This is a genomic window from Pseudomonas sp. PICF6 (assembly GCF_009831705.1).
In the GTDB taxonomy this organism is placed as follows: Bacteria; Pseudomonadota; Gammaproteobacteria; order Pseudomonadales; family Pseudomonadaceae; genus Aquipseudomonas; species Aquipseudomonas rhizophila.
The window spans coordinates 197,103-244,853 of the sequence record NZ_WUUD01000001.1 but is presented as its reverse complement, the minus strand read 5'-3'; the positions used below and the strand labels follow the sequence as shown (position 1 = coordinate 244,853).

At 61.2% G+C, this 47,751-nt stretch carries 48 protein-coding genes; 31 read left to right on the top strand and 17 right to left on the bottom strand.

Annotated elements, in window-relative coordinates; genetic code table 11:
* Positions 1-1,961: DUF6531 domain-containing protein (locus GSM73_RS01120; protein WP_256676629.1), on the bottom strand; the 1,961-nt coding region annotated here is incomplete at its 3' end.
* A gap of 368 nt (positions 1,962-2,329) precedes the next feature.
* Between GSM73_RS01120 and GSM73_RS01115 the strand changes: the two genes are divergently transcribed.
* Entirely contained in the window at positions 2,330-3,004 is a 675-nt protein-coding gene (locus GSM73_RS01115) for a hypothetical protein (RefSeq protein WP_047228439.1), read from the top strand.
* Between the two features lie 104 nt (positions 3,005-3,108).
* Here GSM73_RS01115 and mnmH read toward each other — a convergent pair whose 3' ends face one another.
* Entirely contained in the window at positions 3,109-4,212 is a 1,104-nt protein-coding gene (gene mnmH, locus GSM73_RS01110; RefSeq protein WP_076383992.1) for a tRNA 2-selenouridine(34) synthase MnmH, read from the bottom strand.
* The gene (selD, locus tag GSM73_RS01105) at positions 4,212-5,246 is read right to left on the bottom strand and encodes a selenide, water dikinase SelD (protein ID WP_047228441.1); all 1,035 of its coding nucleotides are present in this window, start codon (positions 5,244-5,246) and stop codon (positions 4,212-4,214) included. Before selD ends, mnmH begins: the two co-directional genes overlap by 1 nt.
* A gap of 139 nt (positions 5,247-5,385) precedes the next feature.
* Between selD and GSM73_RS01100 the strand changes: the two genes are divergently transcribed.
* Positions 5,386-5,670 carry a hypothetical protein gene (locus tag GSM73_RS01100; RefSeq protein ID WP_107322294.1) on the top strand — a complete coding sequence of 95 codons (285 nt, stop codon included), beginning with the start codon at positions 5,386-5,388 and terminating at the stop codon, positions 5,668-5,670.
* Positions 5,671-5,675: 5 nt separating this feature from the next.
* On the opposite strand, the gene GSM73_RS01095 is transcribed toward GSM73_RS01100, so the two are convergent.
* A complete protein-coding gene (locus tag GSM73_RS01095; protein WP_047228443.1) occupies positions 5,676-6,128 on the bottom strand; it encodes a DMT family transporter in 453 nt (150 codons plus the stop codon).
* Positions 6,129-6,130: 2 nt separating this feature from the next.
* Positions 6,131-6,625, bottom strand: coding sequence for a DMT family transporter (locus GSM73_RS01090; RefSeq protein WP_047228444.1), 495 nt, complete (start codon positions 6,623-6,625; stop codon positions 6,131-6,133).
* Positions 6,626-6,736: 111 nt separating this feature from the next.
* On the opposite strand from GSM73_RS01090, the gene GSM73_RS01085 reads away from it, so the two are divergent.
* The 3 genes from GSM73_RS01085 (at position 6,737) to GSM73_RS01075 (ending at position 9,166) form a co-directional block, all read left to right on the top strand.
* Positions 6,737-7,669, top strand: a complete 933-nt coding sequence (locus tag GSM73_RS01085; protein WP_047228445.1) for a LysR family transcriptional regulator — start codon at positions 6,737-6,739, stop codon at positions 7,667-7,669.
* Between the two features lie 53 nt (positions 7,670-7,722).
* A complete protein-coding gene (locus GSM73_RS01080) occupies positions 7,723-8,508 on the top strand; it encodes a hypothetical protein (RefSeq protein ID WP_160891364.1) in 786 nt (261 codons plus the stop codon).
* A 70-nt stretch (positions 8,509-8,578) separates the two neighbouring features.
* Positions 8,579-9,166 (top strand): hypothetical protein, encoded by a 588-nt coding sequence (locus GSM73_RS01075; RefSeq protein ID WP_076383989.1) that lies wholly within the window; start codon positions 8,579-8,581, stop codon positions 9,164-9,166.
* A gap of 213 nt (positions 9,167-9,379) precedes the next feature.
* On the opposite strand, the gene GSM73_RS01070 is transcribed toward GSM73_RS01075, so the two are convergent.
* The 4 genes from GSM73_RS01070 to GSM73_RS01055 all read right to left on the bottom strand — a co-directional run bounded on the left by GSM73_RS01070 (position 9,380) and on the right by GSM73_RS01055 (position 12,778).
* Entirely contained in the window at positions 9,380-10,096 is a 717-nt protein-coding gene (locus tag GSM73_RS01070; RefSeq protein WP_107322292.1) for an alpha/beta hydrolase, read from the bottom strand.
* 64 nt (positions 10,097-10,160) lie between these two features.
* Positions 10,161-11,273: a M14 family metallopeptidase gene (locus GSM73_RS01065; protein WP_160891362.1), complete on the bottom strand. Its 1,113-nt coding sequence runs from the start codon at positions 11,271-11,273 to the stop codon at positions 10,161-10,163.
* A gap of 104 nt (positions 11,274-11,377) precedes the next feature.
* Positions 11,378-12,157, bottom strand: a complete 780-nt coding sequence (locus GSM73_RS01060) for an ABC transporter substrate-binding protein (RefSeq protein ID WP_047228450.1) — start codon at positions 12,155-12,157, stop codon at positions 11,378-11,380.
* 186 nt (positions 12,158-12,343) lie between these two features.
* The gene (locus GSM73_RS01055; protein ID WP_047228451.1) at positions 12,344-12,778 is read right to left on the bottom strand and encodes a rhodanese-like domain-containing protein; all 435 of its coding nucleotides are present in this window, start codon (positions 12,776-12,778) and stop codon (positions 12,344-12,346) included.
* Positions 12,779-12,882: 104 nt separating this feature from the next.
* Here GSM73_RS01055 and ftrA point away from each other — a divergent pair, with 104 nt between their 5' ends.
* Complete coding sequence (gene ftrA / locus GSM73_RS01050; RefSeq protein WP_076383987.1) at positions 12,883-13,857, top strand: transcriptional regulator FtrA; 975 nt, start codon at positions 12,883-12,885, stop codon at positions 13,855-13,857.
* Between the two features lie 48 nt (positions 13,858-13,905).
* On the opposite strand, the gene cobF is transcribed toward ftrA, so the two are convergent.
* Positions 13,906-14,661: a precorrin-6A synthase (deacetylating) gene (gene cobF, locus GSM73_RS01045; protein ID WP_139049617.1), complete on the bottom strand. Its 756-nt coding sequence runs from the start codon at positions 14,659-14,661 to the stop codon at positions 13,906-13,908.
* Entirely contained in the window at positions 14,658-15,236 is a 579-nt protein-coding gene (locus GSM73_RS01040; RefSeq protein ID WP_160891360.1) for a histidine phosphatase family protein, read from the bottom strand. Before GSM73_RS01040 ends, cobF begins: the two co-directional genes overlap by 4 nt.
* 299 nt (positions 15,237-15,535) lie before the next feature.
* On the opposite strand from GSM73_RS01040, the gene GSM73_RS01035 reads away from it, so the two are divergent.
* The 8 genes from GSM73_RS01035 (at position 15,536) to GSM73_RS01000 (ending at position 23,874) form a co-directional block, all read left to right on the top strand.
* A complete protein-coding gene (locus GSM73_RS01035) occupies positions 15,536-16,390 on the top strand; it encodes a MurR/RpiR family transcriptional regulator (protein WP_047228455.1) in 855 nt (284 codons plus the stop codon).
* Between the two features lie 2 nt (positions 16,391-16,392).
* Positions 16,393-17,037, top strand: a complete 645-nt coding sequence (locus tag GSM73_RS01030; RefSeq protein ID WP_076383986.1) for an isochorismatase family cysteine hydrolase — start codon at positions 16,393-16,395, stop codon at positions 17,035-17,037.
* Positions 17,034-18,386, top strand: a complete 1,353-nt coding sequence (locus GSM73_RS01025) for a glutamine synthetase family protein (protein WP_160891358.1) — start codon at positions 17,034-17,036, stop codon at positions 18,384-18,386. Before GSM73_RS01030 ends, GSM73_RS01025 begins: the two co-directional genes overlap by 4 nt.
* Entirely contained in the window at positions 18,370-19,122 is a 753-nt protein-coding gene (locus GSM73_RS01020) for an N-formylglutamate amidohydrolase (RefSeq protein WP_047228458.1), read from the top strand. The genes GSM73_RS01025 and GSM73_RS01020 overlap by 17 nt, the downstream gene beginning before the upstream one ends.
* Before the next feature lie 74 nt (positions 19,123-19,196).
* Positions 19,197-20,546, top strand: coding sequence for an APC family permease (locus tag GSM73_RS01015; protein ID WP_076383984.1), 1,350 nt, complete (start codon positions 19,197-19,199; stop codon positions 20,544-20,546).
* Between the two features lie 111 nt (positions 20,547-20,657).
* The gene (locus tag GSM73_RS01010) at positions 20,658-21,674 is read left to right on the top strand and encodes an arginine N-succinyltransferase (protein WP_160891356.1); all 1,017 of its coding nucleotides are present in this window, start codon (positions 20,658-20,660) and stop codon (positions 21,672-21,674) included.
* Between the two features lie 61 nt (positions 21,675-21,735).
* The gene (gene astA, locus GSM73_RS01005; RefSeq protein WP_047228461.1) at positions 21,736-22,770 is read left to right on the top strand and encodes an arginine N-succinyltransferase; all 1,035 of its coding nucleotides are present in this window, start codon (positions 21,736-21,738) and stop codon (positions 22,768-22,770) included.
* A gap of 234 nt (positions 22,771-23,004) precedes the next feature.
* Positions 23,005-23,874 carry an oxaloacetate decarboxylase gene (locus tag GSM73_RS01000; RefSeq protein ID WP_047228462.1) on the top strand — a complete coding sequence of 290 codons (870 nt, stop codon included), beginning with the start codon at positions 23,005-23,007 and terminating at the stop codon, positions 23,872-23,874.
* A 71-nt stretch (positions 23,875-23,945) separates the two neighbouring features.
* On the opposite strand, the gene GSM73_RS00995 is transcribed toward GSM73_RS01000, so the two are convergent.
* Positions 23,946-25,175, bottom strand: coding sequence for an acyl-CoA dehydrogenase (locus GSM73_RS00995; RefSeq protein WP_047228463.1), 1,230 nt, complete (start codon positions 25,173-25,175; stop codon positions 23,946-23,948).
* Positions 25,176-25,353: 178 nt separating this feature from the next.
* On the opposite strand from GSM73_RS00995, the gene GSM73_RS00990 reads away from it, so the two are divergent.
* The 3 genes from GSM73_RS00990 to GSM73_RS00980 all read left to right on the top strand — a co-directional run bounded on the left by GSM73_RS00990 (position 25,354) and on the right by GSM73_RS00980 (position 27,824).
* A complete protein-coding gene (locus GSM73_RS00990) occupies positions 25,354-26,283 on the top strand; it encodes a LysR family transcriptional regulator (RefSeq protein WP_047228464.1) in 930 nt (309 codons plus the stop codon).
* 192 nt (positions 26,284-26,475) lie between these two features.
* Positions 26,476-26,877 (top strand): MerR family DNA-binding transcriptional regulator, encoded by a 402-nt coding sequence (locus GSM73_RS00985; RefSeq protein ID WP_047228465.1) that lies wholly within the window; start codon positions 26,476-26,478, stop codon positions 26,875-26,877.
* 47 nt (positions 26,878-26,924) lie between these two features.
* The gene (locus GSM73_RS00980; RefSeq protein ID WP_160891354.1) at positions 26,925-27,824 is read left to right on the top strand and encodes a hydroxymethylglutaryl-CoA lyase; all 900 of its coding nucleotides are present in this window, start codon (positions 26,925-26,927) and stop codon (positions 27,822-27,824) included.
* 627 nt (positions 27,825-28,451) lie between these two features.
* Here GSM73_RS00980 and GSM73_RS00975 read toward each other — a convergent pair.
* Positions 28,452-30,149, bottom strand: coding sequence for an AMP-binding protein (locus GSM73_RS00975; RefSeq protein WP_076383982.1), 1,698 nt, complete (start codon positions 30,147-30,149; stop codon positions 28,452-28,454).
* A gap of 187 nt (positions 30,150-30,336) precedes the next feature.
* Between GSM73_RS00975 and GSM73_RS00970 the strand changes: the two genes are divergently transcribed.
* From GSM73_RS00970 to GSM73_RS00955, 4 genes are read left to right on the top strand one after another with little or no spacing between them, the layout of a single operon-like run.
* Positions 30,337-31,500 (top strand): isovaleryl-CoA dehydrogenase, encoded by a 1,164-nt coding sequence (locus GSM73_RS00970; RefSeq protein ID WP_047228468.1) that lies wholly within the window; start codon positions 30,337-30,339, stop codon positions 31,498-31,500.
* A 12-nt stretch (positions 31,501-31,512) separates the two neighbouring features.
* Positions 31,513-33,120: a carboxyl transferase domain-containing protein gene (locus tag GSM73_RS00965; RefSeq protein WP_076383981.1), complete on the top strand. Its 1,608-nt coding sequence runs from the start codon at positions 31,513-31,515 to the stop codon at positions 33,118-33,120.
* Between the two features lie 13 nt (positions 33,121-33,133).
* Positions 33,134-33,949: a gamma-carboxygeranoyl-CoA hydratase gene (locus tag GSM73_RS00960; protein ID WP_047228470.1), complete on the top strand. Its 816-nt coding sequence runs from the start codon at positions 33,134-33,136 to the stop codon at positions 33,947-33,949.
* Positions 33,949-35,898: an acetyl/propionyl/methylcrotonyl-CoA carboxylase subunit alpha gene (locus GSM73_RS00955; RefSeq protein WP_076383980.1), complete on the top strand. Its 1,950-nt coding sequence runs from the start codon at positions 33,949-33,951 to the stop codon at positions 35,896-35,898. Before GSM73_RS00960 ends, GSM73_RS00955 begins: the two co-directional genes overlap by 1 nt.
* Before the next feature lie 30 nt (positions 35,899-35,928).
* Here the strand turns inward: GSM73_RS00955 and GSM73_RS00950 are convergent, their stop codons facing one another.
* Positions 35,929-36,576, bottom strand: a complete 648-nt coding sequence (locus GSM73_RS00950) for a LexA family transcriptional regulator (RefSeq protein WP_047228472.1) — start codon at positions 36,574-36,576, stop codon at positions 35,929-35,931.
* 129 nt (positions 36,577-36,705) lie between these two features.
* On the opposite strand from GSM73_RS00950, the gene GSM73_RS00945 reads away from it, so the two are divergent.
* Both GSM73_RS00945 and GSM73_RS00940 read left to right on the top strand, forming a co-directional pair.
* On the top strand, positions 36,706-37,053 hold the full coding sequence (locus tag GSM73_RS00945) for a DUF6124 family protein (protein ID WP_160891352.1): 348 nt from the start codon (positions 36,706-36,708) through the stop codon (positions 37,051-37,053).
* A gap of 485 nt (positions 37,054-37,538) precedes the next feature.
* Positions 37,539-38,690 carry a M14-type cytosolic carboxypeptidase gene (locus GSM73_RS00940; protein ID WP_047228474.1) on the top strand — a complete coding sequence of 384 codons (1,152 nt, stop codon included), beginning with the start codon at positions 37,539-37,541 and terminating at the stop codon, positions 38,688-38,690.
* A gap of 98 nt (positions 38,691-38,788) precedes the next feature.
* Here GSM73_RS00940 and GSM73_RS00935 read toward each other — a convergent pair whose 3' ends face one another.
* Together GSM73_RS00935 and GSM73_RS00930 are read right to left on the bottom strand one after the other, a co-directional pair.
* On the bottom strand, positions 38,789-39,325 hold the full coding sequence (locus GSM73_RS00935) for a cytochrome b (protein ID WP_047228475.1): 537 nt from the start codon (positions 39,323-39,325) through the stop codon (positions 38,789-38,791).
* Positions 39,322-40,404, bottom strand: coding sequence for a catalase family peroxidase (locus GSM73_RS00930; protein ID WP_160891350.1), 1,083 nt, complete (start codon positions 40,402-40,404; stop codon positions 39,322-39,324). The genes GSM73_RS00935 and GSM73_RS00930 overlap by 4 nt, the downstream gene beginning before the upstream one ends.
* Before the next feature lie 164 nt (positions 40,405-40,568).
* Here GSM73_RS00930 and GSM73_RS00925 point away from each other — a divergent pair, with 164 nt between their 5' ends.
* Positions 40,569-41,075, top strand: a complete 507-nt coding sequence (locus tag GSM73_RS00925; protein ID WP_047228477.1) for a sigma-70 family RNA polymerase sigma factor — start codon at positions 40,569-40,571, stop codon at positions 41,073-41,075.
* A complete protein-coding gene (locus GSM73_RS00920) occupies positions 41,072-41,824 on the top strand; it encodes an anti-sigma factor (RefSeq protein WP_047228478.1) in 753 nt (250 codons plus the stop codon). The genes GSM73_RS00925 and GSM73_RS00920 overlap by 4 nt, the downstream gene beginning before the upstream one ends.
* 44 nt (positions 41,825-41,868) lie before the next feature.
* Here the strand turns inward: GSM73_RS00920 and GSM73_RS00915 are convergent, their stop codons facing one another.
* The gene (locus tag GSM73_RS00915; RefSeq protein ID WP_107322284.1) at positions 41,869-42,705 is read right to left on the bottom strand and encodes an IclR family transcriptional regulator; all 837 of its coding nucleotides are present in this window, start codon (positions 42,703-42,705) and stop codon (positions 41,869-41,871) included.
* Positions 42,706-42,951: 246 nt separating this feature from the next.
* Here GSM73_RS00915 and GSM73_RS00910 point away from each other — a divergent pair, with 246 nt between their 5' ends.
* From GSM73_RS00910 to GSM73_RS26625, 6 genes are all read left to right on the top strand, one after another.
* Positions 42,952-43,977 (top strand): ABC transporter ATP-binding protein, encoded by a 1,026-nt coding sequence (locus tag GSM73_RS00910; RefSeq protein ID WP_107322282.1) that lies wholly within the window; start codon positions 42,952-42,954, stop codon positions 43,975-43,977.
* Positions 43,974-44,843 carry an ABC transporter permease gene (locus GSM73_RS00905; RefSeq protein WP_139049602.1) on the top strand — a complete coding sequence of 290 codons (870 nt, stop codon included), beginning with the start codon at positions 43,974-43,976 and terminating at the stop codon, positions 44,841-44,843. Before GSM73_RS00910 ends, GSM73_RS00905 begins: the two co-directional genes overlap by 4 nt.
* Positions 44,844-44,849: 6 nt before the next feature.
* Positions 44,850-45,644, top strand: a complete 795-nt coding sequence (locus GSM73_RS00900) for an ABC transporter permease (protein WP_047228482.1) — start codon at positions 44,850-44,852, stop codon at positions 45,642-45,644.
* Positions 45,645-45,651: 7 nt separating this feature from the next.
* Positions 45,652-45,942 (top strand): (2Fe-2S)-binding protein, encoded by a 291-nt coding sequence (locus GSM73_RS00895; protein ID WP_047228483.1) that lies wholly within the window; start codon positions 45,652-45,654, stop codon positions 45,940-45,942.
* Between the two features lie 154 nt (positions 45,943-46,096).
* On the top strand, positions 46,097-47,452 hold the full coding sequence (locus GSM73_RS00890; protein ID WP_160891348.1) for an NAD(P)/FAD-dependent oxidoreductase: 1,356 nt from the start codon (positions 46,097-46,099) through the stop codon (positions 47,450-47,452).
* Positions 47,449-47,751, top strand: a 303-nt coding sequence (locus tag GSM73_RS26625) for an FAD-dependent oxidoreductase (protein ID WP_256676626.1), incomplete at its 3' end; no start/stop codon positions are given. The genes GSM73_RS00890 and GSM73_RS26625, both read left to right, overlap by 4 nt.

Genomic DNA, 47,751 nt, shown 5'->3' with positions numbered 1-47,751 from the left:
TAGCGTTCGCTTTCGTCGGCGGCGTTGGTGGTCTCGATCAGTCGCCAGCGGGCGTCGTAGCGGTAGGACACCAACGTCTGTTCAGTGCGCCAGGCTTCGTCGAGGGTGATGGCCGGGTGAAAGCTCTGGTAGTCGATGGCAACCAGGTGACGCTGCGCGTAACGCAAGCGCAGAGCGCGTCCGGCGCCGTTGTCCAGGCGGCTGATGTCGCCGTGGATGTTGCGCATGATCGTCAGGCGGTTGGCGTAGCGGTCGCTGAGGGCGGTCAGATGGCCGTCGCGAAAGTGTAGGAAAGGCGCGTCTTCGCCCGGCTGGGCGATGATCAGTTCGTCCGGTTCCACTCCGAGGTAAATCGCCGCGCGGGCCAGGCTGTTGTGGATCGCCGGGCGTTGCTCGCTGGGCAGCGGAAACGTCGTACGGCGGTTTTCCTGGTCGATCCAGATGACCTGCTCGCCCTCAAGCAACAGGCGATGCGCAAGGGCATGGCTCCAGCCGCGGCCCAGGCCGATGTCCAGGTCCACCGCGCTGGTGCGGTACAAGCGGGTGAAGACAAACGGCAGCCGGCCATCGAGGGTGCCGTCATCCAGGGTCAGCAGTTCTTCGCCGGTGACCATCGACACCGGGCAGCCGCTGGTCTGGGTCAGGGCCGCGGTGTCGGCGCTGTCACCGTTGGGGTTTTTCGATTGGTTGGGGGCGTCGTCGTGGGCTTCGAACTGGCTCAGGCGCGTAGAACCCTGGGATTTTTCCCGCGCCACGGCGGCCGGATTGCTCACGGACACTGGCGGCGAATTCTCAGGGGTAATGTGCAAAGGTCCGACAGGGGTCGGTTTTAAAGGCGCACGCTGACTGACCACCAACGGTTTGAGCACATCGGCATGTTGATTGAGCCGGTCGGGGGTGAGTTGGCCCAATCTCAGGCTCGATGCCAGCAACCACTCCCGGGCCCGCTCCGAGCGGACCCGGCCCAGCACATTACCGCTCATGCGCAGACCCAGGCCCAGCCCCCCGGTCAAACGCATCAGCAGGAAGTTGATCAGCACCGAGGCGCGCATCTCGCCCACGACTTCAGCGACGTGCTGGGGCGGCAACATCCGTAGCCAACTGGCGAAGGCCGCCATATGCACGAAGAGCAACGGCTCGTCGCTCAACACCATCAACCCTTTGGCGATTGCCTCAGAGGACGCCTTCAGTAGCTGCTCAAGCTCGGCTTGAGTCAGGTACTCCAACAACTTCTCGCTGTTGGCCTGCAGGTCCGCCAGCAGTTCGAAGACCTGTTTGACGTCGTCCCACAACTGATGCAGGGCGTTTGTGAACCCGCGCCAATCAGCTTGCTGCAATGCGCTGTAGCGCTCGAGAAATCCGCTGTCGGAAAACTCCAACCACAGCGGTTGAAATTCATCCCACTCCGCTTGCAGCCAACCTTCCAGTTGAGCAATCACGTCACGGTAGGACGCGTACAGCGCCTTGACATGCTCGGCCGTCACATGGGGAAAAAAGGTGATGCGATAACGCTGGCCCCGCCAGCAGTCGGGGACTTCCAGAATGCCGCTGGGGCCGATCACGTGATGAACCGGTTCGCCGAAGGTTTCTTTCCCCGGCTCGCCCCCGGTGACCGGTTCCAGCATCACCGGTGTGTCGCCAATCGGCACGAAGCGCGCCGCCTGGAACATGTGCACCAGCGTCAGCGGCCCCTCCGCCGGACAAGCGACCACCGTGGCGCTGACAGGTTGATCAAGCTCCTTCGGTGCCGCCAGGGATACTTCGTTGCCGACCTTGAACACCTGCTCGATATCCAGCGCCCAGCCGGTCCAGAAACTTTCAGCCCAGGCGTCGTAGTCGTTCAGGCAAGTGCGGAAGTCCGCCAGCACCGCTTCGATGTCCGGCTGCTCGGAGTCCATGGCCGCAATCACCAGCGAGCCGATGACGTTGTTCAAAGCCAGGAGTTTGTCGGGGGCGAACATGCGGAAATCTCGCGGTGCGGGGACGGACGCGAGACTTTGCCGAGGACGGCAGGGAAAATAAGTCAGAGGAGGAGACGGCAGGTGTAAGGCGATTCTTTAAATACAAAACCCAAATGAACGCGTCACGAAACTCGCACCCTTCATTCTTAAATTCGCAACATCCTGTCGCTAACATTCGCCCTACCTCCTGGCAGGAGGCCTTACAGTGCACGGAATCGGTCGGTATCGAACCAAAGGGCGCCAGAGGACTCTGAGCAATGCCCCGAGAAATCGAAGCGGCATCACGACAAGGAAAACACCGGAAGCCAAAAACTTCCTGGTGCCCAGGTTTGTCAGCCTGACTTGAGAGAGCCGAAGAATATTATTCAATGATGAACCCACTGAATTTCGCCAAACGCTTCAAGCGCCGACCGTGGCTGATGTTGCCTACGCTGCTTGTCGCTTGTGGCCTGGCGCTGTTGCTGGAGTCGAGCGTCAGTCGCGCCCAACCGGCCGACGGTATCCAGACCTTGGTGTTCCTGCGCCACGCCGAGAAACCCGCCGGCGGCCTGGGCCAGCTCAATTGCCAGGGGCTGAATCGCGCCATCGACCTGGCCACCCTGCTACCGGAGAAATTCGGCAAGGCCGACTATGTGTTCGCGGCCAACCCTACCCGCAACGTCGAAGAGGGCGAGCTGGACAATTCCTACAGCTACATCCGCCCACTGATGACCATAAGCCCCAGTGCCATCAAGCTCGGGCTGCCGGTGAACATCGAGTATTCAGCCAATGACACCAGTGACCTGGCTGACGAACTGCTGCACGACAAGTACCACAACTCGACCATCTACACCGCTTGGTCGCACGGCTACCTGCCGGAGCTGATCAACCAGGTCGCCAGCGACGCGATGGGCAAGAAGCAGACGATTACCGATGATTGGGAATCGGGGGATTTCGATTCGCTGTACGTGCTGACCCTGACGTGGCACAACGGCAAGGCCAGTCTCACCAGCCAGAACTACAAGCAAGGCCTGGACAACGGGCAGGAAACTTGTCCGACATAGGCTGCGGACATTACTTTCGACAATACTTCCTCAATCACCGCCACTGGTCCCCACCGTTATCGCGAGCAGGCTCGCTCCCACAGGGGATTGGCGGTGGGCAGCGATCACCCTTTGCGGGCCGCTCGCTCACGCAGATACTCCAGCACCGCCACCTGCTCACCCGCGAACTCGATCCGCCCGCCCTTCTTTTCGCGCTGGAACACGTACATCGGGTCGTAATACTCACGCAACAGGCCTTCGATCCAGCCGCGATGCAAGTCGACGGCGCCACTGGTCGCCTGCTCGGCCAGGGCCGCTTCCATGATTTGGAGCAAACGTCGATGGCGGTCGCCACCCAGGCGCTTATGGATGTTATTGAGGCTTGCCAGCAACCGCTCGCAAAACAGCGAGAACCCTTCATCGCCATGGACTGCGACAAATTCGCCGCACAGGTTGATGACGTAATCGCGCAGGATCCGCTCGACCCGCCGCTCCAGGCTGTCCTCAAGCCAGACCATCGGAACCTGTTGCATGCGCTGGTACAAAGACAGCGGCAAGGCGCAACTGCCGACCATGCGGCTTTCATCTTCCAGCACGAACTGTTCGATACCAGCGGCACGTTTTTTCAGCACATCCACGGCCAGCAGGTTCTCGAAATCGATATTGGAAGGCTGCCCGGTGGCACGCTTGCCGAAGCTCGAACCGCGATGGTTGGCGTAACCTTCCAGATCCAGGCTGTTGCCCAGTTGAGTCAGCACTTCTGTCTTGCCGGTGCCGGTCATGCCGCCCAGCAACACCAAGTCGCATTGGGCAACCGCCTGCTCGACGGTGTCGAGCAGGAATGTACGCATGGCCTTGTAGCCGCCGCCGACCCTGGGATAGTCGATGCCCGCCTCGTCCTTGAGCCACTGCTGGACGATCTGTGAGCGCAAGCCTCCCCTGAAGCAATACAACACACCATCAGGATGGGCTGTTGCGAACTCGGCCCAGGCCTGGATGCGTTGCGCCTTGGTGTCGCCGGACACCAATTGATGCCCCAGGACAATGGCCGCCTGTTGGCCCTGCTGCTTGTAGCAAGTACCGACCCGTTGCCGTTCGATGTCGGTCATCAACGGCAGATTGACCACGCCGGGGAATGCGCCCTTGAGAAATTCGACGGGGGCACGGGTGTCCATCATCGGTCGGTCATTGAGAAAAATGTCGCGGTAATCGGTGATGTCATGGGTCATCAAGACACCTCGACCGCGTAGGTCTGTCGCTCGACCAGTTCACCGATCGGCTCCAGTGCAAACCCCAGTTCAGCGGCGACCGCCAGAAACGCTTCGTTGCCCTCGGGCGTGACGGCGATCAGCAGTCCGCCGCTGGTCTGCGGGTCGCACAGCACTCGCTTGTGCAGTTCCTGCACGCGCCCAACCTTGCTGGCGTAGCTGTCGTAGTTGCGCAACGTACCGCCCGGCACGCAGCCTTGGTCGAGGTAATACTCGACGCCCGGCAGACGCGGCACCGCGTCGTAGCGGATACGCGCCGTCAACTGGCTGCCATCGGCCATTTCCACCAAATGCCCGAGCAGGCCGAAACCGGTGACGTCGGTCATCGCCGCCACGCCGTCGAGCTTGCCGAAGCGGCTGCCCGGCTTGTTGAGGGTGCACATCCAGTCGCGGGCCAGGCCAACATCGGCGGCGCGCAGCTTGCCTTTCTTTTCCGCGGTGGTGAGGATGCCGATGCCCAAGGGCTTGGTCAGGTACAGGCGGCAACCGGCGGTGGCGGTGTCGTTGCGCTTCATATGACGCTTTTGCACCAGGCCCGTGACCGCCAGGCCGAAAATCGGCTCGGGCGCGTCGATCGAATGGCCGCCCGCCAGGGGAATGCCTGCTTCGTCACATACCGAACGACCGCCGCGAATCACTTCGCGAGCGATTTCCGGGGCCAGTACATTGACCGGCCAGCCGAGAATCGCAATCGCCATCAACGGATCACCGCCCATGGCGTAGATGTCGCTGATGGCATTGGTGGCGGCGATGCGACCGAAATCAAAAGGATCGTCGACAATCGGCATGAAGAAATCGGTGGTAGAGACCACCCCGCGCTCTTCGTCGATGGCATAAACCGCGGCGTCGTCCCGGGAGGCATTGCCAACCCACAACTTGGGGTCAAGGTTCTGCGCACCGCTGCCGGCCAAGATCACTTCCAGCACCTGTGGCGAAATCTTGCAGCCGCAACCGGCGCCGTGGCTGTACTGGGTCAGGCGAATCGGCTCGCTCATGGGCATACCTCTCGTAAGTCAAGGTGGGCGATTCTAGCAGCAACGCCGCCGGTTCAGTGCCGGCGCGAACCCATTGAATTTTCCCCCACCAGAGGAATCACTAGAAGACCAGCCGAGCATTCATCCTAGGAGACCGCCGATGTCCCTCGCCCCCGCTGCCGACGACAGCACCGACCTCAAGTATGGCCTCGACACGCTGTTTGGTCGCCAGACCCAAAGCATCGATTGCCGCTACGATGTCCAACGCTTGGATGACGGTGAACCGGTGTGGTTCGCCCTGCACGTTCAGCCACCGCTGCCGGATGATCTGGAAAAAGCCCAGATCGTGGTCTTCAGCACCGAAGGCCGGCACATTGGCGGTATTGTCCGGCTTGCCAAGCGTCTGGACGATGGCAGTCTGCGACTGGAAGTCGAGCCCGACTGAGGTTCTCAGGCCTGCCGTGCACTGCTGCGATACATGAATACCAGCGCCAGTGCCAGGCAGGCCATCGCCAGCACCCGACTCCCGGACAACTCAATAGCGGGGTTGCCCAACCAGCCGAAATTGTCGATCAGCATGCCCATGGCCAACTGCCCGAGGATCACCGCCACGGTCGCCACGGCGGTGCCGACCCTTGGCACCGCGCCGACCATGACCATCATGTACACCACACCAAACAAGGCACCGCCAAGTTGCCATTTCGGCACGTCCAGCAGGCTGACGGCGTGAGCGGGTTCAAAAAACACGATCAGTAACCCGGTGACCACCGTGCCCACCACGAATGTCAGCAGACTGCTGCGCAGCACACCGACCGTCTGGCCCAGGCGACCGTTGATGGCCGCCTGCACGCTCAACACCGCACCGGCCCCAACGACCAGCAGCAATAGCAAAAACAGATTCATATTCAACCTCGGGCAATCAGGACAAGGGCTACGACGATCAGCGCCAAGGCGAGCCAGCGCTCGCCGTTGACCCGCTTGCGGGTTGCACCGAACCAGCCGAAGTGGTCGATCAGCACGCTTTTACCCACTTGCCCGGAAAGGATTGCGACCATGGTCATGGCAATGCCGATGTGGGGCGTGGCAAGCGTCAGCACGACCACGTAGATCGGCCCCAGGAAACCGCCGATCAATTGCCAGCGCGGCAACTCATTCAAGGCGGGGCCTTGTTGCGGACCACTGAGCAGCAACAGCAGAAACAGAATCGCCGAACCGACGCCGAATATGCTCAGGGTTGCCCAGAGATGCCCCACTTGAACCCCCAGCGGCCCCAGCAGACCGGCCTCTACCGACAGGCCCATGCCAGCCAGGATCACCAGGGGCAGCAACAGCCAGCGCAAAAGCGCTCGTGGTTTGGAGGCAGCCGCCGGGGCGGCGGCGTTGAGTGAAGACGCTTGCATGATCAGAACCTCTGAGAAGAACAATGAGCGGGATTATCGGCTGGCGCAGCTGTGCGATAAATGGGAGCATCCAGACAACACTTTTGCGCAACTCGCACAGCGGAGCAGTCCATGCACGGTCTCAATGAACTCGGCTTCAAGGCCCTGCGGTTGTTTGTCGCCGTGCTCGACCACGGCAGCTTCTCGGAGGTGGCCCGGCGCGAAGGCCTGGCGCCGTCGTCGATTTCCCGGCAGATCCAGTTGATGGAACAGGCCCTCAACCAGCAGTTGTTGTATCGACACACCCGCGCTGTTTCGCCCACTGAAGCCGGCCGCCTGCTGGGTCATCATGCACGCCTGTTGCTGGTGCAACTCGAAGAAGCCGAACAGGCGCTGCAGGAACAACACAGTGAGCCGGCTGGACTGGTGCGGATCAATGCCCCGGTGGTGTTCGGCCAGCGCCATCTGACGCCGTGGCTGGGGTCATTGTGTGAGCGCTACCCGAAGCTGCAACTGGACATCCAGCAAACCGACAGCTACGTCGACCCGCTGCAGGAAGGCGCGGACCTGCTGTTTCGCATCGGCCCGCTGCACGATTCAGGCATGCAGGCGCGAATCCTCGCCCCGCACCGCTTTCAGATCGCCGCCAGCCCCGCGTACCTGGCGCGTTGCGGCACACCGCTCAAACCCCAGGATCTGGCGAACCATCAGTGTCTGGCCTACAAGGGCGTGGCCGGCCAGCAACGCTGGTTTTTCCGCCGTCCGGGTCAGGCCTGGACACCCTACAGCGTCAAAGGGCCGATCACCGGCAACCATGCCGACACCCTGACCCAGGCGGCCGAACAAGGCCTGGGGCTGGTGATGTTTCCGTCGTGGCTGATCGGCGAAGCCGTGCGCAACGGCACCCTGGTGCCGGTGTTGCGCGACTACGAAGCCTCCAACAGCCTAGAGCCCCAGCAGATCGCCATTCTCTGGCCGGGCAGCCGACGTCTGTCGGTGAAAGTGCGTACCGTGATCGACTTTTTTCTACAGTGTTTTGGCGAAGTACCTTACTGGGATCGCTGAAACTGCGAGGTCGGTGCTAACGTGTCGACCCGTCGCCTGACAAGGATAACCCCGTGCTGCTCCTCAAATTATTGGTGATTCCCGCTTTCCTGCTGCTGATTTCCCTGGCGGGCCGGCGTTGGGGACCGAGCGTGGCCGGTTGGCTGTCGGGGTTGCCGGTGGTGGTGGGTCCGATTCTGTTGTTCCTGGCCCTGGAACAGGGCGAGGCGTTTGCCGCTCAGTCGGCGACAGCGGCGCTGTCGGCCATGTTTGCAATGATTGCATTCTGTGTGGTGTACGCCCGGGTCGCCCAGCATCGTGACTGGCCTTGGGCGCTGGGTATCGCGTTGGGCGTCTGGGCGCTGGTGGCGATGGTGCTGTCCTGGTTGCCGGCCTCGCTGCCGCTGTCGAGCGTGATCGCCATTGTGGCATTGCTGGCCGCGCCCTATCTGTTCCCGACAGTTCGACCGGTGATGAGCGGCCCGGCTCCCAAATCCGACAAGCTGCTGCTACGCATGGTCGCCGGCGCGCTGTTGACCCTGGCGGTGACGCTGCTGGCCAGCACCGTGGGTGAACGCTGGAGCGGGCTACTGGCGGTGTTCCCGGTGCTGGGCAGCGTCATGGCAGTGTTCTCCCAGCAAACCCGTGGCGCGGCCTTCACCGCCGCGTTGCTGCGGGCCACGGCCACTGGCATGTATTGCTTCACCGCGTTCTGCCTGAGCCTGGCCCTCACCCTGCCGCTGCTCGGCATGCCGGCCTTTGTCGTGAGTGTCGCGGTGTCGGTGGTCATGCTGCTGGTGACCCGCCGCCTGCTGGTGCGCGCCTCTGCCCCACGGGCCAATGATGTGGCGCACTCGTGACCGACGCTGGAGCCGGTTGGACGCCCATGGGATGATCGCGCTCAAGCACACCCCTTTGTGGAGCGTTTCAATGTCATTGGTAAGTAAACAAGTCGCCGCCCTGGTGCTGACGGCCATCGCCAGTCTGGTGGTGGTGCCTGCCTATGCCGCCCAGCCCAAAACCGGCGGCGCAGCACCGGCACAAAAGGTTTCCCTGCTGGGAAGCAAGTTCAACTTCACCCTGCCCAAGGGCTTCACTGCCACACCGCTTCCGGCCGGCGATGCCGCTCAGGGCACGGCGGGGGCGAAGGGGACGATGTACAGCAATGCCACCAGCAAAACCGTGGTGATCACGGCTGAAAACACCATCATCGATGGCTCGAATGTGAAAGACGACGACAGCACATTCCTCGATGCCACCATGGCCGACTTCGCCGTCCAGAAAATCAAGGCCCTGCCGGATGCCAAGATCCTGAGCGAGAAAAGCCTGACCCAAAAAGGTACCGGCCTGGGTCTGCGCCAGCTCGATACCAAGGCGACCCAAGGCGGTGGGCCGACCCTCGATACCACGTTGCTGGGCGCCTCAGGCACGCGCATGGCAGTGGTACAGATCATTTCCCGGGCCAGCGACAAGGCCGGGCATGAGGCGCTGGTGAAGCAGATCGTCGCTGGTCAGTGACTTGATGGACCGGGTGGTTTTCATCGCGAGCAGGCTCGCTCCCACAGAGATTCTGGGGCGACATGAATCTTGATATCCAATCTGCTATTCATCAAAAGTAATCTTTGCCCCACAGGACTGGAAGCAACCCTGTTTCTGGGAGCGACTCGGGAAAAAGGTGGGAGCGAGCCGGCTCGCGATGGCAGCGGCACACTCAACACCTCTGTCACTGAATCAGGGATTAAGCCGCTCCAGCCAGGCGCGCAGATCCCGCACCTGCATGGCACTGACGCTGTGGCCAACGCCCGGATAGGCATGGAATTCGGGCTCCAGGGCCAGGGTCTTGAGGAAGCTGTCCGCCTCGGTGCCGTCATGGTATGGGATCACCGAGTCCGCCGTACCATGACCGATAAATACCGCCAGCGTCCGGCGCGACTCGTCGGGTGTCAGTTCGGCCCGCAGTACCGACAGCACCCGCCCGCCCAGCGCGGCAATGCCACCGACGGCCTCGGGATGGCGCAGGGCGACCTCGTAACTCATCATCGCGCCCTGGCTGAAACCGACCAGGTATACGTTGCTCGCATCGGTCGGGTACTTGACCCGGGCCTTCTCGATGAAATCCAACAGCATCTGGCCGCTGGCCTTCAGGTCCGCGGTATCACCGTCGTAGGCGCCCTCGCCCTTCTTGGCAAACCATTGATACTGGCCCCGCTCCACGGTCTTGGGCGCTCGTACCGATAGGTAGTTGTAGTCACTGGGCAACTCATCCTTGAGATCGAACAGGTCTTGCTCGCTGCCGCCGGAGCCATGCAGGAAGATCACCAGCGGCCGGTTTCTGGCCTGCTCATCGGCATGGGCCAGGTAATTGAGGGGCAAATCGGTGTGCAGCGCAGGCTGAGCCTGCAAACCGCAAGACACTACCAACAGCAACAGGGCGAGCGCTTTGAACATCAGTCTTCCTCCATCATTCGATAGCCGCACGGCAACGCGCGTGCGCTGAGATAGACAGCAGTTATCAGTCGTTGATCAATTTCCCCGCGCGAATCGGCGCTCGCCCGGCCACTTTCGCCTGCCAGATTCCAGGCTGGGTATAGCGCCCACGGTCCAGCGCAAACAACACGCCGCTGGTGCCGGCCCGAACAGTAGTAACCCGATCGTTCAACGGATCGACCACTTCGAACAACGGATCGCCCTGCTCCACCCACTCACCGGCCTCGCGCAGGAAGCTCACCACCCCATGATGCGGCGCGAACAGGTACTCAGTGCCTTCGAACGGAAAACCTTCACAACAGTGCGCTGGCGCGGGCGGCCAGTCACCACCGATGAAACCCTGCTCGGCCAGGAACCCGAGAATGGCTTCGCAATTGGCCTGGGCCTGATCCACCCGAGTGTCGCCCATGCTGCCCAGTTCCAGCGTGGTCGCCAGGTTGGCCGGCGGGATCGCGGCCTCGGGGAAGGTCTTGGCCAGACGCAACCAGGGCGAGGAACAGGACTCGTCGAAGGAACTGCCGCCAGAGTCTTCGCACAGCAACGCCACGCTCGCCTTCAACCGCGCGGCCAGGGAGCGCCACTGCGGCCAGTGTTGCGGCAAGGCGTACAAGTGAATCGCCGCCTCGAAGTCGCAATGCAGGTCCAGGGTGACATCGGCGTCGCAGGCATGGCGCAGCAGCAGGCGATGCAGGGCCTCGAGTTGTGAGGGCGGCGCCGGCAAATCGTCCAGCACCTGAACCATGGTCTGGCGGATCAGCGTGATATTGGCGGCCGGGTCGTCGCCCAGGCGATCACCGATGCGTTGGGCCACCGGCGCGCTGAGTTCCACGAAAGACCGATTGAAGTTCTTGCCGCTGCCCAGTTCGAAACGCCCCAGGTGCGCGCTCTGCACATGCTGGTCCAGGCCGATGGGGTTGGCCACGGGCACCAGTTCAATCACGCCGTTGAGCAAGCCTTGGGTCTCAAGCTCGTTGAGTCGTTGTTTCAGCTCCCATGCCGTGCGCATGCCGGGCAATTCATCGGCGTGCAGGCTGGCCTGGATATACGCCTTGCGTGGACCGTGGCCGTAACGAAACACACTGAGCCGGCGCTCGGTGCCCAGGTGGCTCCATGGCAGGGTATGGTCGATGCGTTGCATGAGGAACTCCCAATAACGGTATTTCGACGGGCGCCGGGGTAAAACACTCGCCCATGAAAAAGGTGGCCGACCGGGTCAACGGCGGGCCACCTTGGTTTCAGCGATTAATGCCCGTAGACATCAAAAGCGAAGTACTTGTCCTGCACTTTCTTGTACGTGCCGTTGGCGCGGATTTGCGTGATGGCGTCGTTGAATTTCTCGGCCAGGGCCTTATCCCCCTTGCGCACCGCAATGCCGGCGCCGCCACCAAAGTACTTGGCATCTTCATAGGTCGGGCCCACGAAGGCAAAACCTTTGCCGGCATCCGTTTTCAGGAAGCCGTCGTCGAGGTTGACCGAGTCGGCGAGCATGGCGTCGAGACGACCGGCGACCATGTCCAGGTTGGCTTCTTGCTGGGAGCTGTAACGCACCAGATTGATACCGGCGGGCACCAGCACCTCGGTGGCGAAACGGTCGTGGGTACTGGCACGCAGCACACCGACTTTCTTGCCCTTGAGTTCGGTCAGCGGGTCCTTGACGTCGCTGCCTTCCTTCATCACGAAACGCGCCGGGGTGTGGTAGTACTTGATGGTGAAGTCGACGTTTTTCTTACGATCATCGGTGATGGTCATGGACGACAGGATCGCGTCGATTTTCTTCACTTTCAGCGCTGGGATCAGGCCGTCAAATTCCTGCTCGACCCAAGTGCACTTGACCTTCATCTGCTCGCACAGCGCGTCGCCGATATCAACATCGAAACCCGTCAGCTTGCCGTCGGGGGTTTTCATCGAGAACGGCGGGTAACCGGCTTCGATTCCGAGGCGGATCGGCTTGGCGTCTTCGGCCACGGCCGACAAGGACAACACGGACAGTGCCAAGGCACCAAACATTGCTAGCTTGTTCATTTTTGCTCCTGAGTGCGCAGGTTTTTATTAGCGGGTTATCGGCAGATTCTTAGGCAGCGTTCGGTCATTAAAAACCGAAGTGGCCGGCAGTCTAGAGGGGCACTCAGGAGGCGAATTGTGTTGAGGCGACAAATATTTATAGAAACAACCAGGCCACAGGGATTGCACCCTGCTGGCTGGAAAGGATCAGCAGTCGCAACCGACAGCTTGGTCCGCCGCGCATTGCACTGCGCCAGTCAGACGGAAGCCTTCGTCCAGCCAGCCCATGACACCGCCAATCATTTCCTTGACCGGATAACCCAAGGTCGCCAGACGCACTGCCGCTTTGTTCGCGCCATTGCAATGCGGGCCCGCGCAATAGACCACAAACAGCGCGGTCTTGGGATAAGCCGCCAGCGCCTGGGCGGTCAGCGAGCGGGTTGGCAGGTTGATCGCCCCGGGCACATGCCCGCGCTCGAAAGCCAGTGGCCCGCGCACGTCCACCAGGACGAAATCGACTTCTCCAGCCTGTTGGCTGGCGTGAACGTCGGAGCAATCAGTTTCGAACGTCAGACGCCGGCTGAAATGTTGCAGGGCTAGGTCGGACGGGGCAGCAGGCACTTGGCGAACCAGGCTGGTCATGAGTGTGTACTCCACAGACAAATGAGGGGGGTGAGCAGACTTTATCCGGCCGATGCTTACCGCTACAGTGGCGCACAAGACACTCTGTGGGAATTTTCCGCCATATGCAGCCCAATCCCGGTCTGGTCGCCATCCTCGCCTACGACGGCCTGTGCACCTTCGAATTCGGCATCGCCATCGAGATATTCGGCCTTGCCCGACCTGAGTTCGATTTCCCTTGGTACAAACATCGGATCGTTGCCGTCGATGACGGCCCGATGCGGGCCATGGGCGGCTTCCAGATCCTGGCCGATGGCGGCATGGAATTATTGCAAACGGCGCAAACCATCGTGGTGCCCGGCTGGCACAGTCGCGACGAACCACCGCCGCCGGCGCTGCTTGAGGCATTGCGCTGCGCCCATGCCCGGGGCGCGCGCCTGCTGTCGATCTGCTCCGGGGCATTCGTGCTGGCCGCCGCCGGCTTGCTCGATGGACTGGGCGCTACCACTCACTGGCGCTACACCGATGAACTGGCCAAAAGTTTTCCCGCCATCCTGGTAGACCCGGATGTGCTGTACGTGGATTCGGGGCAAGTCATTACTTCGGCCGGCAGCGCCGCGGGCATTGATGCCTGCCTGCACCTGGTAGCGCGGGATTTCGGTACCCAGGTTGCCAACGCCGTGGCGCGGCGACTGGTGATGTCACCACAACGCACGGGCGGCCAGGCGCAGTTCATTCCTTCACCGGTCAGCCGCACGCCACGCAGCGATTTGTCCGGCGTCATGCACTGGGCCCGCGAACGCCTGCACGAACCGCTCGGTGTGCGCGAACTGGCCAGCCAGGCGGCCATGAGCGAGCGAACCTTCCTGCGGCACTTCACCCAGGCCTGCGGCCTGTCGCCCAAGGCCTGGCTGCAACATGAGCGCCTGGCCCGGGCTCGCGAGTTGCTGGAAAGCACCGAAGACAACACCGACAACATCGCCCAGCTGTGCGGCTACCGCTCGGTGGAAAGCTTTCGCGTGGCATTTCGCAGTGTGGTGGGGCTGGCGCCGTCGGTGTACCGGGAGCGGTTTGGACGTGGGGCGAAGGCGGTCAGTTGACGTGGAAACTGTCGAACATTGGGGTCTGACGTATCAAGGGTTGAGTTATCAAGGTTTGCGCAACAAATAAGTATCCATGATCCATCCGTTCGCCTGCCGTGCGGCTTTGCGGGTGCGTTCGATGCTTTCAGCCACCTCCTCCAGCCGACCGGCGATCAGGATCTGATCCGGTGTGCCCACATAGGCCCCCCAGTAGATGTGCGTATCCGGATCGGATACCTGGCGATACGCATCTTCAGCATCAAGCATCACCACCACGCTTGCCGAGTCACCGACCTGCCCTGCCGCCAGCCGGCGGCCCGTGGTGATCTCCAGTGAACCGCCAATGCTGTTCAATGGCACCTTATGTTGCGCCGCGAGGGCCTGGACGCTGGTGATGCCCGCAATCACCTCGAATTCGAAGGCGCAGCGACCCGCGTCGAGAATCGACTGCAAGATACGCACGGTGCTGTCATACAACGACGGATCGCCCCAGACCAGAAAACCGCCGCACTGCCCGTCAGACAACTGCTCATCGATCAACCGCTCGAAGGTAGCCTGCTTCGCCCGGTTCAGATCTTCGACGCTGGCGGCGTAGTCCACGTCGCCGCGTTGTCGCTCGGGGCTGTAGGCTTCGACGAAACGATATGTACGATCAACGATGTAGCGTTGGCAGATTTCCCGCCGCAGATCCACTAACGTCTGCTTGGCAGGCCCCTTGTCCATGAGAAAGAACACATCCACCCGATTCAAGGCTTTCACTGCCTGGATCGTCAGGTAATCCGGATCGCCGGCACCGATACCGATGACTGACAGTTTTTTCATTCGAGTGACTCCTGGCCGGGACCCTCGGTGCGCAACCGCCACACCCCGTTGAAACGCAACTCGACAGTCGACAGCGGTTCGATGTCGAGACGGTTGAAGGCAGCTGCCGGACAGCCCAATACGGTTACCACGGCCGCGCGGATCACGAACGGATGAGTGACGGCCAACACATGCCCCGGCCGGCCTTCCAGGCTGGCCAGCCAGTCGCTGACACGATGGCACAAGCGGGTGACGGATTCGCCGCCATGGGGAGCGGCATCGGGATCGTCGAGCCAGGCTTGCAGGGGTTGCGGTTCGACCTTGAGCAACTGGTCGATGGACAAGCCACGCCAGCGACCCAGATCGCAATCGGCCAGGTCAGCGACCACCTGGGCGTCGTCGCCGAACAGGGCGGCAGTCTGCCGGGTGCGCAACTCCGGCCCGCAGAGCAACTGCCGGACATTTCGGTAGCCGTGGCCCGGCTCCGGGCGTTTGCCCAGCCAGTCGGCATCCAGCGGTTCATCCAGGCCAAAACGCGCCTGCTTCTGGGCGACGGTGCGGGCATGGCAGATCAGGGTCAGGCGAGTGGCTTGCACGCACGGTACTCAGACAGTCGGACGGGTTTCATGGAGGTGATACTCCGGCTTTTTCTTGTACAGCACCTTATATGAAATCAAATAACTGAGACAAAAAGGCGTTATGTCTTACACCGACAGAGGCATCAACTGACATATCGGATCTATGCGATCAAGTCCCCGTCCTACAAGGCTTTCGCACTACTTTCGTGCATTTTAAACAGAACGTAAAAACCACTGGACATGTAGTACCCGCTACATAAATACTATTTTCAGGAGTTATGAAAGAAATCCAACACCCATCCAGGCAAGGAGCACGGATGCCACCTCTTCGAGACCTGATTACCGATCCGGGCTTGGTTTTGACGCCGTCGGAACGCAAGGTCGTACGGGCCCTGCTTGATCATTACCCGCGCAACGGCCTCGGGCCGATGTCGCGCCTGGCCGATCATGCCGGGGTCAGCGATCCGACTATCGTGCGGCTGGTGAAAAAACTCGGATTTGGCGGTTATGCCGAATTCCAGGATGCGCTGCTCAGTGACATGGACCATCGCCTGCGCTCCCCTCGCACCCTGCTGCAACCGCGGGCCAAATTGCAGCAAGGCGACACCTGGAGCCAGTACTTGGCAACCAGCCAGCGCATCCTCACCGACACCCAAGCCCTGACTCAACCCGAAGACGTGCGTATTCTCGTGCAATGGCTGCTCGACAGCCGGCATCAGGTGCATTGTTTTGGCGGGCGCTTCAGCAGCTTCCTTGCCCAGTACCTGCTCAACCACTTGCGCTTGCTGCGTGCGGGTTGTTTTGCCCTGGAAGACAACGCCCAGTTACCCGACCGGTTGTTCGACGTGCAGCGCCAGGATGTGGTGCTGATCTTCGATTATCGTCGCTACCAGGCCCAGGCCCAACGCGTGGCCAGCGCGGCCAAGGAACGCCACGCGCGGGTCGTACTGTTCAGCGACGTCTACACCTCACCGCTACGGGAACTGGCCGACCTGATCATCAGCGCTCCGGTGGAATCGATCTCGGCCTTCGACAGTCTGGTGCCGGCGCTGGCCCAGGTCGAAGCGCTTATCGCCTGCCTGACCTTGCAATGCCCTGATCTGGCCGAGCGCCTGGAAGGTATCGACACCTTGCGCACGGCGTTCAACACGCACCTGCTGGAGGAAAAATAAGGATGTTCTCGCTCCCTCACCACTCCCCTCGGGATTTGCCATTCACCTGCGACCATACCGCCTTGCTGCTGGTGGACATGCAACGCGCCTGGCTGGAACCGCAATTCGATGCCCACCTGGCCACGCCCGAGGCCGACTATTTCATCCGCCGTGCCCGCCAACAGGTGATCCCCAATCAGCAGCGCCTGCTCGAAGCGGTGCGGGCGGCGCAGCAAAACGTGTTGCACACCCACATCCAGAGCCTGACTGCCGATGGTCGCGATCGCTCGCTGGACCACAAGCTGTCGGACATGCATTTGCCCAAAGACAGCCCGCAAGCCCAGATCATCGCCGAGCTGGCGCCGCGGGAAAACGAGATCGTGCTGCCCAAGACGTCTTCGGGGGTCTTCAACTCCACCAACATCGACTACGTGCTGCGCAATCTGCAGACCCGTCATCTGATCATCGCCGGCATCGTCACCGACCAGTGTGTCGACATGGCCGTGCGTGACGCCGCCGACCGCGGCTACCTGGTCACGCTGGTGGAAGATGCCTGCGCCACTTACAGCGAACAACGTCATCTGGCCTGCCTGAACGCGATCAAAGGTTATTGCTGGATCACCGATACCGACACCGTGCTCGGTCGGTTGCAGGAGATGCAGCCGTGAGCCGTCTCGATGCCGCAACGCCGCTGACCCCGCTGCCCGTGTCCACGCTGGTCTGCACCGACCTGATCGGCGTGACCCGCGGCCGCTCGTTCCCCAGTGATGAACTGCCCCACTACGTCGACGCCGGTTGTGGCTGGGTGCCGGCCAACAGTGCGCTGACGCCCCAGGACATCATTGCATCGGCCAACCCTTGGGGGGCCTATGGCGACCTGCGACTGATCCCGGACCTGGCCAGCCGGGTCACTGTCGACAATGGCCCGGATGCCCAGGCGCCTGCCCTGGATTTCATTCATTGCGATGTGCGGGAAACCGATGGTCGGCCCTGGGCCGCTTGCCCTCGCACCTTGCTGCATGAGGAAGTGCAACGTTATCGCGCCGAGCTGGGCTTGCAGGTGTTCGCCGCGTTCGAGCATGAATTCAGCCTCGATACCCCTCAACCCCAACCGGATCGCCTGGCCTTCAGCCTCCAGGCCCAGCGCCAGCAGGCCGGGTTCGCTGGATGGTTGCTCAGCGCATTGCGGGCAGGCGGCGTGGAACCGGAAATGTTCCTGCCGGAATACGGCAAGCATCAGTATGAAATCACCTGCCGCCCGACCCTGGGCGTGGCCGCCGCCGACCGTGCGGTGAACGTGCGGGAAATCACCCGAGAGATCGCCCGGCAGATGGGCCTGGATGTGAGTTTCGCCCCCAAGACTTCGGAACATGCCGTGTGCAACGGCGTGCATTTGCACATGAGCCTGCAAGACCTGGACGGCGTCCCCGTGCTGCATGATGCTGGCGGCGCCAACGGGCTGTCGGACCTGGGCCAGCACTGGGCCGCCGGGGTGCTGCACTATCTGCCCGCCCTGTGCGCGATCACCGCGCCGACACCGGTGTCCTATGAACGCCTGCAACCCCATCACTGGAGCGCGTCCTACGCCTGCCTGGGGCAACGTAACCGCGAAGCGGCGCTGCGCATCTGCCCGACGGTGAGCGTGAGCGGCAAACCGGTGGCGACCCAGTACAACCTGGAATTTCGCGCCATGGATGCCACCGCTTCGCCGCACCTGGCGCTGGCGGCGCTGTTGATCGCCGGGCGACTGGGCATCGAGCAACGGCTGGCGCTCACGGCGGTCACCGATGAAATACCCGATGAATTGAACGAAGAACACCGTCGTGCCCGTGGCATTATCGCCCTGCCGACGACCCTGGCCCAGGCGCTGGATTGCCTGCGCCACAGCGGGGCGCTGTTCGAAGCCCTGCCCGGCCCGCTGGTCGAAACCTATTTCGCCTTGAAGGCCCAGGAGCTGGCCTTGACCCAGGCGCTGTCACCTGCCGAGCTGTGTGAGCACTATGCGCGAATCTATTGAATGTGCTGAATCGGGCCTTTATACCGGGCCGGCTTATCGCCTGATCCGGGAAGACGCCGAACACCCGTTGATCCTGGTGTGTGAACACGCCGACCGCTTTATCCCCGCCGCGTTGAACGACCTTGGCCTGGATGAGACGGCGGCCCAGGAGCACATTGCCTGGGATATAGGTGCCCTGGCGCTGGCCGAACAACTGTCCGAAACCCTTGGAGCGACCTTGCTGGCGGCCAACTATTCACGGCTGCTGATCGACCTGAACCGTCCCCTTCACGTCGCCGACAGCATCCCGCACCAGAGCGAGATCTACCAGATTCCGGGCAACCAGTCCCTGGATGAGGCCACCCGTGAATATCGCCAGCGGTGCCTGTTCCATCCCTTCCATGATCGACTGCGAGCGTTGATCGACCAGCGCCTGGCCGACAACCGGACGGTGCGGGTGGTGGGCATCCACAGTTTTACGCCAGTGTTCTACGGCCAACCGCGCGCCCTGGAAGCGGGCGTGCTGTTCGGCGAGGCCAAGGACTATGCCCAGCGCATCGTCGACGGGCTAAGCCGGCACTCGCTGCGGGTAGCCGGCAACCAGCCGTACAAGATCAACCCTTCGACCGATATGACGGTTCCGGTACATGGCGATGGACGCGGCCTGGATTCGGTGTTGATCGAAGTGCGCAACGACCTGCTACGCAGCCCGACAGCGGTGCAGGCCTGGAGCGCTTACCTGGCGCCATTGTTGTAGGAAAGCAGCGGCAAGGTTCGAGCGGCAAGCGACAAGCAAGAGCACACCCACACAGCTGAGAAGGAGAACGGCTTATGAGTATCGAGGCATTTGGCTATAAACAGGAATTGAAGCGCAGCCTGTCGCTGACGGACCTGGTGGTGTACGGGATGATTTTCATGATCCCCATCGCACCGTTCGGCGTGTATGGCTACGTTAACGCCGAGGCGCCGGGGATGGTGCCGTTGGCGTATATCATCGGCATGGTGGCGATGCTCTTCACGGCCTTGAGCTACGGCAGCATGGCCAGAGCTTTTCCGGTGGCCGGCTCCGTCTATTCCTACGCGCAACGGGGCCTTAACCCACACGTGGGCTTCATCGCCGGTTGGCTGATGCTGCTGGACTACCTGCTGATCCCGCCCCTGCTCTATGTCTACGCCGCCATGGCGCTGAACCATCTGTACCCGGACGTTCCCAAGGTCGGTTTCATTCTGGCATTCCTGGTCAGCGCGACCTTCGTCAACCTGCGGGGCATCACCTTCACCGCACGGATGAATATCATTTTCCTGCTGGCGCAACTGATGGTGCTGGCCATTTTCCTGTTCTACGCCTGGAATGCCTTGCAGGGGGGCGCCGGTAACGGCCAACTGACCCTGGCGCCGCTGTACAGCCCGGAACGTTTTGATTTCGCGCTGTTGATGCAGGCCGTGTCTATCGCCGTGTTGTCGTTCCTGGGCTTCGATGCCATTTCCACCCTGGCCGAAGAAATCAAGAATGATCCGGGGCGCAGCGTGGGCAAGGCAGCGTTGATCACGCTGCTGGTGATGGGGGTGATTTTCGTCGTGCAAACCTGGATTGCCACCGACCTGGCGGCCGGCATGGGCTTCAAGTCCGCCGATACCGCGTTTTATGAAATCGCCGAATTGGCGGCCGGCAGTTGGCTGGCCACTTTGACCGCCGTCGCCACGGCGCTGGCCTGGGGCGTGGCCGTGGCGATCACCTCGCAAGCGGCGGTGTCGCGCCTGTTGTTCGGCATGGCCCGGGACGGCAAGCTCCCCAAGGTGCTGGCCAAGGTCCATCCGAAACACAACACCCCATACTTGAGCATCTATCTGGTAGCAGTGCTGTCGCTGTTGATCTGCTACCTGTTCATCGATGCCGTGGACACCCTGACTTCCCTGGTCAATTTCGGCGCCTTGAGCGGCTTCATGTTGTTGCATATCACCGTGATCAACCATCACTGGCGCCGCCAGCGGTCCGGCCAAGTGATTCGCCACCTGATCTGCCCTTTGATCGGCTTCGCCATCGTCGCGGCCATCATGTACAACATGGGCGTGGATGCGCAGAAGCTCGGCTTGATATGGATTGCCGCAGGCCTGGTCTATCTGGCCGTGCTCAATAAGTTCGGCACCGATACTGCCCTGCCTGACCCTGCGGGACAGTGAGGATCGGCGGTCGAAGGGGTTCGACCAGCCGTCGTCACAATGCGTGGACATCGACAGTGATCGTCAAGCCCGGTGCATGTCACCGGGCTCTTTGGAAAAGGAGTGCAATCCATGCTGGCCTTACGTCCAGTTCAATTAAGCGACCTGCCGCAATTGCAGCAACTGGCCCGCGACAGTCTGGTGGGCGTCACATCGCTTCCCGACGATACCGAACGCCTGAGGGACAAAATCCTCGATTCATGTGCCTCGTTCGAGACCGACGTGCAGAGCCCTGGCGCAGAGAATTATTTCTTCGTCCTGGAGGACCTGGCATCCGGGCAATTGACCGGCTGTTCCGAGATTCTCGCCAGCACCGGCTGCAATGAGCCGTTCTACAGCCTGCGGCATCGCCCGTTTACCAGCGAGTCCCGGGAACTGAACATCCAGCACGGCGTACCCGCGCTGTCGCTGTGCCAGGACCTCAATGGCCAGACGCTGCTGCGCGGTTTTCATATCGACGCCGGACGGGTACGCACGCCGGAATCGGAGTTGCTGTCCCGCGCGCGGCTGATGTTCATCGCCGCCCATCCGCAACGTTTTGCCGAATCAGTGATCACCGAGATCGTTGGTTTCAGCAGCGATGACGGTCAGTCGCCGTTCTGGGATGCCGTCGGCCAGCATTTTTTCGACCTGCCCTACGTCGAAGCCGAACGCTTGTGCGGTCTGCAGAGCCGCACCTTTCTCGCCGAACTGATGCCGCAATACCCGATTTATGTACCCATGCTGTCCCAGGCGGCCCAAGCCTGTATCGGCCGGGTGCATCCCGACGGCCAGGAAGCCTTCGACATCCTGGAGCGCGAGGGTTTCGAAACCAACAGCTACGTGGATATCTTCGACGGCGGGCCGACACTGCATGCTCGTGTGGCGAACATCCGCTCGATCACCCAAAGCCGTATAGCCACGGCCCGACAATGCTCAGACATTGACCTCGGCGGCCGCTTTCTGCTGAGCAACGACGGCCTGGAGAATTACCGGGCCATCGTGACCGAGCTTGACGTCAGTGCCGAGGGCACCGTGTCCCTGACACCGCAGATGCTGGCAGCACTGGGTATCACCGACGGCGAGCGGGCCCGGGTGGTTGCGTTATGAACCTGACGCGATTCCTCACCTGGCATCAGCGCCCCGATTGGCACGATGAAGGAGCTGCATCATGATTGTGCGCCCGGTCGCTCTGACGGATCTGCCCGCCTTGCTGGACCTGGCCCATTGCGCGGGCCCCGGGTTCACCAGCCTACCGGCCAACGAAGAACGCCTGGCCCATCGCGTGCGCTGGGCCCAGCGCACCTTTGCCGGACAAGTCGAACGCGCCGATGCCGATTACCTGTTCGTGCTCGAGGACGATGACCGGCAAGTGGTCGGTATCAGCGCCCTGACCGGTGCGGTCGGGCTGCGTGAGCCCTGGTACAACTATCGAGTCGGGGTCACCGTCAGCTCCGCGCCTGAACTGGGCATCCAGCGGCAGATACCCACACTATTCCTCAACAATGAGATGACCGGGCAATCGGAGATCTGCTCCTTGTTTCTGCATCCCGAACACCGCCGCGGCCATAACGGACGCCTGCTGTCCCTGGCGCGCTTGCTGTTCGTGGCCGAGTTTTCCCAGCTGTTCGGTGAAAAACTGATCGCCGAATTGCGAGGACACGCCGACGAGCACGGCTGTTCACCGTTCTGGGACAGCCTGGGCCGGCACTTCTTCCAGAAAGACTTCAGCTACGCCGACCAATTGTCCGGCATGGGCAACAAATCCTTCATCGCCGAGCTGATGCCGCGCCAGCCCCTGTACACCTGCCTGCTCACCGAACAGGCCCAGGCGGCTATCGGCAGGGCCCACCCGAATACCGAGCCGGCCCTGAAAATCCTCGGCGCCGAGGGTTTTGCCCATAAAGGCTACATCGACATTTTCGATGGCGGTCCGGTGATCGAAGCGCCAGTGGCGAAAATCCGGACCGTGCGCGACAGCCAGTCGCTGACCCTGGCCATCGGTATGCCGGACGAACAGGCACCGGTCTGGCTGATCCATAACCGACGGCTGGCGAGTTGCCGCGTTACCAGTGCCCGAGCCCACCAGCACGGTCACAGCCTGCTGGTGGACCGTCTCACGGCCAAACGTCTGCAAATGCAACCAGGTGACACGGTGCGCGCCGTGGCGTTGCTTCAACAGGGGCGGCAAGCGGTGGCGGCGTAGGCTGGGTTCGAGCACAAATACCTCATCCACTGACACGCATTAGCCTCCGCCCCCTTTGCCTGCACCTTGGTCAGCTCGATCATCGCTGACAGCCTGTCGGGATCCTCTGCAATCCGGCACACACATAGCCCATGCACATTCGTCATCATCTTTAAGCCTTGCGCGTGATAGCCTTTGGATCTTTCGGCGTTGACACTTTTGCTCAAGCCTTTCCATTCCAATGGTGGAACTCATATGCCCAGGCTTTCCCATCAAGACTTGCGTCGCAACTTTCGCCAACTGCTGGCGAGCGAAACCTGCTACCACACCGCCTCGGTGTTTGATCCGATGTCAGCGCGCATCGCCGCCGACCTGGGTTTTGAAGTAGGGATACTGGGAGGTTCGGTCGCGTCGCTGCAAGTGTTGGGGGCGCCGGACTTTGCCCTCATCACACTCAGCGAATTCGCCGAGCAGGCCACGCGCATTGGCCGCGTAGCCCAACTGCCGGTAATTGCCGACGCCGATCACGGCTATGGCAACGCCCTGAACGTGATGCGCACCATCATCGAGCTCGAACGCGCCGGGGTGGCGGCCCTGACCATCGAAGACACGCTGCTGCCGGCCCAGTTCGGCCGCAAATCCACCGACCTGATCGGCGTCGCCGAAGGTGTCGGCAAGATTCGCGCAGCGCTGGAAGCCCGGGTCGACCCGGAAATGGCGATCATTGCCCGCACCAACGCCGGGATCCTACCGGTCCAGGAAATCATCAGTCGGACCCAGCAATACGAACGTGCCGGCGCCGACGGGATTTGCATGGTGGGTGTGCAGGACTTCGACCACCTGGCGCAGATCAGCGAAAACCTGAGCGTGCCGTTGATGCTCGTCACCTATGGCAATCCGTTGCTGCGTGACGACAAACGCCTGGCGGAACTCGGCGTGCGCGTCACCATCGATGGTCACGGTGCCTACTTCGCCGCGATCAAGGCCACCTATGACAGCCTGCGCGAACAGCGGCAGATCTTCACCCAGGCGTCAGACCTGAGCGCCACCGAGCTGACCCACACTTACACCCAGCCCGAGGATTACATCCGTTGGGCCGAGGAATATATGAGCGTCAAGGAGTAAGCGAGCTCCCCCCCACAAGATGAGCCTGTGGAAGCAAGCTTTGCTCCCACAGGCTCGTGGTGGGCTACTTCCTAGCGGCCGCTGCGCAACATCTCCTTGGGCACGTACTTGCCGATTTCGAACTTGCCGATGGCGGCGCGGTGTACTTCATCCGGGCCGTCGGCCAGGCGCAAGGTGCGTTGCATGGCGTACATGTAGGCCAGCGGGAAATCGTTGGAAACCCCTGCCCCGCCGTGGATCTGGATGGCCCGGTCGATGACCTTCAAGGCCACGTTCGGCGCAACGACCTTGATCTGGGCGATCTCACTCTTGGCGACCTTGTTACCGACGGTGTCCATCATGTACGCCGCTTTCAAGGTCAGCAGGCGCGCCATGTCGATTTCCATCCGTGAATCGGCGATCTTGTCGACGTTGCCGCCCAGGCGCGCCAACGGCTGGCCGAAGGCGGTGCGGCTGACGGCACGTTTGCACATCAACTCCAATGCACGCTCGGCCATGCCGATGGAACGCATGCAGTGGTGGATCCGGCCCGGGCCGAGGCGACCCTGGGCAATTTCAAAACCGCGCCCTTCGCCCAGCAAGACGTTTTCGTACGGCACCCGCACATTGTCGAACAGCACTTCGGCGTGGCCGTGGGGCGCGTCGTCGTAGCCGAATACCGGCAGCGGACGTACGATTTTTACCCCAGGCGTGTCCACCGGCACCAGAATCATCGAGTGCTGGGCATGACGCGGCGCGTCGGGGTTACTCAGGCCCATGAAGATCAGAATCTTGCAGCGCGGATCACAGGCCCCGGAGGTCCACCACTTCTTGCCGTTGATCACCCACTCGTCGCCATCGCGCTCGGCGCGGGCGGCCATGTTGGTGGCGTCCGAAGAAGCAACGTCCGGCTCGGTCATGGCGAAGGCCGATCGGATCTCGCCGCGCAGCAGCGGTTCCAGCCAGCGTTGTTTCTGTTCTTCATTGGCGTAACGCACCAGCACTTCCATGTTGCCCGTGTCCGGTGCCGAGCAGTTGAACGGCTCCGGCCCCAGCAACGAACGGCCCATGATCTCTGCCAACGGCGCGTATTCGAGGTTGGTCAGGCCAGCGCCCAGCTCAGACTCGGGCAGGAACAGATTCCACAGCCCTTCGGCTTTGGCCTTGGCCTTGAGCTCTTCCATGATGGCGGTGGGCTGCCAGCGGTCGCCTTCGGCCACTTGTCGTTCGAACACTGCTTCAGCCGGGTATACGTAGGCGTCCATGAACGCGGTGACACGTTCACGCAGTTCCTGAACCTTGGGGGAATACGCAAAATCCATGAGAAGCACCTTCTTGGCAGAGGTTGTTTTTAGGTCATGAAATCGATGCTAGTTCAGCTACGAAAATTTACCTAACCTATTCTCGGCGTGTATTAACATTCATCACCGATATATGGTTCACTGATTTGCATCGCCACCCGGCACCTCACAACAAGCCCAAGAACAAGAGTGCAGCGCCATGAATCTGAGCAAGGTCGACCTCAACCTTTTTATCGTTTTTGACGCGATCTACACCGAAGCCAACCTGACCCGCGCCGGACAGATCGTCGGCATCACTCAGCCGGCGGTGTCCAATGCCCTGGCGCGTTTGCGTGAGACCTTCAATGACCCGCTGTTCGTGCGCACGGCCCAGGGCATGGTGCCCACGCCCATGGCCCAGAACATCATTGGCCCGGTGCGCAATGCCTTATCGTTGCTGCGGGTGTCGGTGCAGGAAAGCCGGATTTTCAATCCGCTGCAGGCGGTCAAGACCTACCGCATCAGCATGACCGACCTCACCGAAGGCGTGATCCTGCCTCTGTTGTTCCAGCGCCTGCGACGCCTGGCGCCGACCGTGGCCATCGAGAGCTTCCTGTCCAAGCGCCGTGAAACCACCAAGGAACTGGCCGCCGGTCGCCTCGACTTCGCCGTCGACGCACCACTCAATACCGACCCGCAAGTGCGCCACGTCAAGCTGATGGAAGACCGGTACGTGTGCGCCATGCGCAAGGGGCACCCACTGGCGGGCAAGGAAAAAATCAGCCTCGATGATTACCTGGCCCAGACTCATGTGCATATTTCCAGCCGCCGTAACGGTCTGGGTTATGTCGACCTGGCCCTGGGCAAGATGGGCATCCAGCGCAAGATCGCCCTACGCTCCCAGCATTACTTGATGGCGTCCCAGGTGTTGCAACAGACCGACATGGTCATGACCGTCCCCGAGCGCTTTGCCCGTCGTCACGATCTGCATGCCTTCGTGTTGCCGGTCAACGATGTGCCCCCCGTGGAAACCCATCTCTACTGGCATGAAAGCACCGACCAGGACCCGGCCAATCGCTGGATGCGCGAACAGATGATCGAGCTGTGCCAGCAGGTGACGGCGCATGAGAAGAAGCTCGACAAGGTTTAGGCGATCAAAATTGTGGGAGCGAGCCTGCTCGCGATGGCGCCGGGTCAGTCAACATTAATGCTGACAGGTATACCGCTATCGCGAGCAGGCTCGCTCCCACAAGTGGTGTGTCTGCATTGGGATCTGATTGCTTGACGTGAACGTCAACCTGCCATTAGCTTAGCGCCAGCCCCTTTCGTTTCGAGCGCTTCCATGAGCAGCCAGACCTACAGCATCTCCGACCTCGCCCGCGAACTGGATATCACCACCCGGGCCATCCGCTTCTATGAAGAGCAAGGCCTGCTGAGCCCGGAGCGACGTGGCCAGGAACGCATTTATTCGCCTCGGGACAAGGTCAGCCTGAAGCTGATCCTGCGGGGCAAGCGCATCGGTTTTTCCCTGGCCGAGTGCCGTGAACTGATCGAACTCTACGACCCCACCAGCGGCAATCAGAAACAACTGCACAGCATGCTGGCGAAGATCACCGAACGTCGGGAACAGCTCGAACAGCAACTGCTGGACATCGAACAGATGAAGCTGGAACTCGACACCGCCGAAGAACGCTGCATCCAGGCCCTGGAGCAGACGATCAAAGGTCAGGAAACCGTGCAGTAATCATCGTCATCCTCTTGATACTGGCAGCCCACTACAGGTCAATCCCCATGTCCCTTCCCTCCTTTGTACGCCTGATTGAAGTTGGCCCTCGCGACGGCCTGCAGAATGAAGCACAACCCATCAGTGTCGCCCACAAGGTGCACTTGGTGGATGCCCTGAGCGCCGCCGGCCTGGGTTATATCGAAGTCGGCAGTTTTGTCTCGCCCAAGTGGGTGCCGCAAATGGCCGGCTCCGCCGAGGTGTTCGCGCAGATACAGCGCAAACCCGGCGTCACCTATGGCGCCCTGGCGCCGAACCTGCGGGGTTTTGAAGACGCGCTGGCAGCCGGCGTGGAAGAGGTCGCCGTGTTCGCCGCCGCGTCCGAAGCATTCTCCCAGCGCAACATCAACTGTTCCATCAAGGAAAGCCTTGAGCGCTTTGCGCCGATCATGGAAGCCGCCCGGCAGAACGGTGTCAGCGTGCGCGGTTACGTCTCCTGCGTGCTGGGCTGCCCGTACGAAGGCGCAGTCAAGCCCGAACAAGTGGCGTGGGTCGCCCGCGAACTGTACGCAATGGGCTGCTACGAGGTGTCCTTGGGGGACACCATCGGCACCGGCACCGCTGGCGCCACACGCAAGATGTTCGAGGTGGTTTCGGCTGAAGTGCCCAGGGACAAGCTCGCCGGGCACTTCCACGATACCTACGGCCAAGCCATGGCCAACGTCTACGCCAGTCTGCTGGAAGGCATCGCCGTGTTCGACAGTTCTGTCGCAGGCCTGGGCGGTTGCCCGTATGCCAAGGGCGCCAGCGGTAACGTTGCCACCGAAGACGTGTTGTACCTGCTCAATGGCCTGGGCATTGAAACTGGCGTCGACCTGGACGCACTGATGGCTGCCGGCCGGCAGATCTGTGACGTACTGGGTCGCCCTACCGGTTCGCGGGTAGCCAAGGCGCGCGCCGCACAGTGAGGTGTTACCGCTCCCGGTGTAACAGCTACGAAACGAGTAACACGGAAACAATTTGTCAGGTCTGGACGGGCGGATATTTCCGACAAAAAGCCCAAGTCATTGATTTATAAAGCATTCATAAAAGTTGGCACGCACCCTGCTATACCTTTGGCATAACAAAAATAAAAAATGCGATACACCCAATAAAAACAAGACGAAACGACTCTGACATAACAAAAACAACACGACAGAGGCGCAGCTAACAGATTTTTTTGGAGAAGATGGGCTTTTCAGGGTGCTTTCAGGAGCAACCCGCAACCGGGCAGAGAACAATAAAACTACCTTCAGGTAGCCCCCGAATCGGTTGGATCGCGAAGCGAAAAAGCAGGTCAGCGCTCAAAAAATACGTTTGCTCTTGATCCCGGATGGGGATCACCAAAACAGCGGTAAAGGGTCACGGCTACTAAAAACAACAACAGGCCGCCCCTCAATAATAAAAAAAGAGCACGTAACGACAAAATTAAAGGGGAGCTTCGGCTCCCCTTTGTGCTATCTGGGATTTGGGTTTTCCGCGCCGATGTGTCAGCCATATCACCTTGGTTGACACACCGCATTCGCGAGCAAGCCCGCTCCCACAGGGGATTTTTCTCAGCTTTCCTTTTCGCGCAGTTCTTCAATGCTGATTTCGCGCATGCGGAACTTCTGGATCTTGCCGGTCACGGTCATCGGGAACTCCTCGACGAACTTGAAATGACGTGGCGTCTTGAAGTGGGCAATGCGCTCTTTGCACCAGGCCTGCAACGCTTGCTCGGTGGCGCTGTGGCCGGGATGGAACTTGATCCAGGCGACGATTTCTTCACCGTAGCGCGAGCACGGAATGCCGATCACTTGCACATCAGCCACTGCGGGGTGGGTGAAGAAAAATTCTTCCAGCTCACGCGGGTAAATGTTCTCACCGCCTCGGATGATCATGTCCTTGTTGCGTCCGACGATGCAGACATAACCCTGTTCGTTCATGGTCGCCAGGTCGCCGGTGTGCATCCAGCCGTCCTGATCGATGGCGTCAGCAGTGCCGCTGGGGTTGTCCCAGTAGCCGAGCATCACGCTGTAGCCACGGGTACACAACTCGCCGATGGTGCCACGGGCAACGATATTGCCGGCCTCGTCGACGATCTTGCTCTCCAACTGCGGCTGGGTACGGCCAACGGTGGTCACGCGCAATTCCAGTTCGTCTGAAGGACCGGTCTGCAACGACACAGGACTGGTTTCCGTCATGCCGTAGGCAATCTGCACTTCGGCCATGTGCATCTCGTTGATGACCCGGCGCATCACCTCAATAGGGCAAGTGGCCCCGGCCATGATCCCGGTGCGCAGGCTGGACAAATCAAAATCGCCTCGTTGCGGCTGGTCCAGCATGGCGATGAACATGGTGGGCACGCCATACAGCGCCGTGGCTTTTTCTTCGGCCACGGTACGCAGGGTCAGCAACGGATCGAAGGCGTCGTTGGGGTAGATCATGGTGCTGCCGTGGGTCATGCAGCCCAGATTGCCCATGACCATGCCGAAACAATGGTAGAGCGGTACCGGGATCACCAGCCGGTCGCTCGCCGTCAGACCCAGGCTTTCGCCGACCATGTAACCATTGTTGAGGATGTTGTGATGGCTGAGGGTCGCGCCCTTGGGGAACCCGGTGGTGCCGGAGGTGTACTGGATATTCACCGGGTCATCATGATGCAGGCTGGCCTGGCGCTCGACCAGTTGTTCAGGCAAAACCGCAGCGCCAAGGGCTGCCAGTTGTGACCAGGGTAAAAAGCCTGACGGTGGTTGGGCGTCCAGACTGATCACGCCTCGTAGCAGCGGCAGACGCTCGCTGTGCAACTGGCCTATCGATTGCTCCGCCAGTTCAGGCGCGAGCGCTTGCACCATGGCGTGATAATCCGAAGTTTTGAACGCTGCGGCGCAGACCAGCCATTGGCAACCTGACTGCTTGAGCACGTATTCGAGTTCGGAACTGCGATACGCCGGGTTGATGTTGACCAGAATGACACCGATCTTCGCACTGGCGAACTGGCTGATGCACCACTGAGCACAGTTGGGGGCCCACACGCCAAGACGGTCGCCGGCTTTCAAGCCCAGCGCCAACAGGGCTCGGGCATGCAAGTCGACGGCTTCGGCCAGTTGGCGCCAGGTATAACGCAGCGATTGATGGCGAACCACCAACGCCTCGCCATCGGGATACCGGGCCACAGTCTGATCAAAGGCCTCGCCGATGGTGTGCGCCAGCAGAGTCTTGTCCTGGGAGCCGCGGGTGTAGCTGAGCTGCGATTGCGAACCGGGTTGATCCATGATGACCCCTCTTGTCTTTATTAGTGGGTGTATCGGTGAACCTGCTGACTCAAGCGCACTTACTTTGGCGTAAGTTGACGTTAACGTAAAGGGTGATTGACAGCCATTCGTCACAGGCTTACGTTAACGTAAAGGTGAGAGCCAATCCCCCCTCTCCACACCCGACAAAAAAGCCAAAAGGTGTCCCATGAGCTACCCATCCCTGAACTTTGCCCTCGGCGAAACCATCGACATGCTCCGTGATCAGGTGCAGGCCTTCGTCAAAGCCGAGCTAGCGCCACGGGCCGCCCAGATAGACATCGACAACCTGTTCCCTGCCGACATGTGGCGCAAATTCGGCGACATGGGCCTGCTGGGCATCACCGTCCCGGAAGAATATGGCGGCGCTGGCCTGGGTTATCTGGCCCACGTGGTGACAATGGAAGAAATCAGCCGCGGCTCGGCCTCGGTCGCCCTCTCCTACGGCGCCCACTCCAACCTCTGCGTCAACCAGATCAACCGCAACGGCAATCACGAACAGAAAACCAAGTACCTGCCCAAGCTGATCAGCGGCGAACACATCGGCGCACTGGCCATGAGCGAACCCAACGCCGGCTCTGACGTGGTGTCGATGAAGTTGCGGGCCGACAAGCGCGGCGACCACTACGTGCTCAACGGTAGCAAGACCTGGATCACCAACGGTCCCGACGCCAACACCTACGTGATCTACGCCAAGACTGACCTGGAAAAAGGCCCCCACGGTATTACTGCTTTCATCGTCGAGCGCGACTGGAAAGGCTTCAGTCGCAGCAACAAATTCGACAAGCTCGGCATGCGCGGCTCCAACACCTGCGAGTTGTTTTTCGATGACGTCGAAGTCCCGGAAGAAAACATCCTCGGGGTGCTCAACGGCGGCGTGAAAGTGTTGATGAGCGGCCTCGATTACGAGCGTGTCGTGCTGTCGGGCGGCCCTACCGGGATCATGCAGGCCTGCATGGACCTGATCGTGCCGTACATCCACGACCGCAAGCAGTTCGGCCAGAGCATCGGCGAATTCCAGTTGATCCAGGGCAAAGTCGCGGACATGTACACCCAGCTCAACGCCAGCCGAGCCTATCTCTATGCCGTGGCCCAAGCCTGCGAGCGCGGCGAAACCACCCGCAAGGACGCCGCCGGGGTCATCCTCTACAGCGCCGAACGCGCCACGCAGATGGCCCTCGACGCGATCCAGATTCTGGGGGGTAACGGCTACATCAATGAATTCCCCGCCGGTCGCCTGCTGCGTGACGCCAAGCTGTACGAAATCGGTGCTGGTACCAGTGAGATTCGCCGGATGTTGATCGGTCGTGAACTGTTCAACGAAACCCGCTAAACGGAGCTGTCCATGGCCACGCTGCATACCCAGCTCAATCCGCGCTCAGCGGAATTTATTGCCAACCGCGAGGCGATGCTCAAACAGGTCGACGCTTTGCACACCCTGCTCGCTCAGGTTCAACAAGGTGGCGGCCCCAAGGCGCAGGAGCGCCACACCTCGCGGGGCAAACTGCTGCCCCGTGAGCGCATCAATCGCTTGCTCGATCCGGGTTCGCCGTTTCTCGAGATCAGCCAATTGGCAGCTTACGAGGTGTATGGCGAAGACGTGCCGGCCGCTGGCGTGATTGCCGGGATCGGCCGGGTGGAAGGCGTCGAGTGCATGATTGTCGCCAACGATGCCACCGTAAAAGGTGGTTCGTATTACCCGCTGACCGTGAAAAAGCACCTGCGCGCGCAGACCATCGCTCAACAGAACCGTTTGCCGTGCATATACCTGGTGGACTCCGGCGGCGCCAACCTGCCGCGCCAGGACGAAGTGTTTCCCGACCGTGAGCACTTCGGGCGGATCTTCTTCAATCAGGCGAACATGAGCGCCATGGGCATTCCACAAATTGCCGTGGTCATGGGCTCCTGCACCGCCGGTGGCGCCTATGTGCCGGCGATGGCCGACGAAGCGATCATGGTTCGCCAGCAAGCCACGATCTTCCTGGCCGGCCCACCGCTGGTGAAAGCGGCCACCGGAGAGGTGGTCAGTGCTGAAGACCTGGGCGGTGCCGATGTGCACTGCAAGATCTCCGGCGTCGCCGATCACTACGCCGACAGCGATGAACACGCTCTGGCCATTGCCCGCCGCAGCATTGCCAACCTCAACTGGCACAAGCTCGGCGAAGTGCAGCAACGTGCCCCCATCGCCCCGCTGTATTCGAGCGACGAGCTGTACGGCGTGGTTTCGGCGGACGCCAAGCAGCCGTTTGACGTGCGTGAAGTGATTGCGCGGCTGGTGGACGGTTCGGTGTTCGATGAGTTCAAGGCGCTGTTCGGGACGACGCTGGTCTGCGGTTTTGCTCACTTGCACGGCTACCCGATCGCGATTCTCGCCAACAATGGCATCCTCTTCGCCGAAGCCGCGCAAAAAGGCGCGCACTTTATCGAGCTGGCCTGTCAACGCGGTATCCCGCTGCTGTTCCTGCAAAACATCACGGGGTTCATGGTCGGGCAAAAATACGAAGCCGGCGGCATCGCCAAGCACGGCGCGAAGCTGGTGACGGCGGTGGCCTGCGCCAAGGTGCCGAAATTCACGGTCATCATCGGCGGTAGCTTTGGTGCCGGCAACTATGGCATGTGCGGCCGCGCCTACGACCCACGGTTCCTGTGGATGTGGCCGAATGCGCGGATTGGCGTGATGGGTGCCGAACAGGCCGCCGGCGTACTGGTGCAGGTCAAGCGCGAACAGGCCGAACGTAGCGGCCATCCGTTCAGCGCCGCCCAAGAAGCTGAAATCAAACAACCGATTCTCGATCAGTACGAAGAGCAGGGCCACCCCTACTATTCCAGCGCGAGGCTGTGGGACGACGGGGTCATCGACCCGGCCCAGACCCGCGATGTACTGGGCCTGGCCTTGTCCGCGTCATTGAACGCGCCCATCGAACCGAGCCGCTTCGGCGTGTTCCGGATGTAAACGGGGAATGCACATGGATAACTTCAACACCCTCGAACTGCTCAGCGACCCCCGCGGCTTTGCGACCTTGTGGCTCAGCCGTGAGCAGAAAAACAACGCGTTCAACGCCGAAATGATCCGCGAGCTGATCCTTGCCCTGGACCATGTCAGCAGTGATCCGAACCTGCGTTTTCTGCTGATCCGTGGTCGCGGTAAACACTTCAGCGCCGGTGCCGACCTGGCCTGGATGCAGCAGTCGGCCGAACTCGATTACCACACCAACCTGGACGACGCCCGGGAACTGGCGGAGCTGATGTACAACCTCGCCAAGTTGAAAATTCCTACCGTGGCGGTGGTCCAGGGCGCAGCGTTTGGCGGTGCGCTGGGGCTGATCAGCGCCTGCGACATGGCCATTGGCGCTGATCAAGCGCAGTTCTGTCTGTCGGAAGTACGCATTGGCCTGGCGCCGGCGGTGATCAGCCCGTTCGTGGTGCAAGCTATCGGAGAGCGGGCCGCGCGGCGTTACGCCCTGACCGCGGAACGCTTCGACGGACAACGGGCAAAAGAAATCGGTCTGCTGTCGGAAAGCTACCCGGCCGAAACACTGGACCAGCAGGTCGAACAATGGGTCGACAACCTGTTGCTCAACAGTCCGGCGGCCATGCGCGCCAGCAAAGAACTGTTGCGTGAAGTCGGCAACGGCGCCCTCACACCTGCATTGCGGCGCTACACCGAAAACGCCATCGCCCGCATCCGCGTCAGTGCGCAAGGCCAGGAAGGTTTACGAGCGTTCCTGCAAAAGCGCTCGCCCAGCTGGCAGGCCGAATCGAACAACAAGGAGCCGCGTTGATGAGCGCCCCCATCCTCACCACGTTGCTGGTGGCCAACCGTGGTGAAATCGCTTGTCGCGTGATGCGCACCGCCAAGGCCATGGGGCTGACCACAGTGGCCGTCCACAGCGCCACCGACCGCGATGCCCGTCACAGCCGTGAAGCCGATATCCGCGTTGACCTGGGCGGTAGCAAGGCCGCTGACAGCTATTTGCAAATCGACAAACTGATCGACGCGGCCAAGACCAGCGGCGCCCAGGCCATCCATCCCGGGTATGGTTTTCTTTCGGAAAATGCCGGGTTCGCCCGGGCCATCGAAAACGCCGGCTTGATCTTCCTCGGCCCGCCCGCCTCGGCCATTGATGCCATGGGCAGCAAGTCCGCCGCCAAAGCCCTCATGGAAACCGCCGGTGTGCCTCTGGTGCCCGGTTATCACGGCGAAGCCCAGGACCTGGAGACCTTCCGCGACGCCTGCGAACGCATTGGCTATCCGGTACTGCTCAAGGCCACTGCCGGTGGCGGCGGCAAAGGCATGAAAGTGGTCGAGGACGTCAGCCAACTGGCCGAAGCCCTGGCTTCGGCCCAGCGTGAAGCGCAATCGTCGTTTGGCGATTCGCGGATGCTGGTGGAAAAATATCTGCTCAAGCCACGGCACGTGGAAATCCAGATCTTTGCCGATCAGCACGGCAACTGTCTGTACCTCAATGAGCGTGATTGCTCGATCCAGCGTCGGCATCAGAAAGTGGTGGAAGAAGCCCCTGCCCCCGGCCTCACCCCACAACTGCGGCGTGCCATGGGTGAAGCCGCCGTGCGCTCGGCTCAAGCCATCGGTTATGTCGGTGCCGGTACCGTGGAGTTTTTGCTGGATGCACGCGGTGAGTTCTTCTTCATGGAGATGAACACGCGCCTGCAAGTCGAACACCCGGTCACCGAAGCCATTACCGGCCTCGATCTGGTGGCATGGCAGATTCGCGTGGCACGTGGCGAGCGGCTTCCCATGACACAGGAGCAAGTGCCCCTGTTGGGCCACGCTATCGAAGTGCGCCTGTACGCCGAAGACCCGGCCAACGACTTCCTGCCGGCTACCGGGCGCCTGGCGTTGTATCGCGAGTCGAGTGCGGCACCGGGTCGTCGGGTCGACAGCGGCGTGGAGGAAGGCGATGAGATTTCACCGTTCTACGACCCGATGCTCGGCAAGCTGATTGCCTGGGGCGAGGATCGTGAACAGGCGCGGTTGCGGCTTTTGAGCATGCTCGATGAGTTTGCCATCGGCGGGCTGAAAACCAACATCGGATTTCTACGACGCATCGTGGCCCACCCCGCCTTTGCGGCGGCGGAGCTGGACACTGGATTTATCCCACGTTACCAGACGCAACTATTGCCAGAGCCCGGCGAATTGGATGACGACTTCTGGCTCGCGGCGGCCCATGGCTTCGCCTTGAGTCTGACGCCGCATGCACGGTCCGATGACGCCAACTCACCTTGGGCCAACACCGCCGGACTGCGTCTGGGGCTGCCAAGACAGACCACTGTGCACCTTAGCTGTGAGGGCCAGGATCGAGCATTGACCCTGGACGTCACGGCTGGTCGTACAGAATTCCGGGGTGAGCAACTGGTGACCGAGCACAATGGCCTGCGGCGCAGGCATCGCGCCATTCGCCAGGGCGACAGCCTGTATCTGCAATGGGAAGGTGACCTGCACCGAGTCGACGTGTACGACCCGCTGGCCGCCGCCGAAGCCAGCCACAGCCACCAAGGCGGCCTGACCGCCCCCATGAACGGCAGTATCGTTCGGGTGCTGGTGAGCGCCGGACAGACGGTGGAAGCCGGGGCGCAACTGGTGGTATTGGAGGCGATGAAAATGGAGCACAGCATTCGCGCGCCCCAAGCCGGTGTGATCAAGGCACTGTATTGCCAGGAAGGTGAAATGGTCAGCGAGGGCTGCGCGTTGGTGGAGTTCGAAGAGTAAGTATCGGCCCGCTCCCACGGGCCGATCCAGTCAGAACCTGATGGTGGCCTGCACGACCACACCGATGATGCGGCATTGCTCGGTGTACAGGGTTTTCGGGTAGGTGGGATTGAGCGGGACCAGGTAAGGCTGCCCGCTCTCTTCAATCAACTTGCGAAAGGTGGCGTCACTGCTGTCAGGCAATTGGGCAACCACCAGTTTGCCTGGCACCGCGTCAATGGCCGGGTCCACCAGGATCGACATACCCTCGGGAATGCTCAACCCGCTGGGTGACGTCATCGCATCTCCCACCACCACGAGCCAGAATGCGTCCCCCTGAGCGTGATAGTCCGTCAGCTCATAGCGCGCCTGGCTGTAGGACGCCAGATCGCCTTCGCGAATCCCGCCTACCTCGCTCCAATCACTTACCGGGTAGCGGAAGTACGGATTGTACTTCTGAGCCAGGGCCATGCCTTCCTCGGTGGAGGTGTCCGGCTCGCGGATCACCATCGCCACTTCCAGAAACTCCAGCCCCAGCTCCCGCAGGACCCGGTTCATGTCGTCGACACTGGGTTGCCGGCGCTTGGTCAGCCAATGGCCGACGCCGCCCTGGGACATTCCCAAACGTTCTGCGAGCACCACTTGCGTGATGCGCAGCTCCTTCATCTTGGCCTTGACCAACTCTATCCATTTATCCATGAGCGGCACGATACTTGGCTGGCTCCGACCATCAAAACACAAAATGTAGTATTTAAATTATCGTCACAATTACGATAGGTACTATTCTGGATTCAGGATTTCAGCCCCTACACGGAGAATCTAGACACCATGGACAGACTCAACAACGATGAGCCCACCCGCCCTTTCGACAGTACACTCACCTCGCTGAAGGACTGCCCGGCGGCCCAACGCGCTCTGGACTACTACTTGAAACCGGGTATGTCGGAAGCGCCTGCAGAACATCGCTTCTTCGACGTAAACCGCAACATCAGCGCAGAAGAGGCCTTGGTTCATGCTTGCGACCTGCTGCGCTGTGCGGCCGCCACAGCCCAGGAATCCGCCAGCCGACTACAAGGGTCGAGCCGCGACCTGGCTTTTTCAGTGGTGCATATGATTGATCTGGTCAAGGTGATGCTTGACCGGTCACTGGATGGCTACCCTACTCGCCAGGCGTAACACTTGGGAATGGCACCGCGAATGCGGGACCAGGAAAATATTTTCCAATAGGCAGGATAAAAACATTTGACTTGCAAATGATAATGATTATTATTGCATCAGCTGGTCGCGAGATCAGTCGATAGGCCAGAAGACCTTAGGTCGGACTTCTGGAATATCTCCTCATCAGGCTAATCACGGTTTTTGACCCGGCTTTTTGCCGGGTCTTTTTTTGCCGATTTTTCGGCTTATGGCTTCAGGCTAATGAAGTCTTTTGGGTGTCGCTCATTCGATGGCGGCGATGATAGCAAATGAATATCCCTTTTCAAGCACTCCACGCCATCCCGACGAAAACTATCGACAGGCAGCACTTGAGAATCAATCGCGGACTCACTAAGCTCCAATAGCGTCCAGGGAGGACGCCCCCTCTTTTCTGTCACGCAAATCGTCCCGACATCCTCCTCCTTGCGTGTAAAGTAACGGTCATAAAATCCATCACAGGAATCGTGACCGTGGCTAAATCTTCCTTTGATATCAGCGCCAATTTCGACAGCGGTAACATCGAGATCGTCGACATCAGCAATCCTTTGCAATCACTGCTGAAGATCAGACCCGACACCCGTAGCGCCCACTTCCAGTGGTTCCACTTCAAGGCCAGTGGCTTGCATGTCGGCCAGGAATATTCCTTTCGTTTGCTCAATGCCAGTCAATCGTCCTACAACAAGGCATGGACGGGTTACCAGGCCGTTGCCTCTTATGATCACGTCAACTGGTTCCGTATTCCCACACAGTTCGAAGGCGACGCCCTGCGCTTTCACCTGGAAGCCGAACAGTCCCATGCCTGGTTTGCCTATTTCGAACCCTACAGCCGTGGTCGTCACGACTGGTTGATCGAGCAGGCTCTGCACAAGGCCGGGACCGAACTGCTGGCCGTCGGCAAAAGCGTGGAAGGCCGCGACATTCAACTACTGCGCAAGGGCAGCGGTGCCGAAGGTCGACGCAAAGTCTGGATCATCGCCCAGCAGCATCCCGGCGAGCACATGGCCGAGTGGTTCATGGAGGGCGTGATCGAACGCCTGCAGCATCAGGACGACACGCGCTTGAACCGACTGCTTGCCAAGGCCGATCTGTATCTGGTGCCCAACATGAATCCTGACGGTGCCTTCCACGGCCATCTGCGTACCAATGCCATGGGGCAGGATCTCAACCGCGCTTGGCAGAACGCCAGTCCGGAAATCAGTCCTGAGGTATTTTTCGTACAGCAGCAAATGGAAAAATACGGCGTAGATTTGTTCCTGGACGTTCACGGTGACGAGGAAATCCCTCACGTCTTCACTGCCGGTTGCGAAGGCAACCCCGGCTACACGCCACGCATTGCCGAACTCGAAGAGCGCTTTCGCAGCGATCTCAAGCACCAGACCAAAGACTTTCAGACCGCTCACGGCTACACCCGCGACGCACCGGGCCTGGCCAACATGACCCTGGCTTGTAACGCGGTCGGCCAGAAATACGACTGCCTGTCCCTGACCCTGGAGATGCCGTTCAAGGATCATGACGACCACCCGGATCCTCGCACCGGCTGGTCCGGCAAGCGTTCGATGCAACTGGGCAAGGATGTATTGAGCACCATAGCGGACATGGTCGACGAGCTGCGCTAACGCTCCATCATCCAACGCTCTCCCCGTGGTGGGCACTCGGTGGCGAGGGATTCATTCCCTCGCCACAAGTTATCGGTTGTCGACAGGTAGCGGGGACTTCAATCCCGTCCTCGCAACATACTGTCCAACACCTCATCCCGACGCACCCAACCATGAAACAGTGCCGCCGCCAGATGCACCAGCACGGTCAGGAACAATAGATAAGCCAGGTAGCCGTGGGCCTTGCGCAACAGTGCGAAAGTCTGGGCATCCGCCGGTACGATGGAAGGCAATTGCAGGGAGCTGCTGAGCATCACCGGGTCTCCCGCCGCTGAAATCATGCCCCAGCCCAACAGGGGCAGAATCAACATCAAGGCATACAACAGAGCATGGGACGCCTTGGCCGCCAACGCCTGCCAGCCTGGCAGATCGGCCGGCAATGGTGGTTGGCGTGTCGTAAAACGCACCACCAGGCGTACGATCACCAGCAGCAAAATCGCGATGCCCAAGGGTTTGTGCAACTGAAGCAGCCATTCATGGCGCTCGGACACCGAGGCCACCATGCCCGCGCCGATAAAGAGCATGGCAATGACCATCAATGCCATCAACCAGTGCAGCAGTCGAGCCAGCGGTGCGAAGTGTCGAGGGGCGCTCATGGGCGGGACTCCTGGTTGGCGGGCAATTGACTGACTTCGCTGGTGCGCCGCAAGTACGAACTGGCATACGCGGCAGAGCGCGCCGCCAAAAGCGGGTCATCTGAACCTTCGATGCCGCTCGGCAGAATCAGCGGGTCATAGTTGATGTCGCGGCATTCGCCGTCGTCCTGTGACTGGGTGCGCTCCAGCACCAGCGTACCGGCGTTGAGCACCGTTCGATCTTCGGGCCAGGCTTTGCTGGCATCGTTCACCGGATCGCCCGGATTGGCCAACGTGATATTCAGCTGCCAGCGCAACGGCCCCGCAGCCAGGCGCTTGACCAGATCCTGTTCCAGAAAGTCAGCGCCCTGGGGTGGCGTCACGCCCGTGCCATCCGAAGCCACTGGCACCACGCCCCACCGCACCGCCTGGCGTTGTCCCGCAGGATTGACCAGATAGAACGCATTGATGCCGTTGTAGGTTTCGGTGGCATAGCTGGCCGATGGCCTGGCCGTCTTGATCCATTGCAGGAACGGTTTGGCTTCCGGGTGCGCGGCAAAGAAGGCGGGTACGGCCGCAGGGTTGGGTTTGCCCGTGGCCGGATCCGGCGATTGTGCCTGTTGCAACTGATAGAACGCTTCGGGCGTGCCCACCGGAAACACCGGCATGCTGTTCATGCCGGTACGCCACTGCTGCCCGTTGGCTTGGGTGAAGCGCAGCGCCAGGCTGCGGATCGGCACGCTGTTGTCCGGCGCGTAGGGGTTGCCGCTGGGCAAGGCAAACCGCCCGACGACCGGCGTGCGCGCCTCCAGGAAGACTTGGGCACTGGAATAGGGGCGAGCCTCACCGCTGCTTTGGAAATAGCCCGCAACGCAAACCCCTTTGGAGTGATTGCGACGAAAGCCCGGGTGCACACCGTTGTTCTTTTCCAGCACGTTGACCAGCGCATTCGGTGTCAGGCGTTGTGGGTCAAGGGTTCCGTTGACGTAGGCAAATGTCCCGGCCAACGCGGCAACAATCACAGCAATGCCGGTAAGGCGCAGCGCCAGGCTGGCGGCACTCAACGGCGGCCGGCTCGGTTCAAAGGAAGGGTCAACCATGACGAAGCTCCAAGGCCCAAGGCCGTTTGTACTAAAGGACCCGTCAGACGAAAGCCAGAGGGTTTTATTCCCACACTTCGTATTTATTTTTCCCAGGCTGGAATAATCTCGTTCGCGAGTCGTCTTTCCACTCCCGGCGCAGTGACTGCCAAAGAAGCACAGCCATGAACGAACTCGACGAACAGTTGCGCACGCTCATCCCCCGACTACGGCGTTTTGCCGTGTCGTTGACGCGCAACCCCAGCAATGCTGACGACCTGGTGCAAGCGTGCCTGGAGCGGGCATTGTCAAAATGGAATGACAAACGGGCCGATGGTGACCTTCGGGCCTGGCTGTTTTCGATTCTTTATCGACAGTTTCTCGATAGCCATCGTCGTTCCCGACGCTATGCACGCATGCTGGAATTTTTCACCGGTCGCGATGATGCTCACCCTTCAGCCGAGCGCAGCGTGATCGCCCAATCGTCCCTCGAGGCTTTCGATCGACTGACGACCGAACAACGTGCGCTGTTGCTGTGGGTGTCGGTGGAAGGCTTGAGCTACCAACAAGTGGCCGACATCCTCGACGTGCCGACCGGCACCGTGATGTCGCGCCTATCCCGCGCCCGCCAGGCCCTGCGCCAACTCAGCGACGGCGAAATCACCCGCCCTGCCCTGCGGATACTCAAATGATCAGCATGCCCCCCAGCGACAACGACTTGCACGCCTTCGTCGATCGTCAACTGAGCGAAGCCGACCAGCGTCTGATGGAAAACTACCTGGCCAATCACCCGGAAGTCGCCGCCCGGGTCCAGGCCTGGCAACAGGACGCACAACACTTGCGCGCGGCCCTGAACGCAGGCCTGCAACACGCGCCTAATCCGGACCTCGACCCGACAGCGATCCGCCAACGCCTGAAACATCGGTTCCATCGCCATCTGGCCAGCGCGGCAGTGTTGGTGTTGGCCGTCAGTGTCGGCGGTTTGAGCGGCTGGAAGGCCCGGGAGATGACGCTCGTCAGCGCTATGCTGCCCATGAGCGACGCCTTGCAGGCGTATCGATTGTTTGCCCAGCAAGGCATCCTGCCGGCCGATTACCAAGGCGGCGATGAGAGCACCATGCAAGGCTGGCTCGACCGTTACTTCACCCGGGCCGACCGCCTGCCAGATCTGTCGGCGGCAGGATTCAAGCCGGTCAGCGGGCGATTGCTGAGCACCGAGCAAGGCGCGGCGGCGATGGTGGTTTATCAGGACCCGAGCGGCCAGAAGATCAGCTTCTACGTGCGTCCACCAGGCCCGAAAAATTTCCTGCTACCGCGCGGCAGCCGTCGTGACGGCGAGTTGCAAGCCGAGTATTGGTCCGGACCGGGATACAACTATGCGATGGTCATACCCAGTGATACGCCAGCGGCGCAAAAGCTCAAGCAAACCCTGAATTTCTGAGCGCTGCAGCCCGCTCCCACAGAGGTCGGGGATGCCCGTGAAATTCAACCCTGCCCAAACACCTGCGAAGGTCTGCGCAGCAGCGGGTCGAACGGGTTGACTCGCGGTCCGATCAGGGCGGCCTCGCGCTTGAGCATTTCCACCACCGTCGGCAGCCGGTCGGGCCCCAGTCGATCACTCACGGTCGCCACGCTCAACGCCGCCACGGCGCGGCCCTCCCGGTCCAGGATTGGCACAGCCACCCCGGCCATGCCTTGCAACACCCCGGTGTTGCGTCCGGCGTAACCCAGCGCACGCACGCTCTCCACTTCCGTGCGCAGGAAGACTTCATCGTACAAATGAAAATCCTTGAGCCGTGGCAGGTTGTACTGGATCACTGTGTCGCGCTCTTCTTCCGGCAGGAATGCCAGGATCGCCAGGCTGCCCTGCCCCACGCCCAACGCCACGCGACCGCCTATGTCGCCGGTGAATGTGCGGATCGGGAAAGGACCTTCACTGCGGTCCAGACAGATCGCATCGAAACCACTGCGCGCCAGCAGAAACAACGAATCCCCCAGGGACGCCGACAGCCGCAGCATGGCAGGGCGCGTCAACTCACGCAGGTTGCCGGTGTTCCCGGCACGCGCGGCCAAGGCAAAAAAGTCCAGGCTCAGGCGATAGCGTTTGCTGCGCGCATCCTGCTCGACCATGCCCTCGTCCATCAGGCTGCGCAGCATGCGATGTGTGGTGGGTTGAGACAGACCGATGCGCTGAGCCAGTTGCGTGACCCGCTCCCCGCCCTCGACGGTGTCACCCAGGCTGCGCAACACGGCAAACAGTCGAGAGACCGCGCCGACCCCGACTTCGTTTTTTTCGATATTCCGATCAGTGGAATCAGACATGAAGTTTCTCGCTGGTTAAATTTACTCACTGAAGGAAAATGAAAATAGTCATCGTCTCAGTGAAATAGTCCATTGAGCCCATCCTATTCTTCGTCCTACTCTGCGTCCATACAGGGGCGATTCGAACAACAGCGGCAGCCGACTTGACGTCGAGCGCCAACGCACCCCGCAGCATCCCTTCGTATCTGCCCATACAAAAAAGCGCGCCTTGTGGCGACGCATAACAATCTCAGGTGGAGCGCAATCATGGCTTTTGTGCAACTTGAAGGACTTGGCAAACGTTACGGCGCCATCGATGCCGTGGTGGACACCCATCTCTCGGTGGAAAAAGGCGAATTCGTCTCGCTGCTGGGCCCCTCCGGCTGCGGCAAAACCACCACTTTGCAAATGATCGCCGGCTTCGTCGAAGTCAGCAGTGGGCGCATCCTGCTGGACGGTCGCGATATCACCCATGCCAAGCCCGCCAGTCGGGGCCTGGGCGTCGTGTTCCAAAGCTATGCGCTGTTCCCCCACATGACCGTCAAGGACAACGTCGCTTTCGGCCTGCGCATGCGCAAAGTGCCCGGCGCCGAGCTGCAACAACGGGTGGATCGGGTGCTGAAGCTGGTGCGTCTGGACCAGCACGCCGAGCGCTACCCGCGGGAACTCTCGGGCGGCCAGCGCCAGCGCGTGGCACTGGCCCGGGCGCTGGTGATCGAACCACCAGTGCTGCTGCTCGACGAACCGCTGTCCAATCTCGACGCCAACCTGCGCGAGGAGATGCAGTACGAAATCCGCCGCATTCAGCGGGAAGTCGGCATCACCACATTGATGGTGACCCACGACCAATCCGAAGCACTGTCCATCAGTGACCGAGTCGTGGTGATGCAGGCCGGGCGAATCACTCAGATCGACGCGCCGTACACCCTCTACGAACACCCGCGCACCGAATTCATTTCCGGCTTCGTCGGTAAAGCCAACCTGCTGCCCGGCGAGCGCGACGGCCAGGGCAATGTTCAAGCTTGCAGCCAGGGCCACGGCCCACTGGTCTTGAGCCTGCGTCCAGAGAAAATCGATCTGTGCCAAGCCGGCTCGGGTCGGTTGCAAGGCGTCATCGTCAGCCGCTTCTTTCTCGGCAGCCAATGGCTGTACGGCGTCTCGACCAACCTGGGCGAGCTCAGCGTGGTGCGCCGCAACGACGGCTGCGCGCCGATGACCGAAGGCACGGCGGTAGGTCTTGACTGGGATCCGGCGCTGCTGCGGGTGCTGAGCGTGGACGAGGTGCCGGCATGAAGCTGATCGATGCAATGCGCCGGGGAAGGCAAGGCTATCTGATGTCCGCGCCCGCCCTGGCCTGGTACCTGGGTCTGCTGGTCATTCCCTTGGGGCTGACGTTGGTGCTGTCGTTCAATGTCTTCGACTACGGCACGGGCATCGACGGGGACGCCTACACCCTCGACCACTACGCCAGCCTGCTGAGCGACCCGTACTATTACGAGATTTTCTTGCGCACATTCTGGATCAGCGCACTCACCACTATTTTGTGCGTGCTGATCGGCGTGCCCGAGGCTTATATCCTCAGCCGCATGGGCGCGCCGTGGCGCTCGATCTTCCTCATTCTGATTCTCACGCCGCTGCTGATTTCGGTGGTGGTGCGGGCCTTCGGCTGGAGCCTGCTGCTGGGTGCCGACGGGCTGGTCAACCAGACGCTGCAAGCTTTGGGCGGCTCACCGATGAAGCTGCTCTATACGCCGTTTGCCGTGGTCATCGCCCTGGTGCATGTGATGCTGCCATTCATGATCATCCCGGTCTGGACCTCGCTGCAAAAGCTCGATCCGGCCGCCGAACAGGCCGCGCTGTCCTTGGGCGCGAGCCAGTTGACGGTGATGCGCAAGGTCGTGCTGCCGCAGATCATGCCCGGCGTCTTGTCCGGCACCCTCATCGTGTTCGGCCTCGCCGCCAGTTCCTTCGCCATTCCCGGCCTGCTCGGTGGGCGCCGCCTGAAAATGGTCGCCACGCTGATCTACGACCAGTACCTGTCGGAGCTGAACTGGCCGATGGGCGCGGCCATTGCCGTCGCGCTGCTGCTGCTCAACCTGCTGATCATGCTGTCGTGGAACCGCATGATCGAAGGCCGCTACAAGAAGTCATTGGGGTAACTCGTCATGTCCAGGAACGGTCCTTTCGCCCTGTTGTTTCATGCCCTGGTGGTGGTGTTCATGATGGCGCCGCTGGTGGTGGTCTGTCTTGTTGCCTTCACCCCGGAAAATACCCTGAGCCTGCCGACCACGGCGTTTTCCCTGCGCTGGTTCCGTGCGGTGTTCGAACGCGCCGACTTTATCGATGCGTTCTACAACAGCCTGATCCTGGCATTCAGTGCGGCGTCGTTGGCGACGTTGATCGCGGTGCCGGCGGCGCTGGCGATCACACGACTCGAATTCCCTGGCCGGGATTTTTTCAATGGCCTGTTCCTGTCGCCGATCATCATTCCACACCTGGTACTGGGTGTGGCGTTGCTGCGGCTGTTTGCGCTGATGGGCGTGAACGGCAGCTTCACCTGGCTGATCTTCGCCCATGTGCTGGTGATTACACCGTATGTACTGCGTCTGGTGCTGGCCTCGGCCATCGGCCTGGACCGCAGCGCCGAGCAGGCCGCGCAATCGCTAGGGGCCGGGCGCTTCACGCTGTTTCGGCAAATCACCTTGCCGATGATCCTGCCCGGGGTAGCAGGAGGCTGGTTGCTGGCGTTCATCAACAGCTTCGACGAGGTCACCTTGTCGATCTTCGTCACTTCACCGGCCACGCAAACCCTGCCGGTGCGCATGTATGTCTACGCCACCGAATCCATCGACCCGATGATGGCGGCGGTGTCGGCGCTGGTCATCGCGCTCACGGCGCTGACCATGATTCTGCTCGACCGGGTCTATGGCCTGGATCGAGTTCTGGTGGGCAAACAATGAGGGCGCCATGGCTCTGTTGAAACGACTGGCCGAAGGCGACCGCCCGGCATTGGACTTTATCCTCGACGGCAAACCGGCCATCGGTCTGCTGGGCGATACCCTGCTTACCGCTGTGCTGACCTGCAGTGAACACTTGCGCGGCAGCGACTTCAGCGCCGAGCCCCGGGCCGGTTTCTGCCTGATGGGCGCCTGCCAGGATTGCTGGGTCCGGCTGGGCGACGGCCGCCGCGTGCGCGCCTGCTCGACGCTACTTGAAGCCGGCCAGCAGATCACCCGCGAACCGGGGCGCCAGCCATGAACAATGCCGTCTGGAATGGCCCCATCGCGAACAGACTCGCTGCCCCAAGGGACTTGCAGCAAGCATCACCACCGTCCCCCTGTGGCAGCGAACCTGCTCGCGATGGCGGCGGCGATAGCAGCATAAATCCCACAGCATCGCCTGCGAGGTGGCTATGAAACCGGTAGTCATCATCGGGGCCGGGCCGGCGGGTATCCGCGCCGCCCAGACCTTGGTCGCCCACGGCGTATACCCCGTCCTGCTGGATGAAGCCGCACGCGGTGGCGGACAGATCTATCGGCAACAACCGGCCAACTTCAAGCGCTCGCCGGCCAAGCTGTATGGCTTTGAGGCGCACAAAGCCAGCGCCCTGCACCAAACCTTCGACGCGTTGCGCGAACAGCTCGATTACCGGCCAGACACACTGGTGTGGAACGCCGAGTCGGGCCTGCTGGATACCTTGCATGAAGGCCGCGCCGCGCGCCTGGAGTACGCCAGCGTGATCGTCGCAACGGGCGCCACTGACCGAATCCTTCCCGCTCCGGGATGGACTCTGCCAGGTGTGTACAGCCTGGGCGCGGCGCAGATCGCCCTGAAGTTCCAGGGTTGCGCCATCGGCGAACGGGTGGTGTTCGCCGGCAGCGGCCCTTTGCTTTATCTGGTGGCTTATCAATACGCCAAGGCCGGCGCCAAGGTGGTCGCGGTACTCGACAGCTCGCCCTTGAGCACCCAGGCCCGCGCCCTGCCCGGCCTGCTGGCTCAACCGGCCACACTGGCCAAGGGGCTCTACTATCGCGCCTGGCTGAGCAGCCACGGCATCGCTGTGCATCAGGGTGCGAGCCTGTCGCGTATCGACGGAGAACGACGCGTCCAGTCATTGCAGTGGCGCAATGCAAAAGGCTTGCAATCGCTCGACTGCGACGCGGTGGCCTTCGCCCACGGCTTGCGCAGCGAAACCCAACTGGCTGACCTGCTGGGCTGCGAATTTTCCTGGAGCCCCCTAAACCGTGCCTGGCTGCCGCAGCGTGACCCTGCCGGTCGCAGCAGCGTGCCGGGGATCTACCTGGCAGGCGACGGGGCCGGAATCATGGGTGCCGACGCCGCGGAAATCGCCGGCGAACGTGCGGCCCTGGCCTTGCTCGAAGACCTCGGCTACCTGGTCGACCCGCAGCGTTGCGCCCAACTGGAACAATCCCTGAAACGCATCGGCCGTTTCCGACAGGGCCTGGAGCACGCCTTTGTCTTTCCCACGGATTGGGCCGCCCACGCCGCTGACGACCTGATGATCTGCCGCTGCGAAGAAGTCAGCGCAGGCGAGATCCGCCAGGTAGTGGGTGAAGGCCATTGGGAAATCAACCGGGTCAAGGCCCATTGCCGGGTCGGCATGGGGCGTTGCCAAGGGAGAATGTGCGGTGCGGCAGCGGCGGAAATCATTGCCAGCGAGAGCGGGCGTCCGGTCGGCGAAATCGGCCGGATGCGGGCACAGGCACCGGTCAAACCCGTACCGTTTGGCCTGGAGGTCGAACCATGATCGAAGTGGATGTCGTGATCATTGGCGGCGGTATCGTCGGCGCCTCGGCCGCGCTGTTCCTGAGCAAAGCCGGACGCCGGGTGGCATTGCTGGAGCGAGACTTCTGCGGTTCGCACTCCAGCGGCGTCAACTACGGCGGCGTGCGGCGCCAGGGTCGACCGTTGTCACAACTGCCGTTGTCGCAACGGGCCCATGAAATCTGGAGCCAGTTGCCGCAGTTGATCGGCATCGACGGGGAGTACCAGCGCAGCGGTCACCTGAAATTGGCCCGCAGCCCCGACGACTTGCGAGCCCTGCAC

Bases quoted from the DNA above. Each gene is read 5' to 3' on its own strand.
- GSM73_RS00955 (WP_076383980.1), top strand. From the start codon at position 33,949: ATGAGCGCCCCCATCCTCACCACGTTGCTGGTGGCCAACCGTGGTGAA.
- GSM73_RS00980 (WP_160891354.1), top strand. From the start codon at position 26,925: ATGTCCCTTCCCTCCTTTGTACGCCTGATTGAAGTTGGCCCTCGCGAC.
- GSM73_RS01020 (WP_047228458.1), top strand. From the start codon at position 18,370: ATGCGCGAATCTATTGAATGTGCTGAATCGGGCCTTTATACCGGGCCG.
- GSM73_RS01070 (WP_107322292.1), bottom strand. From the start codon at position 10,096: ATGTTCAAAGCGCTCGCCCTGTTGCTGTTGGTAGTGTCTTGCGGTTTG.
- GSM73_RS01085 (WP_047228445.1), top strand. From the start codon at position 6,737: ATGCACGGTCTCAATGAACTCGGCTTCAAGGCCCTGCGGTTGTTTGTC.
- GSM73_RS00945 (WP_160891352.1), top strand. From the start codon at position 36,706: ATGGACAGACTCAACAACGATGAGCCCACCCGCCCTTTCGACAGTACA.
- GSM73_RS01010 (WP_160891356.1), top strand. From the start codon at position 20,658: ATGCTGGCCTTACGTCCAGTTCAATTAAGCGACCTGCCGCAATTGCAG.
- GSM73_RS01055 (WP_047228451.1), bottom strand. From the start codon at position 12,778: ATGACCAGCCTGGTTCGCCAAGTGCCTGCTGCCCCGTCCGACCTAGCC.
- GSM73_RS00965 (WP_076383981.1), top strand. From the start codon at position 31,513: ATGGCCACGCTGCATACCCAGCTCAATCCGCGCTCAGCGGAATTTATT.
- GSM73_RS01060 (WP_047228450.1), bottom strand. From the start codon at position 12,157: ATGAACAAGCTAGCAATGTTTGGTGCCTTGGCACTGTCCGTGTTGTCC.
- GSM73_RS01035 (WP_047228455.1), top strand. From the start codon at position 15,536: ATGCCACCTCTTCGAGACCTGATTACCGATCCGGGCTTGGTTTTGACG.
- GSM73_RS01100 (WP_107322294.1), top strand. From the start codon at position 5,386: ATGTCCCTCGCCCCCGCTGCCGACGACAGCACCGACCTCAAGTATGGC.
- GSM73_RS00900 (WP_047228482.1), top strand. From the start codon at position 44,850: ATGTCCAGGAACGGTCCTTTCGCCCTGTTGTTTCATGCCCTGGTGGTG.
- selD (WP_047228441.1), bottom strand. From the start codon at position 5,246: ATGAGCGAGCCGATTCGCCTGACCCAGTACAGCCACGGCGCCGGTTGC.
- GSM73_RS01095 (WP_047228443.1), bottom strand. From the start codon at position 6,128: ATGAATCTGTTTTTGCTATTGCTGCTGGTCGTTGGGGCCGGTGCGGTG.
- GSM73_RS00890 (WP_160891348.1), top strand. From the start codon at position 46,097: ATGAAACCGGTAGTCATCATCGGGGCCGGGCCGGCGGGTATCCGCGCC.
- GSM73_RS00905 (WP_139049602.1), top strand. From the start codon at position 43,974: ATGAAGCTGATCGATGCAATGCGCCGGGGAAGGCAAGGCTATCTGATG.
- astA (WP_047228461.1), top strand. From the start codon at position 21,736: ATGATTGTGCGCCCGGTCGCTCTGACGGATCTGCCCGCCTTGCTGGAC.
- GSM73_RS00990 (WP_047228464.1), top strand. From the start codon at position 25,354: ATGAATCTGAGCAAGGTCGACCTCAACCTTTTTATCGTTTTTGACGCG.
- GSM73_RS00935 (WP_047228475.1), bottom strand. From the start codon at position 39,325: ATGAGCGCCCCTCGACACTTCGCACCGCTGGCTCGACTGCTGCACTGG.
- GSM73_RS00985 (WP_047228465.1), top strand. From the start codon at position 26,476: ATGAGCAGCCAGACCTACAGCATCTCCGACCTCGCCCGCGAACTGGAT.
- GSM73_RS01075 (WP_076383989.1), top strand. From the start codon at position 8,579: ATGTCATTGGTAAGTAAACAAGTCGCCGCCCTGGTGCTGACGGCCATC.
- GSM73_RS01015 (WP_076383984.1), top strand. From the start codon at position 19,197: ATGAGTATCGAGGCATTTGGCTATAAACAGGAATTGAAGCGCAGCCTG.
- GSM73_RS01090 (WP_047228444.1), bottom strand. From the start codon at position 6,625: ATGCAAGCGTCTTCACTCAACGCCGCCGCCCCGGCGGCTGCCTCCAAA.
- GSM73_RS00960 (WP_047228470.1), top strand. From the start codon at position 33,134: ATGGATAACTTCAACACCCTCGAACTGCTCAGCGACCCCCGCGGCTTT.
- GSM73_RS00950 (WP_047228472.1), bottom strand. From the start codon at position 36,576: ATGGATAAATGGATAGAGTTGGTCAAGGCCAAGATGAAGGAGCTGCGC.
- GSM73_RS01065 (WP_160891362.1), bottom strand. From the start codon at position 11,273: ATGCAACGCATCGACCATACCCTGCCATGGAGCCACCTGGGCACCGAG.
- GSM73_RS00930 (WP_160891350.1), bottom strand. From the start codon at position 40,404: ATGGTTGACCCTTCCTTTGAACCGAGCCGGCCGCCGTTGAGTGCCGCC.
- GSM73_RS00995 (WP_047228463.1), bottom strand. From the start codon at position 25,175: ATGGATTTTGCGTATTCCCCCAAGGTTCAGGAACTGCGTGAACGTGTC.
- GSM73_RS00975 (WP_076383982.1), bottom strand. From the start codon at position 30,149: ATGGATCAACCCGGTTCGCAATCGCAGCTCAGCTACACCCGCGGCTCC.
- GSM73_RS00925 (WP_047228477.1), top strand. From the start codon at position 40,569: ATGAACGAACTCGACGAACAGTTGCGCACGCTCATCCCCCGACTACGG.
- mnmH (WP_076383992.1), bottom strand. From the start codon at position 4,212: ATGACCCATGACATCACCGATTACCGCGACATTTTTCTCAATGACCGA.
- GSM73_RS00970 (WP_047228468.1), top strand. From the start codon at position 30,337: ATGAGCTACCCATCCCTGAACTTTGCCCTCGGCGAAACCATCGACATG.
- GSM73_RS01000 (WP_047228462.1), top strand. From the start codon at position 23,005: ATGCCCAGGCTTTCCCATCAAGACTTGCGTCGCAACTTTCGCCAACTG.
- GSM73_RS00910 (WP_107322282.1), top strand. From the start codon at position 42,952: ATGGCTTTTGTGCAACTTGAAGGACTTGGCAAACGTTACGGCGCCATC.
- GSM73_RS00920 (WP_047228478.1), top strand. From the start codon at position 41,072: ATGATCAGCATGCCCCCCAGCGACAACGACTTGCACGCCTTCGTCGAT.
- GSM73_RS00915 (WP_107322284.1), bottom strand. From the start codon at position 42,705: ATGTCTGATTCCACTGATCGGAATATCGAAAAAAACGAAGTCGGGGTC.
- cobF (WP_139049617.1), bottom strand. From the start codon at position 14,661: ATGAAAAAACTGTCAGTCATCGGTATCGGTGCCGGCGATCCGGATTAC.
- GSM73_RS01115 (WP_047228439.1), top strand. From the start codon at position 2,330: ATGATGAACCCACTGAATTTCGCCAAACGCTTCAAGCGCCGACCGTGG.
- GSM73_RS01030 (WP_076383986.1), top strand. From the start codon at position 16,393: ATGTTCTCGCTCCCTCACCACTCCCCTCGGGATTTGCCATTCACCTGC.
- GSM73_RS00895 (WP_047228483.1), top strand. From the start codon at position 45,652: ATGGCTCTGTTGAAACGACTGGCCGAAGGCGACCGCCCGGCATTGGAC.
- ftrA (WP_076383987.1), top strand. From the start codon at position 12,883: ATGCAGCCCAATCCCGGTCTGGTCGCCATCCTCGCCTACGACGGCCTG.